Origin of the sequence: Streptomyces sulphureus DSM 40104 (genome assembly GCF_000381025.1) — a bacterium.
Taxonomy (GTDB): Bacteria; Actinomycetota; Actinomycetes; order Streptomycetales; family Streptomycetaceae; genus Streptomyces; species Streptomyces sulphureus.
This window is the reverse complement of record NZ_KB905813.1, coordinates 863,872-920,397: the sequence shown is the minus strand read 5'-3', so window position 1 is coordinate 920,397 and position 56,526 is coordinate 863,872. Positions and strand designations below refer to the sequence as shown.

The window sequence follows — 56,526 nt, the reverse complement described above, 5'->3', positions numbered from 1 at the left end:
CGGGGTCATCCGCTCCAGGGGACGCGGGCGAGGACCAGGCCGCGGACGTCGGCGGCGCCGGTCGCCCGAAGCCGGAGGGCGACGTGCTGGAACTGGAAGCAGCTGGTGAAGACATCGTCGACCAGCAGGATGGTGGCTCCTTTGAGGGCGTCGGTGCCGCTGGTCCAGGTCAGCGCAGCCGCGTGCGCGGCCGCGGTGGCGCGCTTGTCGTCCAGGCTCTTGTTGGCCGACCGAGACGTCACGGTCTCTTTGATCAGGCGGTGCTCGCCGGGTGGGCTGAGGGGAAGGTGTGGGTGGTGTACTCGGTGAAAGCTACATCCATGATCGCTTCGATGTGCTGGAGTGGCTGGCGGCCGGCGGCGTTACCAACCACGTGGTCGACGCCTGCCATCTGCTTGGGATACTCGACAATCGGACGCCGGGATTTCTTTCTTTTTCTCTGCAGGCTTTTCGAGTTCGAATTTCGATGGCCCTATTTACCTAATCTTTGCCTTCTTGGTGCTTCCATCGGGGATTAATCCGGGCATTTTGCATATGGCGTCTCTGTGTAGGTACATGGCGGGTTTAAAGCGCGTTCTATGGTGAGTCTTTGGAGTCTGCTGGTAGCAGCATAGTGCTGCTACCAGCCCGAGAAAGGCCAGGTAGTTGCGAGGTGGCGCTCGTAGTGGAAGCTGAGTCTGCGGTAGCCGGAGAGCCAGAACATGGTGCGTTCGATGACCCAACGGTGCCTGCCCAGGCAATTCTTGGGTTCGATGCCTCTGCAGGCGATCCGCACCGCGAGCCGCTTTCCGCGAAGCCATCAACGCAGGCCGAGCCGACCGTAAGCCTTGTCCGCGAAAAGCTACCCGATGGAATAGTGCCAGCCGCGTACGGGCTCGTGTCTCGAATGGAGCCCGGCCAGCAAAGGCTTCAGGCCCTCGCTGTCATGGGTGTTACCAGCTGACACAGCGACCACACGAGGCAATCCTGCCGTATCGGACAGCACTGCATCTTGGTACCCGGCTTGCCCCCGTCCACGGGGCTCGGACCTCTACGTGCGTCCTTTTTCCCACCCGTACATGGGCCGAATGGAGAACCACACGAGACAAGTCCAGCAAGTCCTCCTCGGCGAGTTCCTCGAGCACGGCCTGGTGTAGGCGGGCCCACACTCCTGCCCGCGACCGAATCAAAAACCTGCGGTGCGCCGTCGACTTCGAAGCGCCGAAGCACGGTGGCAGCGCCCGTCAGGCACACCCGGACATCAACACATAGGTGATGGCCGCGAACACCGCCTCATCATCGATATGAGCCACTTCGCCACCCTGTGGCCGCACCCGAGCCGCCGGCAGCAACGGCCGCGCCAACTCCCACAAGCCGTCCGGAACGATCCATTCCCACCGACTATTCCCTGTGCCCAACTAACGACCGACTCACCATGTAAGACCCGCTTTAAAAGTATTTTGCCCTACCTGCAGATGAAGACGTGTCCCTTGTGGTGATCGGCCACAGGTGTCAGAATGAGGAAGTTCAGTAAAGTGTTGAATTGATCGCATGCGGGGGAGGATCATGGGACACGGCTTGCCACTGATACCGGCAAAGTCGGTGCGCGAAGTGAACACCGCGGAAACCTGGACGGTCCTTGTTGTGGAAAGTCAGGCTGAGGACAGGGAGGCCCTCGCGGGAGATTTAATCCGCTGTGGGCAGAAGGTGCGGTCGGTTACCAGTGGACGTGCGGCCATTGACTGTGACCTGGCCATCGATCTCATTTTGCTCGGGCTGGAATTAGCGGATCTGGATGGTCTTGAGGTCTGCCGCGACCTGCGTGCCGCTCGGGACATACCGATCATCGCCATCGGTTCTCAGGTGTCCGAACTGGACGCGGTTCTGGCCCTGCGGGCCGGCGCTGACGACTATGTGGCCCGTCCGTATGGATTTCGTGAGCTCATGGCCCGGATGGAAGCGGTCATGCGGCGGGTGGGCGCCTCCGAACGAACGCCGATGGTACTGGAACGCGGCCCTCTGCGTATCGACGTACGCAAGCGCGATGTGGTTTTCAAGAACCGTGCCATCAAGTTGACCCGGAAAGAGTTCGATCTTCTTCTGCTCCTCGCGCTGAACCGGGGAACCGTTGTTTCGCGTGATGAGATCCTCAAGCAGATCTGGGGCGGTTCCTGGTCCCGCAGGACGGTGGACACGCATATCAGCAGCATCCGCTCGAAGCTCGGAGACCGCGACTGGATCGTCTCGATTCGCGGTGTGGGATTCATGATGGATCATATCTGAGCCGACGGCGAGGAAATTGTCGTAAGAGCTGGCCACGAGCGCGTTGCTCCTTTCGAGCGGCTTCGGGTGCTGGAAGAAAAGCAGGCCGCCGGGGTTCGGGGGTGGACCCCGGCGGCCGGTCCGCGTTCGCCGCTACGCGGCGCGCTCCGGTTCCATGGCGGGAACCCGCGGCAGGAGGAGTGCCAGGGCGACGGGCAGGGCGGTGAATCCGAGGGTCCACCAGAAGGTCGTGGCGAAGGCTCCCGCCATGCCTGCGGAGTCGTGCGCCGCTTGGGCCGAGGTCTGCGCGAGGATCATCGCCACAGTGGTCGTGCCGAACGGGGCACCGATGCGCTGGACGATGTTGAAGGCGGTGGTGCCGCGCGCGATCTCGTCCTTGGGCAGCCCGGCCACGGCCGAGGCGTTGATCGCCGAGGTGCTGGCGCCGACGCCCAGCCCGCGCACAGTCAAAGCGACGATCAGCAGCCACGTCATGTCCCGCATTGCCGACAAGGCAAACGGCACGGTGCCCAGCGCCATGAGCCCGAACCCGCAAACGATCCTGGTGCGGGCGGTGATCCGCTGCAGCAGCTTCTTGCCGAAGATGATCAGTACGGCCGCGCCCGCGCCCTGCGGGACCAAGAACAGCCCGGTGTCCACGACGGACGCGCCGCGCACCTGTTGGAAGTAGAGCGGGAACAGCAGCATGCCACCGAACAGGGTGAAGCCGGCCAGCACGGACAGCCCGCTGCTGACGGCGAAACCGCGCTCGGCGAAGAGCCGTACATCGATCAGGGCCGAGGCGCCGTCCCGCAGTGACCAGGCGATGAACCCCGCGAGCAGCGCGAGCCCGCAGACGAGCGGCAGCAAGACCTGTGCGGTGCCTAGATCGTCCGCGTTGGAGATGTTGCTGAGTGCGTAGACCACGCCGACCAGGGCGGGGGTGAGCAGCGCGAGCCCGATGCCGTCCAGCGGGCGCTTGTGCGCGGAAGGCTGTCTGAGCGGCAGGACCATGCCGGCCAACACCAGCCCGGCGACGCAGAAGGGAATGTTCACCAGGAAAAGCCACCGCCAGTTTGCGCCCTCGAGCAGGACGCCGCCGACCACGGGCCCGAGAATCGGGCCGACCTGGACCAGGAGCGAGAAGCTGCCCATAGCGGTCATCAGCCGTTGCTGGCCGGCGGCCTGCGTGAGCAGGGTCATCAGCGTCGGAATGATCAGGCCGGCGCCCAGACCCTGCAGCACCCGGAAACTGATCAAGGCCGTGAGGTCCCACGCGATGCCGCACAGGAGCGAGCCGCCGAGGAACACCCCGAGCGCGGACATCCAGGTGGCACGCCCGCCGATGCGGTCGATCAGCCATCCCGACAGCGGCACGATCGCGGTCATTGCCAGCAGGAAGCCGGTGATCACCCACTGGGTGGCGGTGAGGCTCGCGTCGAAGACTGTGGAGAGCCGGTCGACGCCGACGTTCACGATCGTCGAGTCAAGGATGCTCGCGATGGCGCCGATGCCGAGAGCGGCAATCGTGAAGTTCAACCGCCGGTCGCTCACCACCAACGGGGTCTGCGGCCCAGCAAACGGCTGTGTGGGACTTGCCATGACGTCCTCTCCTGCGCCCGACCCGGCTCACGCCGGGCTGTTGTGCAACGCGGGATTCCGTCGATTGACTGCGGCCGGAGACCGCTGCCCACCTCTCTACGAAAGCACATCGGATCGGTAAGTACAACCGCTCTGATAACAGGGCCGCACTGATTGGAGATCAGGTCTTCGAATGCGCAGTACAGTGCCCCTGTGACCGATTCCAGGGACGCCGCGACCGAGCCCATGGGCCGTCGTGAGCGCAAGAAGGCCGCCACCCGCCAGGCCCTGGCGGACGCCGCGCTGAGGCTGTTCACCGAGCGTGGTTTCGACAGAGTCGGGGTTCGGGAGGTGGCGGAGGCGGCCGACGTCTCGCTGAGCACGCTGTTCAAACACTTCCCCAACAAGGAGGCGCTTGTCTTCGACGAGGACCAGGACGTGGAGGACGCCCTCGTCCGTGCCGTCCGCGACCGTGCGCCGGACCAGTCGGCGCTGCACGCGCTGCGGGACCACCTCGTCCGCACCCGTACCGGCCTGCGAACCGACGACCCCCATTACGCGCTGGTCGAGGCGACCCCGGAGCTCAGGGAGTACGCACAGCGCATGTGGCTGCGTCATGAGCACGCCCTGGCGGCCGTCATCGCCGAAGAGACGGGCCGGCACTCCGACGACCTGGCGGTCACCGCGCTGGCCCGAATCGCACTGGAGGCTCCTCACCTCGTCCGCGCGAGTACCGACCCCGCCGCGGCCATGCGCAGGCTGTTCGAGCTGGTGGAACACGGGTGGGGGACGGAATTCCCGACCTAACCGCCAACCACAATTGTATGAAAGACAGTGTCAGGAGAAGTCCAATTGACATTCTCCTGACACTGCTCCAGGGAATCCATGGCTACAGTCCCTCGGGTATCCACGGAAGGAATCCACAGCACCCGAAGGAGCGTCGTGCTCAATCTGGATCCCGAGGAAGTCGCCGGACTGCCGCGTTACCCGGTGGGCCGTCGGTGCCCCTATGAAATACCGGAGATCTACACTCGGCTGCGCGCGGAGGAACCGGTCAGCAAGGTGGTGATGAGCGATGGTCAGCCCGTCTGGTTCCTAAGCCGATACGAGGATGTGCGGGCGGTGCTCTCCGACCCTCGGTTCAGCGCCGACCGGCTTGCCGACGGCTTCCCGAACCTGGCGCTCGGCCAGCGCGAAGGGCTGAGCAAACAGCCCAAGTTCATGATCAGCATGGACGGCGCGGAGCACTCCGCCGCCCGGCGCCGGGTGATCAGCGACTTCTCGGTGCGCAGGGTCGCCGAACTCACCCCGATGGTCCAAAAGCTGGTCGACGACTGCATCGACCGGATCCTAGACCTGCCGCAGCCTGTCGACCTGGTGGCCGAACTGGCCCTTCCGGTACCGACATTGCTGCTCGCCGAACTGGTCGGAGCCGACCACGCCGACCACGCCTACTTCATCGACCTGGTACACCGCATGCTATGGCGCAAAACCTCGGGCGAGGAGCGCGTGCAGATCTCGATCGGACTGCGGAAGTACTTCGACGACCTGATCGCCGAGAAGGAGGCGAACCCCGGCGACGACATCATCAGTCGTCAGATAGCGTTCCAGCGGGAGGAGAACGGCGAGGTTGACCGCGAGGGGCTCAACAGTCTCGCCCAGCTTCTGCTGATCGCCGGATACGAGTCCAGCGCGAGCATGATCGCTCTCGGCGTCCACACCTTCCTGACACGTCCCGAATGGCTCGAGACAATCAGGAAGGACCCCGCGAAGACACCAGTCGCGGTGGAGGAGTTACTGCGCTTCTACTCAATCCTCGACGTCGCCGCCGGACGGGTCGCCCTCGCGGACGTCGAGATTGGCGGTGTGACGATCCGCACCGGGGACGGCGTGTTGGCCTCGGTGTTCGCCGCCAACCGCGATCCCGCGGCGTTCCCTGACCCGGATCGTCTCAACCTGGAGCGTGGCGCCCGCCACCACGTGGCCTTCGGCTACGGCCCGCACCAGTGCCTCGGCCAGAACCTCTCGCGCTTGGAACTGCAGATCGTCTTCGACACCCTCTTCGAGCGCATCCCCACGCTCCGGCCGGCCGTCGACGAGGCCGACCTCCCGTTCAAGTACGACGCGTTGGCGTTCGGCCTGTACGAACTCCCGGTCGTCTGGTGAGGGGAGACGGCATGCGCATCTCCAGCGATCAAGACGTGTGCACCGGAGCCGGCCAGTGCGTGCTCACGGAACCCGGCGTTTTCGCGCAGGACGCCCGGGGAGTGGTCGAGCTGCGCACCGACCGGGCCGAGGGCGAATTGATGCCAAAGGTGCGGCAAGCGGTGTTCATCTGCCCGTCGGGAGCCTTGTCGGTCGAAGAGGACTGAAACCTTTTCCCGCGCATAGTTCCCGAAATATTTCTGACCACTGCGCATTTCCGATCGCCGCAAATGGAAAGGGGAAACGTGCAGACTGCCATTTGGATGTGCCGAACAGAACCCGACACCATCACACAGACACGTGATTCCTTCGCTGAATTCGATGCCACCGGTGAAGCCAAAGCGGCAGGTTTGCTTCGGCGCCAGCTTTTCAGTTATCACGACCTGCTGATACAGGCCAGTGATGTCACCGATGCCGACGACGTGACCGTGCCAGCCCCGAGAGACTCCCTCGAGGCCGAGGCGACCCTCTTCTACCGGTGGGACGGCGAGCCCACCGCCCCGGGGCAACCGCTGCACAGCACGGTCATCGTGAACCGGATGGACCCCGCGGTGATCCCCAAGGTCTCGGCGCTGTTCGCCGAACTCGATGCCACCGACTTCCCGCACCACATGGGTACGCGCCGCCGCCAGTTGTTCAGCCTCGACGGCGTCTACTTCCACCTGCAGGACTTCACGACGTCGGACGGGTACGCGCTGATCGACCAAGCGTGGAAGGAGGCGGACCCGCGGTTCATCAAGATCTGCCGGGAGCTCGAACCCCTGGTCAAGGTGTACGACCCGACGAGCTGGCGCTCCACCGCCGACCAGGTCGCCACCCGTGTCTACCGCTGGGAGGCCCCAGCATGAGTTTCCTGAGTCAACTTCCAGGCCGCCAAGAGGGCGTCGGGGGCGGTATTGATCTTTCCGTTGGGCTGATGAATGTCGGGGTCGTAGCAGGCTCCATTGCGCCAGCAGGCCCAGATCACGCGGAGCCAGGCATGGGCCGGGATGCGGGTGGCGTGAGGGTTGCGGTCCCGCGCGTCGGTGTAGATCTTCGCGGCCCACGCGCTGCTGTGCCGGCTGTTGTCAGCACGGGTGGTGATCGCCATGCACCCACAGGAACCGAGGAGTCACAACCCTACCGAAGAGGGCTGTAGAAGGGATGGTCCCCTGATGAGCGAACGGCGCGTGGTCATAACCGGAATGCAGGTCCTCGCCCCAGGCGGGGTGGGAACCGGTGCCTTCTGGGACCTGCTGACCGAAGGCCGTACGGCCACCCGGATCCTCACCTTCTTCGACCCCACGCCGTTCCGCTCCCGGGTCGCTGCGGAGATCGACTTCTTACCGGAGCAGCACGGACTGACCCCACACGAGGTACGGCGGATGGACCGGGCCGCACAGTTCGCCGTGGTCGCGGCGCGCGACGCCGTCGCCGACAGCACTCTGGACACCGCCGCCCTCGATCCGTACCGGATCGGCGTCACCATCGGCAGCGCGGTGGGCGCCACCACGAGCCTGGATGAGGACTACCGAGTCGTCAGCGACGGCGGCCGGCTCGACCTGGTCGACCACACCTACGCCGACCCGCACTTCTACAACCACTTCGTGCCCAGTTCCTTCGCTGCCGAGGTCGCCCGGGCCGTGGCGGCCCAGGGGCCGAGCGGTGTGGTATCGGCGGGGTGCACCTCCGGGCTAGACGCGGTCGGCTACGCCGTTGAGCTGATCCGTGAGGACAGCGCGGACATCATGGTCGCCGGTGCCACCGACGCGCCGATCTCGCCGATCACCATGGCCTGCTTCGACGCGATCAAGGCGACCACCCCGCGTCACGACGAGCCGGCCCACGCCTCCCGTCCCTTCGACGGCACCCGCAACGGGTTCGTCCTCGGCGAGGGCGCCGCGGTGTTCGTGCTGGAGGAGCTGACGAGCGCGCGCCGCCGTGGGGCCCGTATCCACGCGGAGATCGCGGGATATGCGACCCGGAGCAACGCGTACCACATGACGGGTCTGCGCCCCGACGGGGTGGAGATGGCGGAGGCGATCACCGTCGCCCTCGACGGGGCCCGGATGGACCCCACCGAGATCGACTACATCAACGCGCACGGCTCGGGCACCAAGCAGAACGACCGGCACGAGACCGCCGCCTTCAAGAGGAGCCTCGGCGAGCACGCGTATCGCACGCCGGTGAGCTCCATCAAGTCCATGGTGGGGCACTCGCTGGGCGCGATCGGGTCCATCGAGATCGCCGCGTCCGTCCTGGCGATCCGGGACAACGTGGTCCCGCCGACGGCGAACTTGCACACGCCCGATCCGGAGTGCGACCTGGACTATGTGCCGTTGACGGCGCGAGACCAGCTCGTCGACGCCGTCCTCACGGTCGGCAGCGGCTTCGGCGGGTTCCAGAGCGCCATGGTGCTGGCCGCACCGGAAAGGAACGCGGCATGAACGCATCCGCGGTGGTGACGGGGCTCGGCGTCACCGCACCCAACGGACTCGGCGTGCGGGACTACTGGAACGCGACCCTCGCAGGCAAGAGCGGCATCGGCCCGCTCACCCACTTCGACGCCGCCTCGTACCCGGCGAGGCTCGCCGGAGAGATCAACGGTTTCACGGCGGAAGAGCATCTCCCGAGCCGTCTGATGCCGCAGACTGACCGGGTCACCCGGCTCTCCCTGGTCGCCGCGGACTGGGCCCTCGCGGACGCGAGGGTACGGCCGGCCGAACTGCCCGCATTCGACTTGGGCGTGATCACCGCGAGCTCGGCAGGCGGGTTCGAGTTCAGCCAGCGGGAGCTGAAGAACCTGTGGAGCCGGGGCGGTCAGTACGTCAGTGCCTACCAGTCCTTCGCCTGGTTCTACGCCGTCAACACCGGCCAGATCTCCATCCGCAACGGGATGAGGGGCCCCAGTGGCGTCGTCGTCACCGACCAGGCCGGCGGCCTGGACGCGGTAGCGCAGGCCAGGCGGCAGATCCGCAAAGGCACCTCGCTGATGCTCGCCGGCGGGGTCGACGCCCTACTGTGCTCCTGGGGCTGGGTCGGACTGCACGCCGGCGGCCGTCTCAGCACCGCCGACGAACCCACCCACGCCTACCTCCCGTTCGACGACCGGGCCGACGGCCATGTGCCGGGCGAGGGCGGCGCTCTGCTCACCCTGGAAGCCGCCGACGCCGCCCGCGCCCGCGGAGCCAGGGTGTACGGCGAGATCGCCGGGTACGCCGCCACCTTCGACGGGCGGGAGACCGGCCTACGCCGGGCCGTGGAACTGGCCCTCGCCGACGCGAAGACGCCCCCGGGGGATGTGGACGTGGTCTTCGCGGACGCCGCCGCCGAGGCCGACCTCGACGGCGTCGAGGCCTACACCCTCGTCACGGTGTTCGGGCCGCACGGCGTCCCGGTCACCGCGCCGAAGACCATGACCGGCCGGCTCTACGCAGGGGCCGCGGCCTTGGACTTGTCCACGGCGTTCCTCGCTCTGGAGGACGGGCTGATCCCCCCGACGGTCCACGTCGAACCCGCCGACCGGCACGGTCTCGACCTCGTCGTCTCCCAGCCGCGCGCCGCCCGTCTGCGGACCGCGCTGATCCTCGCCCGTGGCCACGACGGCTTCAACTCCGCCATGGTCGTGCGCTCTTGACCCTCCACGCTCCTGAAACCCCACGTTCCTGAGCCCCTCACGCTCCTGCACACGCGCCCCCACAAGGAGGAATTCCTTCATGTCACACACCACCTTCACCTTCGACGACCTCAAACGGATCCTCCTCGAAGGCTCCGGCGTCCCCGAGGGCGCCGACCTCGACGCGGACATCCACGACACGCAGTTCGCCGACATCGGTTACGACTCGCTCGCCCTGCTGGAGACGGTCGGCCGGGTCGAGCGCGAGTACGGCATCGACCTGGAGTCCGTCCTGGGAGACGCCACGACCCCGCGCGCCTTCGTCGACGTCGTCCGCGCGCAACTCCCCGTCCAAGCGGCCTGACACCTCACCGAGAAGAACGGAGGAGAGATGACACAGCAAGAGCGGCGAACCGCCCTGGTCACCGGCGCCACCAGCGGGATCGGCCTGGCCGTCACCCGGCTGCTGGCCGAGCAGGGACACCGGGTGTTCATCGGGTCGCGCACCGAGGACAAGGTCCTCGCCACCATCAAGGAACTCCAGGATGAGCAACTCGACGTGGACGGAACGGTCCTCGACGTCCAGTCGCCGGCCTCGATACGCGGCTGCGTCCAGGCGGCCGCCGAGAGATACGGCACGGTCGACGTACTCGTCAACAACGCCGGCATCAGCGGCGGTGGCATCACGGCCGACATAGCCGACGAGCTGTGGGAAGACATCGTCGACACCAACCTCAACAGCGTTTTCCGGCTGACGCGGGAGGTGCTGACCACCGGCGGCCTGCGGCACCAGAACTGGGGTCGCATCATCAACATCGCCTCCACCGCCGGCAAGCAGGGCGTTGTCCTCGGCGCTCCCTACTCCGCCTCCAAGCACGGCGTCGTCGGACTCACCAAGGCACTGGGCAACGAACTGGCCCCCACGGGCATCACGGTCAACGCCGTCTGCCCCGGCTACGTCGAGACGCCCATGGCACACAGGGTGCGGCGGAATTATGCGCGTGTGTACGCGACTTCGGAGGACGCGATCCTGCAGAAGTTCCAGGCGAAGATACCGCTGGGCCGCTACTCGACCCCCGAGGAGGTGGCCGGGCTGGTCGGCTATTTGGTTACCGACGCCGCGGCGTCCATCACCTCCCAGGCCCTGAACGTCTGCGGGGGCCTCGGCAACTTCTGACCGCGCCACCCGTCCCGCACCGAGCCCCGAGGAGTTCCCCATGGCGTCCGAACTGCACGAGTCCGGGCACGAGATCAAGATCGGCGCTCCGGCCGATACCGTCTACCACCTGCTGGCCCACGCGGAGGACTGGCCCCGGCTCTTCCCGCCGAACATTCACGTCGACCATGTGGAACGGAGTGAGCGCGAGGAGCGCATCCGCATCTGGGCCACCGCCGACGACACCGTCAAGAACTGGATTTCGCACCGCACCCTGGACCACGAGAACCTGCGCATCCGTTTTCGACAGGAGGTCACAGCGCCCCCGGTGGCGGCGATGGGCGGCACCTGGCACATCGCCGCCCTCCCATCGGGGGAGTCACTGGTGCGTCTCACGCACGACTACCGGGCGGTCGACACAGAAAGCCTCAGCTGGCTCGACGACGTGGTCGACAACAACTCCCGCGCCGAACTGGAGTCTCTGCGAACCATCGCCGAGTCGGGCGCCGCCAACGATGAACTCACCTGCTCCTTCGAGGACACGGTCCGCATAAAGGGCTCCGCCACGGACGTGTACGACTTCATCGACCGGGCGGACCGGTGGACCGAGCGTCTGCCGCACGTCAGAGCGGTGCGACTGGAGGAACCCGTGCCGGGCCTGCAGACGCTGGAGATGGACACGGTGGCCAAGGACGGCATATCCCACACCACAAAGTCGTACCGGGTGGGAATGCCACCGCACCGGATCGTGTACAAGCAGGTCACCCTCCCCGCCCTGCTGAGTCTGCACACCGGCCGCTGGACCGTCGCACCCGACGGCGACGGCGTCACGGCCACTTCGCAGCACACGATCAGCGTCGACCCCGACGCCGTGGCGCGGGTCCTGGGCGCGGACGCGACGGTGCGGGACGCGATCGAGCACGCCCGCACCGCGCTCAGCACCAACAGCCTCGCGACACTCACCCTGGCCAGGGAGTACGCGGAGCGGCGCGCCGGGGACGCTCGGTCGTGACGACGGCACGGCCGAGCGTCCCCGCGCCACCGTCACCGACGGTCCGGGAGATCACGCTGGACGCGGACGGGGTCCCGCTTTCCGGACTTCTCGCCCGTCCGCGGCACACTCCGTGCAGGGCGACCGTCGTCGCTCTGCACGGAGCGGGTATGACTGCGGGATACTTCCACGGACCGGCCCGTCCGGAGACGTCGTTGCTGGCCCTCGCCGCGGATCTGGGATTTGCGACGGTGGCCCTCGACCGGCCCGGCTACGGTCTCTCCGCCGGTCGGCTGCCCGCGGGACAGACGGTTGCGGAACAGGCGGTCACCCTGACGTCGGCACTGAGCGACCTGACGGCCCGGTACGAGACGGGCGCCGGGCTTTTCCTGCTCGCGCACTCTTTCGGCAGCAAGCCGGCGCTGCGGATCGCGGCGGACGGGACGGTGCCCGGGGTGCTCGGTCTCGCGGTCTCTGGATGCGGTGACGAGTACCTGGTCCCGCTCACCGTGCCGGCCGGCTCGGCCGGACACCGGCAGGGCAGCTGGGGCCCGCTGCGGCTGTATCCGCCGGGTACGTTCCGGGCGAGCTGCGCGGTCGTCGCCCCGATACCGCCACGCGAGCTGGCGGACGCCGCGCGCTGGCCGGAGGCATTCGCACGGCTGGCCGGGCTGATCCGGGTGCCCGTGCGGTTCACCTTCGCCGAGCACGAGCGCTGGTGGCGCACCGACCGGCGGGCGGTCAACCGGATACGGTCCCGGCTGCACGCGGCGCCCCGCGTCCTGATTGACCGTCAGCCCGATGCCGGGCACAACATCAGCCTCGGCTGGACGGCGCGCGCGTACCACGAAGGCGTGCTCCGCTTCGTGGCGGACTGCCTGCGGCACGACAAGACCGGTGAGGAGCAGCGGACATGACACATGATCTGGTCGGTGTGTGGCGCCTCCAGGCGTTCCACGACGTGGACGAGGCGGGACGGCCAGTCGGGGAGGGCCCGCTCGGTACCGCCCCGGACGGGATGCTCGTGTACACCGCCGGCGGCCATGTCTCGGTGAGCATGATGCCCACGACACCGGGGCCGGGCCCCTCCTACATGGGGTACGCGGGCGACTGGCGTGCGGTGGGCGGGAAGGTGGTGCACCGTATCCGGATCTCCTCACGCGCAGACTGGATCGGCACGGAGCAGAGCCGGGACGCCGAACTAAACGGTGACGTGCTCACCGTGCGTGCCACTCGGGAGGTGGACGCGCGCCCACAGCGCCGTGTGCTCGTGTGGCGGCGGGCCGAGCGGGGCGGGAGGACACGGTGAGCACCTCGGTGACCCCCGTACTCTCACCGCCCGTGGAAGTTGACGACCACCCCTTGGTGGCGGCCCTCTGCATCTTTGCTCCCGGCGCACTGCGTGCCCTCGCGTGCGGATGGAGCGCGACGCCGGTTACGGCCGACGTCACGCCGCGCTCCGGGACGGCGGTCAGAAGCGGAACGACCCCGTCACCTCGTACGTGATCCCACCGGCTGAACTCCCCCTGGTCCCCCGCCGGCTGGAGAAGTACAGCCGGGAGCCGTCGGGCGAGAACGCCGGGCCGGTGATCTCCGAGCCCGACTGCCCGTCGATGCGCAGGAACGGTGCGATGACGTCGTCCGACGTGATGATGCAGATCTCCATGGTGTCGCCGTACTGGCACCCGCCACAGGGACCCCAGGTGTGTGATGAGTGTGCAGGGGTGCCGGATCGTCGGGGTCTGCCACCTGGGGGTGAGGGGGCACGGGTGCGTGCCGGAGGCATGTGTCTCGCATGACCATTTGAGTCCGACCGCCGATGGCGCCAACCGCCGCTCATTTGACGGATCGCCGCACACCCATAGCTTTGTCGGGTGAATTCCATCACGCTCGACAAGATCGACCGCGACCTCGCGCACGCCCTCCAGATCGACGGGCGCGTCCAATTCAGCAGAATCGCCGAGGTGCTCGGCGTCTCCGACAGCACGGTCGCCCGGCGCTATCACCGGCTGTCCTCGGCGGGCGTGCTGCGGGTGGTGGCCTCGCGAGGTCCAGTTGGAGGTGCTGCACATGCGCGCCGACGACGCGAAAGCGGATCGAGGCCATGGCGGCGTCGGCTTTCGTGGCGTCCCGGCTGCCGAGTGGCACGACGGCGCGGGTGGCGGCGAGCTGCTCCGCGGCGAAGTAGCCGATCCCGGCGTTAGCCCCAGTGACCAGGAAGGTCCTGCCCTGAGCAGACGGCAGCCGGTGAACGTCCCACGTTCGACTCTGGGCTGCGGACGACACCATGACAGGTCCTAGCTATCTGGAGCAGCGCGCTCATGAGGAGCACCAACCCGCCCAAGGTCGCAACCTCCACCCGACAGACCGCAGACGGATCACGGACACCGCCGACAGACTTCCGACACCCCACCGGAGAACCACCGACAGCAAGAAAGCTGCTGCGCCGCGACCGGCGCAGAACTCAGAGCAAAGCGTGGCCAGGTGAAGCACTCAGTGGCCAACTGAAGTGCTCAGACACAATCGGCGAAGCCGGAGTTCGGTCCGGATTCCCCTTTATAGGTCGACGTCGATGTAGTCGATGTCGCCGAACTCGGCGCCGTGGTCGACGCTGCCGAAGCCGACCTGGAGGCCGTGGGCGCGCCGGCCGCCGTCGCGGAAGTAGTGGAAGGCCAAGGCGTCCACCAACCGCTGCTGCTGTTCCTGTTCGGGGTCTCCGCGGCGGTGGGCTGCGACGATGTCGCGCGCGCTGGCCGGGGGGATGTACTGGGTGATCAGGCGCAGCCGGGGTTCGTTGGTGGTGCCGCCCGGGGCGCTGTAGCCGAAGCGGGCGCGGGCTTCGACGGTGAAGCCCTCCCGCTCGGCCCGCTTCAGCGCGGCACGGCGCAGGCCCGGTTTCCAGTGCCGGCGCAGCTCGCGCTCCAGCGCGGCGGCGAGTTCGGGGCGAGGGGTGCGGGAGGCGCCGCGCATGTAGCGGCGCACCGTCGTCGCGGAGGTGCCCAGTGCGCGGGCGGCTGCGGCGGCGGTGCCGAGGTGGGCGACGAGGTGTCGCATGCGGGCCGGGGCGGTGGTCGGCAGCGGGGTGGTGACGGCTTGTTGGGTGGCGCGCTCCAGCGCGTCGTCGAAGACGCCCATCGTCTACTCGCCCTCCGCGACCGCGTCGGAGCCTTTGATGTGGTTGGCGGGGTTGCCGCCCTGGTCGAGGAGTTCGGCCGCCCACAGCAGTGGCCGGCTGCCTTCGTGTTTGATTCGGCCTGGGGAGGGGCCGAGGGCGAAGACGCCCTTGGTGAGCGGCTGCCCGTCGGGACCGGTCGGCAGAAGATCGAGCGGGGAGGGGCCGGCCGCGGGGTAGACGACGCAGTCGGAGAGCACCGCGAGGGGGTAGAGGCCGTGGTGGGCCATGTTCCGCATCTTGCGGTGCATGGCCGTGCGGGCTTGGGCGATGACGGCGGCGCGGATGTCGGGACGCCAGGTGGGGCGTTGCAGTGCGGACCAGGGCTGTCCGGGGCGCCATCCGCGGCCGGCCGCGCGTTCCCGCAGCTTGCCCAGGCCGCCTTTGACGGTGGCCTTGATCGCGCCGAGGACTGCGACTTCGCCGGGGTCGCCGTCCTTGTGGTGTGCCATTGCCTCGAGGTACTGCTGCGGGGTCATGTCGTCGGTGACGCCGAGCTGTTGCATCGTGGTCATGTAGGCGTCGCGGAGCCGTTGGTACCAGGGGTCGAGGTAGGCGCCCTTGTGCGGGCGTACCCACGCTTCCAACGGAGCGATGTCGGCGCCGAGTTCGGCGGCGTAGGCGACTGTGGGCGTCGCGTACCAGGCCGGTCCGGTCGGACGGGTGCCGTCGGGGGTGAACGGTGAGGGGAGGCGCTCATCGACGTGGATGTGGGAGAGGTCGACGAGCCAGGAGCCGGGCAGGCGCTTGTCGAACTGCGGGCGTTGGACGTGTTCGGGGGCGCCGAGACCGACGGTGAGCCGGTTGGCGGCGGCGAGGAACGCGCAGTTGACGTCGAGACCGACCGCCCACGGCATGGCGCACTCGGCATCGCTCAGCGTCTCCGGGTCGCGCGCCCAGTCGTACGCCTCCTCGTTCACCGCGACGTCGGGGGCTTCGTCGCGGGCGCCGACCAACGGGTGTCCGAAGGGGGCCTCGGGCGGCGCCGGTTCGAGGGGCTCCTCCCCGAGGGAGTCCGGCCGGATCTCCTTGACCCAGTCGCCGTCCTCGCCGCGCACCGGGCGCGTGGGCGGGCGCAGCGCGGTCATCAACTCCAGGCCGGCCACAGCGGTCGAGCCGCGCGGGGTGAGGACCCGAGACGCGTACGCGCCCAGGATGCGGGCGAGTTCGGGTGCGGGCACCTGGTCTTGTGCGGCCGCGGCGGCGAGGGGGCCCCAGGCGCGCTCCTCCAACGCGCCCCAGCCGGGCAGGCAGAGCTGCACGCACTGCCTGCGCTCCCGCACGGCGGGGCGGTAGATCCTCGCCCACGGGCCGAACCCCCGACGCGTCAACTGCCAACCCGCCGTGACGAGTTGGGACAGGACCGGGTGATCATCCGGGAGGCGTCGCAGCCGCGGCCCGCCGTCCGTGGACGGCACGTCGGGAGCCTGCCCCGGCAGACCGAGGCGGGCCGCCGCGGCCGGAGTCAACACCAGCAGCGGGTCCGCGTCCCACCCGTGCTCGTGCAACCGCGAAGCACCGATCCGGGTCTGCTGCAGCGTCCACTCCACCAGCTCGACGACCGAGCCGGCCGGGCAGGACAGCAACTGCCCCCCGACTCCGTGCGCGTGCCCTTCCCCGTCCAGGACTGCGAGCGGACCATCCGCATACCGCGAACCCTCCGCCGAAGCCGGGCCCGAAGCCGGCTTTTTCCGCGCCGCCTTCTTCGCGGCCGGCCGCCGCGGGGTTCGCGTCGAGGACGCGGGCGTCGACTCCACAACAGCCGACGTGGGCACCGACGCAGGTGCGGCCGGGGTGAACATCGCGTGCGCCGATGCCGTCCCGGCCTCGGACGGCGCCGGCGGGGCGGGATAGAGCTCGGCGAGTTGCCTCAACAGCCGGGCATAAGCATTGCGTTCCGGAGGTCGGGGTTCTCGCTTGCCTGCTTCCCAGTCACTGACGGTCGCCCGACGCACCCCCAGCGCCTCCGCGACCTCGGCGACGGTGAGCCCGTGCGCCTTCCTCAAACGCTGCCGCTCCGACGGCACAGGCAGCGATGCGCGGGAGGCGACCAGCGCGTCGATCGCCTCGAAACGCTCCTCAGATTCCACGCCCCACACGCTACCCCAAACGCACAGTTCACGTATTCGCCGCGTACAAGTCGCGTACATCGAGAGAGGAGAGCGAGATCCGGTGCGCCGAACTCGCCGCCAGGATCTCGGAGAAAAGCAGGCCACGCATGCGGAGTTGCAGGGCTGGCCCCGCAACCTCTCTCCGTGCCCACTTCACGACCGATCCCTACGACGAAAGGCACCCATGCACGGCGACAAACACACAAGAAGACCCCGGCGCCTGGACGAGCTTGGACGGATCGAGGCCCGGGTGGCGTTGACGCACGCACCGGCACCGGCACGTACGGCTGCATTGCCACATCAGCGCCGGGACACTCCTCCTCGCGGCCCCGCTGCTGCTCTTCCGCCGACGCCGTCAGCAGATGGGCGAGGACGGAGCCGACCGTCCTCGCCCACGATTGTTTCGACGTAGGAGGCGCGGACGCTGCGGGTCACGTCGCAGACGCTCGTCGACGGCCAGAAGTTCGAGCGGCTGCCGGCCTGTTGGCACCGCGGGCGACCGACTACGTCGGTGTCCGGCCAGCCCAAGTCGCGGCCCGACGGCGGAAAGACCTGGGTGCAGCCACCTGCGGCTGCACCGCAGCCTGGGCGGGAGCGATACCGCTGGCCACAACAGTCGGGCGATGGACGGCGCTTCGGATCTCCAGGCAGTCGATCGACACGGCTGCCGACGGTGCAACCTCAGAGGAGTCGACGTGCAGAGAGTCCCTGTGTGCGGTCAGGGTATGGGCGCGAGGAGAAATCATCTGAATCGTGATGTGAGGTCGTGTGAGTAGCACCAGTGGCGTCGGCCCGTACCCGCCAGGGTATCCGGCCCCGCCGGTAGGGCCCTTCCCTCCGCCCCCCCCCTCAGCCACCGCATCCGCCGCGGCCTCCTCGCCGACGGCGTCGAGTCGCGGCGTTGTTGACGGTCTGTGTCGTGAGTGTGGCTGGTGTGGGCGCGTGGTTGATCGCCTCGCCCGGCCAGGACGACGCGCAGGGGAAAGGCGCGGCGGAGAAGGAGGCGCGGATGCTGTGGAGCCTGCCGCTGGAAGAGGCGCAGCAGGCTCCGCGAGCGTCCGGTCATCGCGGTGTGTGGGTCAGTCGGGAACAGGTCGTCAAGTCGTTGCCGGAGCGGGTGGTCGGCTTGGATCGGACCACGGGAAAGCAACGGTGGGAGGTGGCTACCCCGGGCGGGCACGTGCGCTGCCAGGCATCGACCTCGGCGGGCGGTGGTGTGGCAGTCCTGGTAGGTGGGCCAGGAGAGGACGACTGCTCCACAGCATGGGCAGTCGACGTCCACCGCGGAAAACTTCTGTGGACCAAGAAGCTTGCCGAGAACGACGAGGACTTCGAGCTCGACTACCCTGCGCGGATCGCACGCAGCGGCGAAACGGCGGTCGTCGAAGCAACAGGTCGAGTCACGACGGCTTTCCACGCGCGTACGGGGAGGGAGTTGTGGCGCGAGGGAGCGTCCCTCTACGGGCGGTCCGACTGCGTAGGGGAGGAACACGTCGGGGGTAGCCAACTGGTGCGCAAACAGCGCTGCGAGGAGGAAAGCACTCCTGCGTCAGGTGTTCCGTTCAGTGTCGCGGTAGTTGACCCTGCCTCCGGTCAAGAGCGCTGGAGTCAATACCTCGGGCCCGAGGGGACCGTTGCGCACGTCCTGCATGCCGACCCCGTCGTGGTGAACACTCCCAAGAACTACTCCACCGCGCGGTTGAGCATTTTCTCCCGCGAGGGGGAGATCAAGCTTGAGCGGGGTGCCGAGCACATACTCAAGCACGTGGACGAAGACGGCGGCTCGTCCCCGGACCTGATCATCCGGAAGGACGTCATCGCGGCGGCAGTGACCGAGGACGACGCGGACGAAGACAGAAACAAGATCGTCGCCTGGTCGCCCTCGTCGGGCAAGCGGCTGTGGGAGCGCGAGACCACCGGCTACATGCAGAAGTACCGGCCGGTGGATACCGACAGCAAGGAAATTCTGGCCCTGTCCGACGGAAACGACCACCACCCGGTCCGCTTGGTGAAGTTCTCCCCGAAGAGCGGACGACCGAGCACGGTGCGTACGTACACGGCCGACACAGCCGGCGGTAAGGCCGGTCTGCGACCGCTGCCGTACCTACGCGACGGCACGTTGTACCTCACCCCTGGAACGAGCCCCCAGGTCGAGAGCGACGAGCATGTGTCGCTCATGGCGCTCACCGCCTCCTGACCGCCCCATTTCGCTGGCGCACGTAGTGCGCTGATCCGGAGGGAGCGCTGCACGCTACCGCGGCCGTCCTCCGATGCTCCCGGTGGACGGCCGCGGCCGCTCGGTCGCAGCCGGTGACCCGGCCCGCTGTCCTCCTTCCCTTCGCGACTGCGCCAGTCGATCGCCGAAGTCGTTCTCGCGGGCTTTCACACCTGGATCAGCGGCCGTCGACCGGCGCGTGGAGAGGGGGTTCACGCGTGCGTCTCCGCGTGTCCGCTCCTGCTTTCGTTCTGCGTGGCCCATTCGACCAACTCGATGGGGACCCCGTTGGGGTCGGCGACCATGAACAGCCGCTCACCCCACGGCTCCTCGAGGGGCTCCAAGGTGATGGTGACGCCTTCGTCGCGCAGCCGCTCGTACTCCTTGCGCAGGTCGTTCACGACAAACGCGAGGATCACCCCGTCCGCGTGCCGGTCGCGGAAGCCCTCGGGGAGCACTTCGAGGCCGCGCCGGTGGAAGATCACGTTGGGCGCGTCGGGGTGGCCGAGGGACGCGAAGCCGTCGGCGGCCACGGCCTCGGTGTAGCCGAAGTACCGGCTCAGGAACGAGGCGGAGGCAGGAACGTCGTCAACGGTCAGGCATATGGCGGTGTCGGTGATCTGCACGGGACTCCTCGGTGGGGACTCGAGCTTTCTCTGTACGTTGTATTCTATACATCGTACACAGTATTTGCGACGGGCTGGAGACGCGGTGACGAAGAACCGCAGCGGAGGTGGGGACCCCGTCCGCACCCTGGAGCTGTTGTGGCGTGAGGTCGGCGCCCCGGAGCCGTCGGCCGGGCGGCGCGGCCCCCGCCAAGGGCTGACCGTCGGTGCGGTGGTCGGCGCAGCGGTCGAACTGGCCGACGCTGAAAGCTTGGACGCCCTGACCATGCGCGCCCTGGCCCAGCGGCTCGGCGTCACGCCGATGACCGTCTACACGTACGTCCCCGGGAAGGACGAGCTGCTCGACCTCATGCTGGACGAGGTGTACGGGCGCATGGAGCTGGCCCCCTTCGGCCCGGACGAGCCGTGGCGTGATCGGGTCACCCGGGTCGCCACAGACAACCGGGACCTGTTGGCGCGTCACCCCTGGATCGCCGAGATGTCCGTCACCCGTCCACCCCTGGGCCCCGGCGTGATCGGCAAGTACGAGCACGAGCTGGCGGCCTTCGAGGGCATCGGCCTGCCCGACGCCGAACGGGACGCCGCGCTCACCCACCTGCTGGGCTTCGTCCATTCCACCGCCTGGGCCGCAACCGACTCGGCCGAGCTGAACAGCCGACAGAGCGACGACGACTGGTGGGCCGAGGTCGGGCCGCTGCTCGCCCGGGTGATCGACGGCGAGCGATACCCACTCGCCAAGCGGGTGGGCGAGGCCGCCGGTGCCTACAACACGGACATGGTGTGGGCGTTCGGGCTCCAGTGCGTACTGGAAGGTCTGGAACGGTGGGCCGACCGGCATGCTGGCGGGGCGGACCCGCGGTAGGACGTGGGGAAGCCGGCTGGCGGCGGCAGCCCCAAGCCGGGGCGGCACGTGGGGTTGAGAAGAAGCCTCACAAGCCGGGCCGAACGCGCCCCTCGACCGAAGGCGACGCGCTCCTCGACGTTGTCGGTGAACCACCGATCCCGCCGGAGCGCCTCTGGCGGGGTCATCCCCTCCAGCGGACGCGGGCGAGGACCAGTCCGCGGACGTCAGCGGCTCCGGTGTCCCGAAGGCGGAGGGCATTGAGCTGGGAGTCGTTCGTGAAGACAAGCGCCGACCAGCAAGGTTGTGGCCCCCTTGATGTCGTCGGTACCCCGGCGCCGTCGTCGCGGAAGTGCCCCAGAGCGCAGGCGGCTGCCGCAGCGCTGCCGAGGTACCCGACGAGGTGCCGCAGCCTGACCGGACTACCGGCCGGCAGCGGGTGGTGACGGCTCACTGGGCGGCGCGCTCCAGCGCGTCGTCGAAGACACCCATCGTCTGCTCCTCCTCCGCGATCGCAAGGGCGTCGTCGCCTTTGACGTGATCGGCGGGTTGCCGCCCTGGCCGAGGAGCTCGACCGCCCACAGGAGCGGTCGGCGAGGCCACTGGCGATCACGACGTCGTGCTCGACGAACTCGCGGGCCGTCCGGGCCGCCAGGCGCAGACCGTCCGAGGCAGCCCGGCGGGTGCCGACGACGGCGATGGAGCGGGCGTCGCGCGGATGGAGTGCGCCGCGGTGGAAGAGGAACGGCGGCAGGTTGCCGATCATGCGCAGGTTCGCCGGGTGATCCCCGTCAAGGACGGTGACCAAGCGCGCACCCGCATCCCGGACGGCGGCCGGCTCGTCGTCGACGCGGGTGCAGGTCTCCTCGCGACCCGCGGCCAGACCCTGCTGCCACAGGGGCCGGGATCGGGGCAGCACCCTCGGCCACTTCTTCGTCACGGCAGTCGGTGACGTCGAGCGGGCCGTCTGACAACTCCCAGTGAGTGCAACCGAGTTGAGGTCCGTGGCCGGGATCTTCGGAATAGGCACCGTAGACGCGCCAGCGGGCTCGGTCATACGGACAGATTGCGCCCCGGCGCCCTTCCGTCAACCTCGCAGTTGCGAGGTACGCAGAGCCCTTTCAAAGGGCGAGACTTGGCAAGCCAAGAACCGAGCAGCAAGGGACAGGGGGAATAGGTGAAGAGTCTTGCATCTGGTCTGGTAGCGGGGCTGGCCATGACCGGGGGGTGTGGTAACCGCTGCGACGGCTTCCGCTGCGTCTGGGGGAGATAACTCCCCTGAGTCGCCCTCCTGCGTGACAAAGGGAGTTGGCGAAGCAACTGGTAGCGCCAAGTGCACCGGTGAGACGGTCATCATGCGGCATCGGGTATTCGTGAATTGCAGCGACGGATCGATGCATTTCGGCGAGTGGTCCTACAACAACGAGTGGTCAAGTGCGACATGCCCCCACCCACAGGCCGTTACGTCTGTCGGCGTCGACACCGACTTCAAATGACAGGAGAAGTGCCGGACAGGTTACTGAGAGCTGTATCGCCGTAGCCGGACAGGCACGCGGCGGCGTCTTCCCGCCCCACCGAGGGGAGGGAGGCGGCGCATCGGCCGGCTCCCCCGCGCTCGACGACGCTGTCGCTGTCGAGGGCGTCGAGGATGTGGCGGGGTAAGTGGCGCGGGCGGAATCGGTCTTAGGCCGACCCGCCCATGACCGGGTGAACACCGAGCACGACGAAGACGTTCAGGTCGCCCTGGCTGTGCTGCCAGTGCCGCGAGCAGGCCGCACGGCGCCGGCGACGCCTCTTGCACCGCGCGGCACGACGCGGGCCGCAAGCGTGCGGACAGCAGCTCCCCGGCAGCATCGGTGGCGACTCGGGGGCGGGTCGGGTGTGGGCGGACGTCGTGGCCGGGCCCAACCAGGGGCCACTCGCCCGGGACTTCGGCGAGGACTGGGCGTGCGGTGACGCCGCGGCAGGCGGACGTCGGCGAAGGCATCGGAAAGTTGGTGTGTCGGGGTGTTCGCGGTGCAGGTGCTGTTGCGCGGTTTCAGCACGCACCCGGTGCGGGCGAAGGCGGCGGCGTCGCCGGCCATGGGCGCCTCCTCGCGCTCAAGAGCGTGAAGGATGTGTGCGGGGACGCGCGGGAGGAGTACGCCTCCGCAGCCGACGACGGCGCACTTTGAACGGCCGTACCCGCCGAACTCTGTCTGTGTGGTGGAAGCTCGAGTATCAGGCGCCGGGTGTCAGGGGCGTGACGCCGGCGAGGTGCCCGGTTGTGGGATGGCCGGTGTCCTGTTGCTGGGCAAGAGCGAGGACGGAGGACCTGCCACATCACCGCAGGCAGAAAGGCGGGACGGGCGGTCTCGCGGGCTTGACCTCGGTCGCTTCCCGCGTGCATGGTCACATCCCCAACTACTGGTTGTAGCAAGCGGGTTGCGGTCGCCCCGCGTCGGTGATCATGTATGGGAAACGCACCCGAGGGGGACCATGGACGCACACGAGACGCTCGGGCAGGACAAGCCGCACTCGGCCCGAGCCTATGACTACTACCTGGGTGGCAAGACGAACTACCGGGCCGACCGAGAGGCGGCCGCGGCAACGATGCGGGCATGGCCGGACGTCATGGTCGCCGCGCGAGAAAACCGGCACTTCATGCATCGCGCCACGCGCTATGCCGCCGAGGAACTGGGGATTCGGCAGTTCCTCGACATCGGGACCGGTGTTCCGACCGAGCCGAACCTCTACCAGGTCGCCCACCGCTACCAGCCGTCCGCCAGGGTCGTCTACACCGACAACGACCCGATCGTTCTCACCTACGCGCGCGCCCTGCTCACAGCAGGCCCGCCCGGGCACATCGACTACATCTCCGCCGATGTTCGCGAGCCGGAGAAGGTACTCGAACGTGCAGCGGAAACTCTCGACTTCGACCAGCCCGTAGCTCTCTCACTGATCGCGCTCATGCACTTCGTCGTCGAGCAGCCGCACGACGTGGTGCGCACCCTTGTCGGAGCACTGCCCTCCGGCAGCGTGCTCGCGCTGTCACACGTGACGGAAAGCCTCGACGAACCGGGCCGGGACGCCTCCGTCGCCGCCGCGCTCCGGGAGTACAGAGCCCGCGGCATCCCCGTGCGTGGTGACGTCGACCAGGAGGAGATGCAGCAGTTCTTCGAAGGGCTGGAGCTTCTCGAACCCGGCGTCGTGCCAACCTGCGACTGGAGACCGGACCTCGACCCCGCGGCCACGGCAGACCTGCACCGTCTGCCCGGCATGATCTCGGCGAGCGAAGCCGGGGTGTGGGCGGGCGTCGGTCGCAAACCCTGACTCTGCTCGGACGAGCAGGTGGGCCCGGGGCGCGGACGCTTCGGGCCCCGTCTGTCTTCGGCGCGGTTCACCTCCAAAGGCCGGTAACACGGCGATGCGGACACGTGTGCTCAAGACCGTGTCCTGTGTGGTCCGGCAGACTCTGTCTCAACGTGGGTGCTGTCGTCGGCTGCTTGCCGCGTGGCACAGCCGTGGAGGCGGGGCAGCGGTCCTGCCGGACACCTTCGGAGAAGCCGCTCGGGCTGCGTACCGCCCGTACGCTCGTGAAGAGTTGGGACCGGACACGTGCCTGCCCGGTCCCATACGGCAGCGTCGGCACGGGCGGTCGTCGCGTCCGGGCTCTCGGTCCGGAGCCCGGACCGGTCAATACGCGGTTGATACACGGCTACGTCGTGCTAGGTACTCGGTGGCGACGTGTGGAAGGCAGGATGCGCACAGGACGAGACGAAGGACCGCCGCGCGGAGATCACGCGGTGGGTGCAGGAGAAAGGTCGGGTCGAGTGACTCACGGGGATGCCCCGACGCCCGTGACGATCCTGTTGGTCGAGGACGACGAGGTCATCCGCAGGTCCGTCACGATCGCGCTGGAGCGCTACGGCTACCAGGTCATGTCCGCGGGTGACGGCCTGACCGGACTGGAGCTGTTCAGGGAAGGCCGTCACGATCTGCTGCTGCTGGACGTGATGCTGCCCGGCCTCGACGGGATCGGGCTCTGCCGACGGATCAGGGAGACGAGCATGGACCCGGTTCTGATGATGTCCGCGCGCGGCGACGCGCTGGATGTGGTCTCCGGTCTGGAGGCGGGCGCCGACGACTACGTGGCCAAGCCCGTCGACACCGCGGTTCTGGTGGCCCGTATCCGCTCGCTGCTGCGGCGGGCGGTCTACACGCCTGCCGCCGTCCCGCCTCCCGCGGACGAGGTGCGGCCGGAGCGGTACCGTCCCGACGAGCGCACCCGGCTCGTTTTCGGCGAACTGACCATCGACACCGCGGGACTCGAGGTATCACTGGCCGGCAGGCCCCTCGCGCTGGCCCCGACCGAGCTGCGGCTCCTGCTGGAGTTCGCCGCGAATCCCGGCACCGTACTCGACCGGCAGACGCTGCTGCGCAACGTGTGGGACTACGGCTGGGACGGCGACAGCCGCGTGGTCGACCTGTGCGTGCAGCGGCTGCGGAAGAAGATCGGAAGCGACCGCATCGAGACCGTACGCGGGTTCGGCTACAAGTTGCGGCGCTGACGTGCGCGATCTGCTCAACTGGCGTTCGCTGCGCTGGAAGACGTGTCTGCTCGTCACCGTCTGCTGCTGTGCCGTCGCGCTGACCGTCGGAAGTCTGGTGCACTCCAGCACCCTGGCCCGGTCGATGAACGACGGTGGTGCGGAAGCCGTCGCGGCGCTGACCCGGAGCTTGGACAACTACGAGCGGGACGGCGTCCCGCCCCCCGAGCTCCGGTCGTCGCCTGGTGCCCTTCCCGACGAGTTGCTGCGCCGACTCCGCGATCGGCAGGGCCACGGCCAGAGCGACGTCACCTGGTACGAGAAGCCGGGCCCCGGGGACCATCCGTCGATGTGGGCGGCGCGTACGTACCGCGGCGAACCCGTCGCCGTGAAGATCGACATGACGGCCGATCTGCTCACGCGCCGCGCTTTGGACCGGCACATGTGGAAGTACTCCCTTCTCGCCCTGGCCGTCATCGTTCCCCTGTCGGTGCTCGCCGCGGAACTGCCGCACCGCCGACTGCAGAAGGTGGCGCGCACCGCCCGCCGGATCGAATCCGGTGACCTGACCGCGCGGACCGGAGAGAGCCGCGGCGACGACGAGATCACCGCCATCTCGGCCACGGTCGACTCGATGGCCGACAGCCTGCACCAGCGGCTGCTGACCGAGCAGCGCTTCACCGCGGACGTCGCCCATGAACTGCGGACTCCGCTGATGGGTCTGGTCACCGCGAGTGAGTTGCTCCCCGAGGGGGAGGCTACCGAGCTGGTTCGGGATCGGGTGCGGGTCCTGCGGACCCTTGTCGAGGACCTGTTGGAGATCTCCCGGCTCGACGCGGGTGGCGAGCGGGCCGAATCGAGACGGGTGCCGCTGGCCGAGGCGGTCTCGGAATCGCTGGCCCGTACGGGGCAGCAAACGCGGTTCACTGCGGCGGACGCCCTGTGCGCCGAGACCGATCCGCGCCGTCTCGACCGGATCGTCACCAACCTCGTCGTCAACGCCCACCGCCACGGTCGCGCGCCCGTCGAGGTCACTGTTGCGGGCACCACGGTGACCGTGCGCGACCACGGTCCCGGCTTCCCGCCAGAGCTGCTCAACGACGGACCCCAGCGGTTTCGTACCGGGGCGCCGGAACGCGGCCGGGGCCACGGGCTGGGACTCACCATCGCGCTCGGCCAGGCCGAGGTGATCGGAGCGTCGCTGTCCTTCGCCAACGCGTCCGACGGCGGAGCCGTCGCCACCCTCCGGCTGCCGGGCGACGACTGACATCTCACTGGCACACCCGCACAGCGCTGCCGTGCCGTGACGTTGTTACGCAACGGATGCACGGCCGAGCGGGAGCGGCGACGCGGTCACGGCGGTGTGGACATGCGCGCAGCCGAGAGTGGTCGCGATGCGCGAACGCCGCGCACCGTGCCCCCTTGGAGGTCCCCCATGCGCCCGACGCCCGAACCGGGTGAACACGACAGCCCGCGCACCTTGCCACCGGGGTCGGCGACCGAGCGGCTACGCCTGCGGCGTCACCCGGCGCTCCTCGTCGCCGCGACTGCCCTGGTCACGCTGGTAGTTCTCGGGAGCGTGCTCTACATCGGCGCCGGGAACGACGCGTCAGATGCCGAAGGGCTGTTCGACGGGGCGAAGAGTGACGCGGCACTGCCGTGGCCGGACGAGGGCCAGGCGGCCGTGCTGGTCGAAGGGTTCGGTGAGCGCGGTGACCTGGGCGCCCACGGGCCCCGGCGACCGGTGCCGATCGCCAGTGTCACCAAAGTGATGACGGCGTACGTGATCCTGCGCAACCACCCGCTGGACGGCAGCGAGACCGGCCCTTCGATCACCGTCGACCAACGGGCGGCGGACGAGTCCTTCTCCGGCACGGAATCCACCGTCGAGGTCAGGCGGGGACAAGAGCTGAGCCAACGGCGGTTGCTGGAACTGATGCTCATCCCCTCGGGCAACAACATCGCGCGGCTGCTTGCGCGTTGGGATGCGAAGTCGCACGAGGCGTTCGTCGCCAAAATGAACCGCGTCGCCGACGACCTGGGCATGGACCGCACCACCTACACGGAAGCCAGCGGCGCCGAGTCCGCCACCACGAGCACGGCAGCCGACCAGTTGAAACTCGCGCGGCAGGCCATGCGCGACGAGGTCTTCAGGTCCATCGTCTCCCAACCGGACACTGCCTCCGCCGCGGTTTCCGACACGCTCGTCAACACCAACGACCTCCTGGCCACACCGGGCGTGATCGGGATCAAGACCGGCTCCAGCACCCCCGCCGGAGGCGCCCTGATGTGGGCGGTCACCGTGCCGGACCGACGCGGGGAGAAGCATCTCGCTCTCGGTGTCGTTCTGCACCAACGCACCGAGACCAGCCCGCAAGAGGGCCTCAACGCCGCCTTCGACTCCAGCCGCGCGCTCGTGGAGGAAGTACAGAGTCAGGTGGCTGCGACCGATCCCGCGACGGCGGCCGCCACCCCGTCCGAAAGCCGGTGAGACCGCCTTGGCAACTCTCCCTGACACCGTGTCTCCCGAGCCGGAAACCGTTCGACCGCCGCGCCAGCACCCGGGCGTCTGGCGCCAGGGGCGGACCACCGCCCTTCTGGCGCCGCTGGCCACGCTCGTGATGGTGGGCCACGCCCGGATCCCGGACTGGCTCGGCGGCCTCGGCAGTTTCACCGAGTCCTTTCTGCCGTGGACGGGCCTCGTCGTGCCGGTGCTCCTCGTGTGCGCGGCGATCCGGCGTTCCGCGACGCTCGCCGTGGCCGTGCTGCTGCCCGCCGTCGTGTGGACCGCGCTCTTCGGTGGGACGCTCGCGGACAAGCGCGCGGACGGCGGCGACTTGACCGTGGTGACGCACAACGTCGACGAGCAGAATCCGCACCCGGCCCGCACCGCACGGGCGCTGGCCGCCTCCGACGCGGACGTGGTGGCCCTCGAGGAGCTGGGGGACGACACCTCCGTCTACCGTGCGGTGTTGCGCGACCGCTATCCGTACCACTCGGTGCAAGGGACGGTGGGCCTGTGGAGTCGTCACCCGCTGGCCGATGCCCGCACCGTCGACATCGCGTCCTGGCCACGCGCGATGCGTGCCACCGTCCGTACCCCCAAGGGGCCGGTCGCCGTCTACGTCGCCCATCTCCTGTCCGTCCGGTTCAGCTCCCTGACGGGCCTCAGTACGGACGGCCGCGATCGGGCCGCGGCTCGGCTCGCCGAGGCGCTGCGCGCGGAACCACTCCCCCGTACTCTCCTTCTGGGAGACCTCAACGGCACCACGGACGACGGTGCTCTGTCCGCGGTCACCTCTCCGATGCGCTCGGCACAGGAGGTGGCAGGGGCCGGGTTCGGGTTGAGCTGGCCGGCGTCCTTGCCGGTGGCCCGGATCGACCACATTCTGGTAGACGGCATGCGACCTTGCTCGGCCTGGAACCTGAAGGCGACCGACAGCGATCACCTGCCGGTGGCGGCGTCCGTGCGGCTCTAGGCGGGGGCATGCGGCCGCCGGAGTAGTCGCTTCTCTGACGGTCGGCGGATGGCTGCCCGGGGCCTGGGCGGGCATGGAGTCGTGGTCGTCGCGCGCCCCGCCGGTACGTCGCGGTCGTTGCCGTGCCGTCGCGATGCAGCGGCGGGCGCGGCTCGGTGGCCGTGACGACACAGCGCCGGGCTTTCACACAGCTCGTTGGGCGGGGCTCGGCCTCAAGGACAGGACGCGCTCGAGTTGCTCACTCGCGGGAGAATCGAGCGCGTCATCTCGGGCCGAGCCCGGCGGGCAGGAGTGTGCCTCCCGTCAACGTGCTCTGGCTTCCCGTGTATCGGTACGGTTCGCCTTGCGGATCGCCTTGAGCAGCTCGGACTTGTTCATGCCTGCGCGTCCCTCGATGCCGAGACGCCGCGCGACGCCGTAGAGGTGCTGCTTGGAGGCCCTCTCGTCGACGCCCTCACCGCTGCGGCCACCCTGCTGCCGAGGACGCGCCGACTGCGGGTCCGACGGTCCCTTGCGGCCGCCCTCCTTGCGTTCCCAGTGATCACCGACCTTTTCGTACTCGTGCTTCAGCGCACCGTAGGCGACCCGCTGCGCTCGCTGGCCCTCGCCGTACTCCTTGATGGCCGAGTCGTGTGCCTTGACCCACGTGCGCTGCGCGCCCTGGGGCGACCGCTCCAAGGTCGACGGCATGTCCTGTCGTCCGGGCATGTGCCTCATCTCCTCGTGCATGGGTTGGCTGGACGTCGGGTTCCCCTCTCAGGGCCGGGGTAACGGCGGGTCGGACGGGCCCTGGTCATGGGCGCACGGCATTTTCGAGGGGCTCGGCCACCGGGGTCCGCTCGCGCTTTTTCCCGCTTCGAGCGACAAGCGTCAAGCGGAACTGTGACTTGACGGCGACGGGGGCCGCAGTCCAGTACCGAGGCCGACACCGTGACGCAGCGTGGCTCGCCGGGCGTCACGGCTGGAGAACGGACTTGATCACGCCGTCTGCGCGCTGGTCGAAAGACCGGTACAGGGAAGGTGCTTGCTCCAGTCCGCCATGGTGGGTGACCACGCGTCCGGGGTGGGCCCGGCCGGCGACCACGAGGTCGCGGAGCCGGGTGGTGTAGCGGCGGTCGTGGGTACGGCCGAACCGTACGGAGAGGCCCTTGGAGAAGAACGTGGCCCACGGGACGGTGAGCCGCCCGTCGCCGCTCCCGCCGGGTGCCGGGTGCGGGTCGGACTCGGCGTAGACGCCGGCGACGCCGATGTTTCCGGTGGGGTTCACCAGCCGAGCGAGGTCGCTGAGCACCTGGGTCGGGTTCTCGCTGCCGCGGCGGTCTCGGTCGCAGGCCTGGAAACCGACCGCGTCGATGCCCTTCTGCACCCCGTCCATCGCCTCCTCACCGATCGGTAGCCCTGCCTGGTGACGACGCTGCCGGATCTGGTCGACCGGGTCGCCGTCCCGGTAGTCGATCGGGACGGCGCCGAGGTCGCCGGCTTTGTCCAGGCGGTCGGACACCGCGTCGACGACGTAGACCTCGCGGGCTCCTCTCAACTGCGCGCTGTGCGCGGCGAGCAGACCGACCGCGCCGGCGCCGAAGACGGCGACCGTGCTGCCCGCGGTCACCTCGGCGAGTTCGGTGGCGTGCCAGCCGGTGACGAACGCGTCCGCGAGCAGGACGAAGTCGTCCTCCCAGTCGTCACCGGGCCGGCCGGGCAGCGGAATGCAGTTGGCGTCGGCGTACGGAACCCGCAGCAACTCGGCCAGCGCTCCGCGATAGGGGCCCATCCCCGGGTAGCCGTAGGCCGCGCCGAAGCCGTTCGGTCGGACCCGCAGGCAGGCCGCCGAGCAGCCGCGGGCACAGTTGACGCACACCCCGCAGTACAGATGGGTGGGCATGACGACGCGATCGCCCCGCTCCACCATCTGCACCCCTGGGCCGACGTCCTCCACGACGCCCAACGGTTCGTGGCCGAGCACCATTCCGGCGGTGGCGCCCATACGGCCGTCGTACATGTGCAGGTCCGTGCCGCACATCGCGCTCGACGTCACTCGCACCACGACGTCGGTCGGCTCCTCAACGACCGCGTCCGCGACTTCCTCCACGCCGACCGTTCCGGCGTCCTGGTAGACGACCGCCCTCATGCGCCAGCACCTCCCTCTCGTACGACCTCGACGCCCCACAGTGTGCGGCGCGAGGCGGGGAGGAAGCCGTCAGGCAGTCGGAGCGGCGCCGATGTGGCACCGTGCGACGGAGCCTTCGGGTGAACGTCCGCGGTGTTCCGGCACCTTCGCCGTGCGCGGTCCGCTCGGAGCCCTCGCCGGGGCGGGAGCGTGTACGAACCGGCGGGCACGGACCGGCTCCTGTGGCTTTTCGGTGCGACATTGCCGGCCGCGGGGGCGAGCCCTTCCCCGGGTTCCTCGGCGGCCGACGGACGACGGCGGGCTCCCCGGTTCGGGGAGCCCGCCGCATTGGGCGTCTGTCCGGACGGCTCAGTAGCCGACGGCGACGACCAGGTACTCCGGGTTGTCGGAGGTGATGAGCGTGTCCTGGCCTTCCGCGTCGTCGTACGGGAATCCGTAGGAACGGTTGTCGATCGAGTGGTCGTGCCAGAACTGGGCGTAGTAGTTCGCCGGTGCGTCCTTGTAGAAGTTCTCCGGGTCGGCCTGCTGGTCCTCGGGCAGGTCGGCGACGTGCCGGTTGAGGCCGGCGCAGCCGGACGGGTCCTCGCTCAGCGGGCCGGAGCAGGCGAAGATCTCCTGCGTGGCGGCGTCGACTCCGACGGACTGCGCGTACTCGTCGAAGTAGTTCTCGTGCTGGCCGCCGGGGGCGAAGTCCGCGCCGCTGCGCGGTGCCTCGATCTTCTTGTCGCCGTCGACGAGGCCCTGGAACTCTGCGGGAACCTCGTCGGAGAACTGCTGGAAGGTGTCCTCACGCGACTGCTTGAAGAGCTCGTAGTCCTCGCCGACCTGCTGGTTCTCGCCGTCCTCCGAGTGCAGGCGCATCGCCAGCGGCAGGACGTAGCCGTCGACGCGGGTGAGGTTGCCGTAGAAGATGCCGTCCTTGACGGTGAACTCGACGAAGTCGGTGTACTCGCTGTCGGGGGAACCGACGTGGATGTCGATCCGGCCCGCCTCGATGGCCGGCAGGTCGATGTAGGGCTGCTCGGCGATGGAGTGCGTCTCGCCCTCGAAGCTCCAGTAGACCTCGTCGTCGGGGTACTGACCGTTGGTCTGGTTGGCGATCTTGACGGTGAGCGCGTTCTCGGCGGGCGGGATGTCGTCGACGTCGCCCCAGAAGTCCTCCGGCGGCGGGTCGCCGGCCTGGACGGCCTTGGTCGCGGCGCCGTCGGCGTCGGCCGTGGTGGCGTTCGAGGTGTTGCTGAACATGTACATCGCGGTCACGACGAGCGCGAGGGCGGACAGCAGGTAGATCGGCACGGCGCGGCTGCGCCGCCGAGCGTGTGCGGAGGTCAATGTTGCTCCTCGGGGGCGTGGGGGGCGTCCGCATGCCGACCCGACCGGGGCGGTACACGGACGTACTGGGCAAACCTCGGGTGCACCGGTCGACGGCCGGGCACCTCGAGGAAGGTGAGAGCGCTCTCGGTAAAGAGTGGGGTGACTGCATGAACTTGTCAACGGAAGCAACGTGGGGGCCGTCCGAGAGCGCCCGGTTTGCGTTCAATACCTGACGGGCCTTTCGGGCGGTGGTCCAAGTAGGTGCCGTGGGAGGGCAGTTGTCGATCTCTGCTACCGCTACGTCGGCCACGCGGCCAGCGCTGCTCCACCGGGGACGTCGCCGAGTGGGCCTGAAGGCTTCGTGACGCGGTGCGCATTCGGCGCGCGTGGAGCGGAGAAGTCTCGTCGGCGGATCGGTGGTTCGCCGCTGTCCCGGCCGTCGGTCGGCCCTCTCCGAGGCGAAAGCCCCTGCATGCGCGGCCAGTTGGCTGCGCACGCAGGGGCGAGTGTCGCTCTCACGGTTCGTCGGCTAGTTCGGCGATGCCCGCCGGGTTGTGCGTGGGGCCCGCCGTCCGTCGCCTCCGTCAGGATGTGGGGGCGGTGTCGCGGCAGGAGTGGTGGCCCCAGCCGGTGGCGATCCTGGTGATCTTCTCGCCCGGCTCGTAGCGGGTGTTGCAGTGGCCGCAGCGGCCGGGGAACTTGGCCTTGAGCACCGGTGTCCTGCCGGAGCCGGACGTCCGGTTCGGCCGGGTCTTGACGGGGCGGGCCGGCTTGTCCTCGGTTGCGGGGCTGGGCTGCGGGACGGTGGTGGTGCCGTGCGCGGTGCCGGCGGGGGTCTGGTCGTTGGCGGCGGTGCTGGCGGCGGCGTCGGCGATGGCGTTGAGCGGGTCGCCGTTCACCTGGTGGGCGAGGACGTGTTGGAAGACGACGTCGCGGCCGTCGAGCAGGGCGTCGATGCGGACCACCAGGTCCTTGTTGGCGACGGGCTTCTTCGACGCGGTCTGCCAGCCGTTCCGCTTCCACCCGGCGATCCACTTGGTGACCGCGTTCATCGCGTACTGGGAGTCCATGCGGATCTCCAGCGGCACGTCCGGGTCGGTGGCCTCCAACAGCTCGGCCAGGGCAGTGAGTTCGGCCACGTTGTTCGTCGTGCGGCCGAGCGGGCCGGCTTCCCAGCGCTGCGGGGTGCCCGAGGGATCGGCGAGCACCCAGGCCCAGGCCGCGGGTCCGGGGTTGATCTTGGCGGCTCCGTCGCAGGCCGCGACCATACGTTCTGGCATCCCTTGATGATGCCAGCCTCCGAGAGCCGCGGGGACTGCGGGACTGCGCCGGCGCGAAGCCCGCGCAGTGGTGGCGTCTGGCCCCCGCGTCGCCCGCGGCCCGGGGATAATCGCTCGACAGCCAAGCGGGCGACCCGCTGTGCTGGCTTCCGTCGCCCGACGAGCGGGCGCGAGACAGGAGTTGCTCTTGGTGAGCGAGCAGACCGTACGGCGGCCCGCAGTCGACGCCGTACTGGTCAGGAAGCTGGTCGACACGCAGTTCCCGCACTGGGCCGATTTGCCTCTCCGGTTACTCGACCCGGCCGGCTCCGACCACGTGATCTATCGGCTGGGCGAGAAGCTGTCCGTCAGGATGCCCCGTCACCCCGGGGCCGTCGGACAGGCGGAGAAGGAGTACGAGTGGCTGCCGCGGCTCGCGCCGTGCGTACCGCTGGCCGTGCCGGTGCCGGTGGCGGTGGGCGATCCGGACTTCGGGTATCCGTGGCGGTGGGCGGTGTCCCCTTGGCTGGACGGCGAGGTCGCGACGGTCGAGGCGTTGGGCGACTCGACCCGGGCCGCGGTCCGGCTGGCCGAATTCCTGCATGCCTTGCAGGAGTTCACGCCCGAAGGCCGCACGGTCGGGGATGCCCGCGCAGGTCTTGCCGCGGGAACACTGGCCGAGCGGGACGGCGCCACCCGGGCCGCCATCGCGGAGGTCGGGGGCGCGTTCGATGGCGCCGCCATGACCGCGTTGTGGGAGGAAGCGCTGCATGCTCCGGCGTGGGACCGTCCCCCGGTCTGGTGTCACGGTGACTTCCACACCGGCAATCTGCTGACCGCCGAGGGTCGTCTCAGCGCGGTCATCGACTTCGGCGGTCTCGGCATCGGCGACCCGGCCTGCGATCTGACGATCGCGTTCACCCTGATGTCGGCCCGGAGCCGGGCGGCCTTCCGGGCCGCGCTCAACGTGGACGACGCGACCTGGACGCGGGGACGCGGCTGGGCCCTGGCCACCGGGCTGAACGCGTACACCTCGTACGCCGCCGTGAGTTCACGTGTCGCCGAGCAGACCGCCCGGCAGATCACCGAGGCCGTGCTCGGCTGAGTGAGCGGCTCGCGCACGGGCTGTCGCGGTACGGCAGCGGTGGGCGGGGCGCCGCGTCCGGAGGCGCTTTGCCTGCCCTCGGGCGAGGGCAGGCAAAGCAGGAGGCCAACTGCGCTGCGAGGCAAGGCCGTTCGCGCCCGGCCATGCGCGGCAGACGGCAGTGGGAGACGAGTCGGCGGACCGGGGCGACCGTCACCGGGTGTCGGCGAGGGTGCCCGGGTCGTCGAGGGTGGGGCGGGGTTCGTCGCGCTTGGGGAAGATCAGCAGGGCTCCGCCGCCGACGACAGCGAGGACCGTCATGAGGACGAAGCCGCTGGAGAAGCTCCCGGTGGTGGTGACGAGGAAGCCCATCACCGAGGGCGCGACGATGCCGGAGCCGGCGAAGGCCGCGTCGGCGAAGCCTGCGGCGAGGCCGGGTTGGCCCGGCGCCGCGTCGATCGCTGCGACCCACCAGATGCCGCCTGTGACGAAGCCGATGCCGACGCCGGCCGAGATGAAGACGAGCGAGACCGTCAGCGACGGAGCGGTGAAGATCGGTATCAGGGAGGCGCCGGAGAGCAGCAGCGCGACGCCCATGATGACGAGGCGGGTGCGCGGGCTGCCGGTGCGTCGGAAGATGCGGTCGGTGAGGACGCCGCCGAGCAGTGCGCCGACCACGCCGGCCGCCCAGGGGGCGACGCTGAAGAGTCCGACGGCGGTGATGCTGAGGCCGTACTCGGTCGAGAGGTACTCGGGGAGCCAGTACATGAAGGCCCAGAACATGAAGCCCCAGGCGAAGTAGCCGATGCCGATGATCCACATGTTGCGGTTGACGAGTACGGGGCGCCACTCCACTCGGCCCTTGGAGGTGCGTTCCTCGTCGCGCTGTCCCGCAGCGATGTGGGCGCGTTCGGCGGCCGACACCCCGGGGTGCTCGTCGGGGGTGTCCTTCAGGAGCCGCCAGGCGACGGCGAACCACACGGCGCCGACGAGGGCGAGGACCCAGAACATGCCGCGCCAGCCGAAGCCGGCGATGAGTTGGGTGACCACGGGGCCGCCGATGAGCAGCGATCCGGCGACGGCGACGCCGCCGACCATGGCCAGTGCCGTGCCGCGCTCCTGCTGGGGCAGCCAGCGGCTGACCGTCCGGGTGGCGGCGGGAAAGCCTGGGCCCTCTCCGGCGCCGAGGACGACGCGGGCGAGGAAGAGGCCGAGGAAGGAGCCGGCCACCGGGGTGAGCGCGGTGACGAGGGACCAGACGGCGACGCCGAGGAGCAGGATGCGCCGGGCGCCGTAGCGGTCGACGAGTGGGCCCGCGAGGAACGCGAAGACCATGTAGCCGATGGAGAAGGCGCTGCTGATGAGGCCGTACTGGGACTTGCTGATGTCGAATGCTTCGGTGAGCGGCCCGACTGCGTAGCTGACCGCGGCCCTGTCGATGTAGTTGATGACGATGAGGGAGACGATCAGTCCGAGGGTCAGCCATCTGACACGGGTACGTGGGGAGTTCACTGGTTCACCTCGCACAGAGCGGTTGGGGTGCGGTGGCACGTCAGGTGCCGTGAGCCACCGCGGACAGCGCGCGGGTGAGGCCCGTGGTGTCCGGGGAGCCGTCGATCTGCCAGACCTCGTCGGTGAGCGCGCGTGCCGCCTCGGGGGCGACGGCGTGCTGGGCGTTGGCGAGGAACTTGGTGGTGAGTTCGTGTGCCTCCAGGGGGTCCTGGGGGCTTCCGCGGTTGACCATGACGCGTTCTGTCGCGGTGGTGCCGTCGTCGAGTTCGGCGGTGAGAACGGCGGGGAACTGGTGCGGGAAGGCGGCGGTGCACTCCTCGTCGGCGACGCAGGTGACGCGGGCCGCGAGTGCGAGGCGGGCGGGGTCCGCGGCGGCGGTGTCGGTGAAGTCGGCGTGGAAGACGCCGAGTCCGCTGTCGGGTGCGCCGCCGGGGGGCGCGAGGAGTCCGGCGGCGACGGTGTAGGGGCCGCTGAAGGCGGCGTGGTAGCCGGAGCGGGGACGTGCTTTCTCGGCGGCGGGTTCCGCGATGGTGCGGAGTACGGGGGCGGGTGCGCCGAGGGTGAGTGCGCGGATGCGGTCGGGGTGGATGCCGCGTCGGCGGAGTCGCATGGCGGCGTCGACGCCGGCGTGGGTGAAGTGGTTGCAGGGGTAGGGCTTGAGGAACAGGCGTTGCGTTTCCCAGCGTTGGCCGAGGTCCGCGGTGAGGGCGGCGGTGACGGCGGCGGTGTCGAAGCGGTCGCCGCAGAAGGCGCGGAAGAAGCCGAAGCGGCCTTCGAGGACGGTGGGCGGTCCCGTGAGGCCGACGCGTGCCATGTCCGCGGCGACGACGCCGGCGTGGGCGGCCCAGCCGCAGTGGACGCGCTTGACGGTGCCGCCGGTGCGGTTGGCCTCGATGATGCCGGAGCCCATGCTGGCCGCGATGCCGATCGCGGCGCAGATGCCGTCGTCGTCGAGTCCCCGCAGCATCGCCGAGGCGACGGCCGCGCCGATGGTTCCGCAGATGGCGGTGGCGTGGAGACCGCGGTCGAAGAAGACCGAGTTGCCGAGGGCTTCGTCGTACTGGGCCATGCCGAGGCGGCAGGTCGTCTCGATTCCGCAGGCTGCGGCGGCGAGGAGCGCGGCCCCCGGGGCTTCGGCGGCCTCGGCGGTGGCGAGGGCCGCGGGGAGGACGGAGGCGGAGGGGTGGAGGACGGACGGCAGGTGGGTGTCGTCGAAGTCGAGGCTGTGCGCGAGGGTTCCGTTGACGAGGGCGGCGGAGGGGGCGGGCAGGCGGGTGGGCGAGCCGATGACGGTGGCGACCGGGGCGCCGCCCCACTCGTGTGCCAACTCGGCCACGGCTGCGGCGGGTTGGTGGGACAGGGCCGCGAGGCTGTTGCCGAGGAGGTCGAGGAGGTGCCCCGAGGTTTTCTCACGCAGCTCGGCGGGGAGTCCGTCGTCCCTGGTGCGGGCGGCGAACCGGGCGAGGAGTCGGGCGGGTGTGGGGTCGTCGTGGGGTGTGCGGCCGGTCATCAGGCGACCACCGCGACGGGCCGGACGGGGGAACCGGTGCCGCCGACGATCCGCAGCGGCGCGACGACGAAGACGAAGGCGTGCTGCCCGGTGGCGGCGAGGTCCTCGAGCGCCAGGTGCTCCATGATGTAGACGCCGTGGTCGACGAGGAGCAGCCGGTGTACGGGCAGCACACTGTGTCCGGCGCCCGGCAGGATCTGCTCGCACGCGGTGGTGTCCGAGCCGACGGCCCGCACCCCGCGCGCAACGAGCCACTCCCCCGCTTCCTCGGTGATGCCGGGTACGCCGGTCTCCTTGCCGAGGTAGGTCGTCGGGTCGTCGAAGGTGCGTGCCCAGCCGGTGCGGACGAGCGCGACGTCTCCGGCGCGGGGTTCCTCGCCTCCGTGGCGCGCGGCGGCGTCGAGGTCGTCGGCGGTGATGCCGTAGCCGCCGGGCAGTGTGTCGGTGCCGTGTGCGGCGGCGACGTCGAGGAGGACGCCGCGGGTGACCATGGCGGGGGTCTCCTCCGCGCCGTGCCGGGAGAAGGCGCCGCCGGTCTGGGCCTGGGCCGCGTCGATGCCGCCGTGGAGCTTGCCTTCGTGGCTGACGTGGGAGAGGGCGTCGATGTGGGTGCCGACGTGGCCGCCGGTGACGATGGTCTCGTTGGCGGCGGAGCCGCCGTCGGGGCGGACCATGTCGCCGTGGCGTCGTGCGAGGACCATGCGGAAGCCGGGGTGGTTCGGCGAGCACGGCATGCCGGTGAAGAGCGGTTGGCCGAGTTCGACGAGGCGGGGTTCGGCGGGGAGAGCGTCGAGCAGGGGGTTGCGGGCGTGCGGGGCTGAGGTCATGTGGGGCCTGCCTGTCGGGGGTTGCTGTGGTGCGGTCGCGGGCGCGCGGGTCAGGCGACGTGTTCGAGGAGCCAGTGGGCGCGGGCGACGACGGCGGGGTCGACGAGCCGTCCGTGCGCGTCGAGCCAGGCGCCGCTGCCCTGGTCGCTGGCGCGTTGGAGGGAGGCGACGAGGCGTCGGGCTTCGTCGATCTCTTCGTCGCTGGGTGTGAAGACCCGGTGGACGGGCGGGATTTGACGCGGGTGGACGACGGAACGCCCGTAGAACCCGCGGTTGTGGGCGCGGCGGGTGCTCGTGGTGAGCCCGTCGATGTCGTGTACGGCGGTCCAGACGCTCTGTACCGGGCCCGGCAGCCGGGCGGCGCGTGCTGCGTGGACGAGGCGGCCGCGTGCCCAGTCGAGGGTGCCGCCGTCGTCTGCGTCGTCGGTGACTCTCAGGTCGGCGGCGAGGTCGGCCTCGCCGAGGGAGAGGAGGCGCACCTGCGGTGCTGCGGTGGCGAGTTCGTAGGCCCGCTCGACGCCGAGCGCGGTCTCCAGGAGGAGGTGGAGCGGCACGTCGAGTCGGTGTGCGAGGCGGCGGAGTTCGGTGGGGTTCTCGCTCTTGGGTACGCGGACGCCTTGGACCGGGGTGCCTGCGAGTGCGGCGACGTCCTCTTCGCCTGCGGGCAGATGGGGCGGGTTGATGCGTACCCACAGCGGCTTGGGCCAGGGTTGGCGCACGGCTGCGACGGTGTTGGCGCGGGCTTCCTGTTTGCGCTGGTGCGGTACGGCGTCCTCCAGGTCGAGGACGACGGCGTCGGCTGCGCCTTCCATCGCCTTGTGGAGGAGGTCGGGCCGGACGGCGGGAACGTAGAGCCAGGAGCGGGCCGACGGGGTGCTCATACGACGCCTCGCTGGGCGAGTCGGGCGAGTTCGTCGGCGTCGATGCCGTAGGCGCCGAGCACCTCGGCCGTGTCGCGGCCCTTGCGGGGGCCTGGCCAGCGGACCTCTCCGGGGGTGTCGCTGAGGCGGAACGGCACGTTCTGGAAGGTGACGGGGCCCAGTTCCTCGTCGTCGACGGTGGTGAGGGTGCCGAGCGCGCGGAACTGGGGGTCCTCGAAGATGTCGCTGACGTCGTAGACGGGTGCGACGGCGGCCTGTGCCTCCTCGAACGCGGCGGTGACCTCGGCCCGGCTGCGCCGGGCGATCCAGGCACCGACTGCGGCGTCCAACTCGTCGGCGTGGCGGGCGCGTTCGGCGCCGGAGGCGAACCACGGCTCGTCGATGTACTCGGGGTGTCCCACGAGGCGCATGACGCGTTCGGCGACGGACTGGGCGCTGGTGGAGACGGCGACCCAGCGGCCGTCCTTGGTGCGGTAGGTGTTGCGGGGCGCGTTGTTGGCGGATCTGTTGCCGGTGCGCTGCTGGAGCTCGCCGAGTTGGTCGTAGGTGATGGCTTGCGGGCCCAGCACGGTGAGCAGGGGTTCGATGATGGCGAGGTCGAGTACCTGCCCGCGGCCCGTCCGTTCCCTGGCGCGGAGCGCGGTCATGATGCCGAATGCGGTGGTGAGTGCGGAGACGCCGTCGGCGAGGCCGAAGGGCGGCAGGGTCGGCGGCCCGTCGGGTTCGCCTGTGATCGCTGCGAATCCGCTCATCGCTTCGGCGAGGGTGCCGAAGCCGGGGCGGCTCGCGTAGGGGCCGTGCTGCCCGAATCCGGTGACCCGGGCGAGCACGAGGCCGGGGTTGATCGCGGAGAGCTCCTCGTAGCCGAGCCCCCAGCGCTCCAGGGTGCCGGGGCGGAAGTTCTCGATGACGACGTCCGCGTCGGCGACCATGCGGCGGAAGACGTCCTGTCCTTCCGGGCTGCCGAGGTAGAGCGTGATCGCCTTCTTGTTGCGGGAGAGCATCTTCCACCAGAGGCCGACGCCGTCCTTGCTCGCTCCGTGGCTGCGGACCGGGTCGCCCTTGGGGTGTTCGAGCTTGGTGACGTCGGCGCCGTAGTCGGCGAGCAGGGTGGCGGCGAGGGGGCCGGCGAAGAGGGTGGCGATGTCGAGGACCTTGATGCCTTGGAGGGCCGTGGAGTCGGCCGGTCGGGGCGGGGTGGGGTCCGTCATGGGGGTCCTTCCGTCGTCGCGTGGGCGGGGGCCGGGCTCGGCGTCCTGTCGGGGCCGGTCCAGCCGAGCGCGGTGGAGATGTCCTGTGCGGCCTGGAGGACGTGGGGGGCGCAGGCGTCGATGAAGTCGGGGGTGAAGCGGGAGCGGGGACCGCAGACGGAGACCGAGCCGCGCACGTCGCCGTCGAGGCCGAAGAGCGGGGCGGCCAACGAGCCTGCGTCGGCCTGGCGTTCGCCCTGGGAGGTGGCGTAGCCGAGGTCCCTGATCGTCGTCAGCTCGCGGCGCAGGGCCGCGCGGTCGGTGTGGGTGCTGCCGGTGAGCGCCGGCAGGTCGTCGGCGAGTGCCTCCTCGCGTCGGTCCTCCGGCAGGTACGCCAGCACGCACTTGCCCGAGCTGCCCGCATGGAGCGGGAACCGCCTGCCCAGCTCGACGGTCATCTTCACCTCGTGGGTGCTGACGATCTGGTCGATGTAGGCGCGGCCGCCGGGGACGAGGGCGGTGAGGGTGACGGTCTCCTCGGTCTGCGCGTGGAGCCGCTGGAGGGGTTCGGCGGCGACGGCGCGCAGGTCGGAGCCGCGAAGTGCCCTGGCGCCCACCGCGGTGGCGGTGGGTCCCAGCCGGTAGAGCCGGCTCTGCTGGTCGTAGGCGACCATGCCGCGGGCGACGAGGGTTTGCAGGATGCGGTGCACGACGGCCTTGCTGAGGCCGAGGTCGCGGGCGATGCGGGAGACCCCGAGGTGGTCGGGGCCGTCGGTGAAGAGGAGCAGGACGTCGATCACGCGGCCTGCGGTCTCGGTTCCGGGCTGAGTCGTCATGGGCCCATTCTCGCCTGCCTGGGGTCGTTGGCTTGTCCTCGGTAGGCCGAAGGCGTACCGCTCAATGGAACGCCACCAAAGCACCGGCACTCGGGACTGGTCAAGAGCGCAGGCCGGGCGAATTCAGCTCTGTTCATGCCCCTGAGCAAGGTATTGACGCCTCGGAAGTGGCACTGCAAGGATCGATGAATCCGAACGTTCCGCTCACTGGAACAACAGGAGGTGGGCACGGTGACCACCGGCCACGACGATCAACATCCCCCGCCCGCGTCGGACTTCCGAGCAGCGACCGCCGAACGCACCGCCGAACTCGGCGAGTTGTGCGCAGAGCTGTCCTGGCACCGGGCGCCCGGCGAGGTGCGCGAACGACTCCCCCTCGTCCTGCTCGACACCCTCGCCGTGGCCCTCGCCGGCTCCCGCACCGAGGGCCAACGGCGGCTCCGCGCCGCCTGGCCCCAACCTCCGGGCGACGCCCCGGTGTTCGGCGGGGACACGCTCACCGGGACGGACACCGCCGCCTACCTCAACGCGACGGCGCTGGTCTGCAGCGAGCTGGACGAGGGCGGCAAGTACGCCCGCGGCCACCCCGCCGCCCACGCCTTCCCCGCGATCCTGGCGCTCGCCGCGGAACGGCGCTGCACGGGCGAACTCACCGCGCGGGCCCTGCTGTCGGGGTACGAGGTCGCGGCGCGCTTCGGTTGCGCGACCGCGCTGCGGCCCGGCGCCCACCCGCACGGTAGTTGGGGCGTCACAGGGGCCGCGGCCGGCTGCGCGGTGCTGCTGGGGCTCCCTGCCGACCGGATCGCCGCCGCGATCGACACCGCGGCGGGACTGCCGATCGCCGGTCACTTCGACTCCGCGCTCGACGGCCACCGGGTGCGCGACGCGTGGATGGGTGCGGCGGCCCTCTCCGGACTGGCGGCCGCCCGGCTCGCCGCCGCCGGCGTCGTGGCCAACACCGGCACCGCGGCCCTGTCGCTCGGCACCCTCCTCGGCACCTTCGACCCCGACACCCTCGCCCATCCCCCGGGCGGCGACTGGCAGATCACGCACAACTACTTCAAGCAGCACGCCTCGTGCGCGTACACGCACCCGGCCGCCGACCTCGCGTGCGCACTCCGCCGTGAACACCCCGAAGCGCGCGACGGCGGCCACATCTCCCGACTCGTCGTGGAGACACACGCGTTGGCCGCACCGCTCGACCGCACCAGGTGGCACAACGGACTCGGCGCGATGTTCTCCGTCCCCTACGCGGTGGCGGCCGCGCTGCTGTACGGCCGGATCACACCCGAAACGGCCGACGCCACGGCGGCGACGCACCCCGCCCTCTTCGCCCTCGCCCGCCGGGTCACCGTACGGGAGGACGCGCGGATGACCGCCCGGCTGCCGCACGAGCGCCCCGCCCGGCTGACGGTGCACCTCGACGACGGCCGAAGGCTGGAGGCGAGCGCACCCCACCCGCTCGGGGACAGCGACCACCACCCCTTCACCGCGCGCACCCTGCCCCCGGTACTCGCCGAACTCCTCGGCGACCGGGCGCTCGTGGACCGCCTGCACCGTCTCGCGGAGCAGCTTCCCGAGGCCGCGGACGTGGGGCCCGCACTCCGCGCCCTGGCATCCGCGCACCCGACAGCACCGGGAGGACCCGCATGAGAATCCACTCCCTCACCCCCATCCGCGTCGACGCCGAGGAACTCGCCAGGCGCCGCGCGCGGTACGCGCGGCTGGCCCCGCCCGGCGTCGAGTTCGCCCTGGACGCAGCGCCCGAAGCGGCACCCGCCCAACTGGCCGCCCAGGAAGACGTCGAGGCGTCGACGGCACACGTCGCGGCGGCGTTCGCGGAGGCACCGGAGACGGGGGCGGCCCTCCGCATGCCGGACTGCGTGCTCGACCCGGCCGTGCCGCTCGTCCCCGACCAGGCAGCGGTACCGATCGTGGGCATGCTGCGGCTCACTGCCTCCCATCTCGTCGCCACAGGCCGGAAGTTCGGCGCCGTCACCCGGAACCAGGCGATCGGCGAGGCGCTCGCCGCGCGCGTCGAGGAGTACGGCTTCGGCCCCTGGTTCGCCGGGGTGGCCGTGCTCGACCTGGACTTCGCCGCGATCAGCGACCCGGCCGCCTGGCACGGCGCGGTACGCGGCACGCTCGACCGCTTCGCGGAGCGAGGCGTGGGGCACGTGATCAACGGCTGCTCCGCCGTGGACACCGGTGCGGCGCACGCCGTCGCGCTCGTCGACCCCGCCGCGCTCGCGCTGCGTCTCCTGGCGGCAGGAGACGCCGTATGACGCCCGGCACCGCGTCAATCCCGGTCCGGGAACCCGACGTCGACCTGCTCGTCGCCGGGGCCGGTGGCGGGCTGGCCGGTGCGCTCCGCGCGGCCCAGGCCGGCCTGAAAGTACTCGTCGTCGACCCCGACGAACACTTCCTGCGCGGCAACAACACCTCGATGTCGACGGCGATGATCCCCGGCGCGGGCACCAGATGGCAGCGGGCGTGCAGCATCGAGGACGGGCCGGAACGGTTCCTCGCCGACATCGCCGCCAAGACCGGCGGCACCGCCGAACCCGTCCTCGCCGCCGCGCTCGCCCGGCTCAGCGCGCCGCTCGTCGAGTGGCTCGCCGACGACGCAGGCGTCCCCCTCCACCTCGTGCGGGACTTCAACTACCCGGGCCACTCCGCGGACCGGCTGCACACCATCGAGGGACGCCACGGCTCCACGCTCCTGCGCCACCTGCACGCCCGGGTGCGCGCCGCGGACTCGACGTACCTGATGGTGCCGGCCCGGCTGGTCCACGTGGAGCGCGGGCCGGCGGGCCCCGGCGGCCGGTTGCTGCACGCCGTTGTCGAAGACCCGGGCGGGCACCGGGAGACCGTCGTCACCCGCGCCGTGCTGCTGGCGACCAACGGGTACGGTGCCGACCGCGCGGAAGTCGCCGCGCGGCTGCCGGAGATCGCCGCCGCCGAGTACGCGGGCGGGCAGTTCTCCCGCGGCGACGGCCTCGCCCTCGGTCTCGAACTGGGCGGCCGGGCCGCGTACCTCGACGCCTACCAGGGCCACGCCGCGCTCGCCCGCCGCTCCCGCACGCTCGTCGGATGGGCCACGATCATGCACGGGGCGATCATGGTCGATGCCGAAGGCGTCCGGTTCGGCGACGAGACGCGCGGATACTCCGAGTACGCGGCGGCCCTCGCCGCCCGCCCCGGTGCGCGGGGTTGGATCGTCCTCGACCGCCGCATCCACGACCTGTGCCTGCCGTTCACCGACTTCCGGCAGACCGTGGCGGCCGGCGCCCTCGTCTGGGCGGACGACGCGGCGCAGCTCGCGGCGCGGATCGGCTGCCCCGCCGACGCCTTGACGGGGGCCGTCGCCGAGCAGACGGCGCTGGCGACCGATGCGTCGGCGCCCGACCGGTTCGGCCGGACCTCGGCCGAGGAGCCGCTGCGCGGACCGCTCGCCGCGGTCGAGGTGATCCCGGCGCTCTTCCACACCCAGGGCGGCCTGCTCGTCGACGGTGAAGCCCGTGTACTCGACCGCGAAGGCGTGCCGATCGACGGCCTCTTCGCCTCCGGCGGCGCCGCGCACGGCATCTCCGGGCACGGCGCCTCCGGTTACCTCGCCGGCAACGGCCTGCTGCCCGCGCTCGGCCTGGCCTGGCAGGCGGCGAACGTGCTGGCCGGGCCGCACACCGCATCGCTCCGCCCGGGGGCTTCCCAGGACGCCGGGCACTCCGCACACTGATCCCAGAGAGGAACCGCCCAGATGACCGAGCTCGACCTGCTGATAAAGAACGTCCGCCTGGTACGCCACGACGCCGATGACCTCCCGACGACCGACATCGGCGTCAAGGACGGCGTCTTCCATCGGATCGCCCCCGACATCCCGTCGTCCGAAGCCCGTGAAGTCGTCGACGGCAAGGGGCTGCACGCCTTCCCCGGTGTCGTCGACGCGCACCAGCACTGGGGCATCTACAACCCGCTCGCCGACGACACCGCCACCGAGAGCAGGGCGTGTGCGCAGGGCGGCGTCACCACCGCCCTGACGTACATGCGCACCGGGCAGTACTACATGAACCGCGGCGGCTCCTACGAGGAGGTCTTCCCGCTGGTGCTCGCCGGCTCCGAGGGCCGCTCGCACGTCGACTACGGCTTCCACCTCGCGCCGATGCAGAAGTCGCACATCGACGAGATACCGGAGCTGATCTCCCGCTTCGGCGTCACCTCGTTCAAGATCTTCATGTTCTACGGCAGCCACGGCCTGCACGGCCGCTCGGCCGACCAGAACTCCTTCCTGATGATCCCGCCCGAGGAGCGCTACGACCTGGCGCACTTCGAATTCGTGATGCGCGGCGTGCAGGCCGCACGGGAGAAGCACCCGGAGTTCGCCGACGCCGTCTCGCTCTCCCTGCACTGCGAGACTGCCGAAATCATGACGGCGTACACCAGGCTCGTCGAGGAGGAGGGCAGGCTCGACGGGCTCGCCGCCTACAGCGCCTCCCGCCCACCGCACTCCGAGGGCCTCGCCGTCACCGTCGCCAGCTACCTCGCGGCCGAGACCGAACTGCCCAACATCAACCTGCTGCACCTCTCTTCGCGCAAGGCGATGGACTCCGCGATGCTGATGGCGAAGACCTTCCCGCAGGTCGACTTCCGCCGCGAGGTGACCATCGGCCACCTGCTGGCGAACATCGAGACCGCCTCCGGCATCGGCGGGAAGGTCAACCCGCCGCTGCGCCCACAGGACGACGTCGACGCACTGTGGGAGCACCTCGCGGCGGGGAACGTCGACTGGGTCGTCAGCGACCACGCGTGCTGCAAGGAGGAGAAGAAGTTCGGGGACCCGCGCAGCGACGTCTTCGCCGCCAAGTCCGGCTTCGGCGGCACCGAGTACCTGCTGCCCGGCCTCGCGGGAGCCGCCCGGGCGCACGGTCTGCCGTTGCAGAAGGTCGCCGAGCTCACCGCGGAGACGCCCGCCCGACGCTTCGGCCTGCCGACGAAGGGCCGCATCGCCGAGGGGTACGACGCGGACCTCGCCCTCGTCGACCCCTCCCGCTCCTGGACGGTCGACGCGGCGGCCTCCGAGTCCACCCAGGAGTACACGCCGCTCCAGGGCCTGGAGATCGGCGCCACCGTGGAGTCCACGTATCTGCGCGGACGGCAGGTCTACGCCGACGGCAAAGTGTCGGGCGAGCCGCAGGGGCGTTACCTGGCGCGCCCCACCAGCCGCTGAGCCAGCCCCTGCCGGACGTCGCGGCCACGCGCCGTCGCCGATCGTCGGCCCTGTGGTCGCGGACAGGGGGGGAGACGACGGCCGGCGGCGCCCCTCTCCGCACGGCGCCCGATCTGCCTGCCGGCCACCGGAGTTCGCCGTCGGAGACTCGGCAGACGGTCACCTCCGCCGGCGGGCCCGCACCCGCGCGCCCACTTGGGCGGGACAACTCCCTCCTGCGCCGCAAGCGTTGCCCCGTGCCGGAATCCGTAGGTGACGGCACGGAGCAGGGACGCCACCGGCTTCCGCGCGATCGGAACGGCAGCGGGCGGCATCTCGGGGCCGATGGTTTTCTCCACGCTCGTGAGCACCGACGTCCCCCGGGACACCGCGCTCGCCTTCGCCACCGGTGCCGCGGTGCTGATCGTGGCCGGGCTGGTCGAGGTGGTCATCGGTCCGAACGCCGAGCGCAAAGGTCTGGAGAGCATCGCGCGCCCGCTGACCCAGCAGTCGTGAGCGGCTGCGGCCCGCGTCGTCAACCACCCGCCGCAACGGCGTCGTTGGAGGGCTCGGCTCGGCGGCCCCGCGCACCCTTGAGGACGAGGACCAGGATCGCCGACGTGACGGTGCCGAGGGCCACGGCGAGCAGGTAGAGGAACGGCTGGCCGATCAGGGGGACGACGAAGACGCCGCCGTGCGGGGCCCGCAGGGTGTTGCCGAACGCCATCGACAGGGCGCCGCTCACCGCGCCGCCCGCCATCGCGGAGGGGATGACGCGCAGCGGGTCGGCGGCGGCGAACGGGATGGCGCCCTCGCTGACGAAGGAGGCGCCGAGCACCCAGGCGGCCTTGCCGTTCTCACGCTCGGCCCTGGTGAAGAGCCGGCCGCGCACGGTCGTCGCCAGGGCCATCGCGAGCGGTGGCACCATGCCGGCCGCCATGACCGCGGCCATGATCTTCAGGCTTCCGTCGGTGGGTTCCGAAAGGCCGCCGACGGCGAACGCATAGGCCACCTTGTTCACCGGGCCGCCCAGGTCGACGCACATCATCAGGCCCAGCAGAATGCCGAGGAGCACGGCGTTGGTGCCGGAGAGCCCGCTCAACCAGTCGGTGAGCGCCCGTTGGAGAACCGCGATCGGTTTGCCGAGGACGACGAACATGAGGAAGCCGACGACGGCGGCGGATATCAGCGGTATGACGACCACCGGCATGATCCCACGCAACGTCGTTGGGACGCGCACGCGTTGGATCGCCATGACCACCGCCCCCGCAAGCAGGCCGGCGACGAGCCCACCGAGGAACCCCGCCTCGATGGCGACCGCGACAGCACCGCCGACCATCCCCGGCACCAGGCCCGGCCGGTCGACCATTCCGTAGGCGATGTACCCGGCGAGGATCGGGACGAGGAAGTCGAAGGCGGTCGTGCCGATCTGGTGCATCAGCGCGGCCCAGCTCGCTGCCTCGGTCCAGCCGAAGTGGTCGGCGACGGAGGGCGCCTCGGTGATCTCGTAGCCGCCGATGGCGAAGGCGAGCGCCATCAGGAGTCCGCCCGCCGCGACGAACGGGACCATGTAACTGACGCCGGTCATCAGCCACTTGCGCAGCCGGGTCCCGAACCCGTCCTGCGCGTGCTGCGGTTCGTCGGGTTCCGTCGTCTCCGCGGCAGGGTGCGTGGTCTCGCCGCGGGCGGCCTTCTCACGGAGCTCCGCGATGAGTTCGGGGGCGCGGCTGACGGCGGCCTTGACGCCCACGTCGACGGTCGGCTTGCCGGCGAAGCGGTGCCTGTCGCGGACCTCGACATCGTGGGCGAGGAGCACGCCGTCGGCTGCTGCCACTCGCGCGGGATCGAGCCGTTGGAAGCCGCCCGACCCCTGGGTCTCGACGGCTATCTCGCACCCTGCAGCCTCGGCGGCCCTTTCGAGCGCCTCGGCTGCCATGTAGGTGTGCGCGATCCCCGTGGGGCACGAGGTGACGGCGACGAGGCGGAAGCCGTCCGACTCCGTTGCTGCGGGCGCAGGTTCGCTCGGCTCGTCCTCGACGAAGGCGTCGCCTCGGATGAGCGCGGCCGCCCGTCCCGGGTCGGAGGCGGCGCGCAGGGCGCTGATGAACTCCGGGTCCGTCAGTTTGCGGGCGAGGGCGGAGAGGATCGAGAGGTGGTCGCTGTGCGCGCCGGTGGGGGCGGCGATGAGGAAGATCAGGTGGGCGGGCCCATCGGGGGCTCCGAAGTCGATGCCGGCGGCGCTGCGTCCGAAGGCGAGGCTGGGTCGGGTGACGTGCTCGCTGCGGCAGTGGGGGATGCCGATCCCGCCTTCCATGCCGGTGGGCAGTTGCTCCTCGCGGGCGGCGACGTCGGTGAGGAACCCGTCGAGGTCGGTGACGCGGCCCGCGGAGACGAGGCGTTCGGCGAGGGCGCGGGCGGCGGCTTCGGCGGTGGTGGCGTGGAGGTCGAGGTCGACGAGGTCCTGGGTGATCTCTTCCGTCATGGCATGCGGCTCCTTGGTGACTGGCCGTCCGGCGCCGGGGCGCGCAGGCTGCGGCGTCATGGGGCGTCGGTGAGAGGGCGGTCGAGCGGCGGCGTCGTGGTGGTGGGCACGGGGGCGAGGTCGGCGGGCCGCGGCATGCTGCTGCCGGGCAGCCGGACCGCGGCGGCACCGTGGGCGAGCGCGGCGGAGAGTGCGGCGGGGCCTTCGCCGCCTGCCGCGAGGAAGCCCGCGAGCGAGGCGTCGCCGGCTCCGACGGTGCTGCGGACGTCGACCTGTGGGGCGGCTGCGAAGCGAACACCCTCGCCGTCGGCGAGGAGTTGGCCGACGGGTCCGAGGCTGGCGAGGACGGCGCCCGCACCGCGTCGCCGCAGCTCCTCGGCTGCTTCGGCGGCGTCGCCCACGGTGGTGAGCGGGCGGCCGACCGCTTCGGCGAGCTCCTCCGCGTTCGGCTTCACCACGTCGGGGCGTGCGGGGAGGGCCGCGAGGAGGGCCGGCCCCGAGGTGTCGAGCGCGATGCGTGCGCCCGCGCGGTGCGCCCGCGCGACGGAATCGGCGTACCAGTCGGGTGGGAGGCCGCGGGGCAGGCTGCCGCAGCAGGCGACCCAGTCGGCCCCTGCGGCGTGCGCGAGCAGTGCCGTGGAGAGGGCTTCGGCGGCGGGCGGCGGGATCTCTGGCCCGGTGGCATTGATCTTGGTGAGGGTGCCGTCCGGTTCGGCGAGGCTGACGTTCACCCGGGTCGAACCGTCGACGGGGACACCGACCGCTTCGATCCCGTCCCGCTCCAGCAGCCGCGCGACGAGGTCGCCCTCGGGGCCGCCCAACGGTACGAGCGCGACGGTGCGTCGACCGGAGGCGGCGAGGGCCCGCGAGACGTTGACGCCCTTGCCGCCGGGGTCCACGCGGTCGGTGCGGGCGCGGAGCACGGCACCGCGTACGAGTCGGGGGAGTTCGTAGGTGCGGTCCAGGCTCGGGTTGGGCGTGACGGTGAGGATCATGCCCGCACCACCCGCACACCGTGGCCCTCGACGGCGCGCACGGTGCCTGCGGCGAGCCCGGAGTCGGTGACGAGGGTGTCGACCTGGGAGAGATCGGCGAAGCGGGCGAAGTGCCGCACGCCGAACTTCGCGGAGTGCGCGACGAGTACGACGCGGTCGGCGGCGGCGACGATGGCGCGCTTCACCGCGGCCTCGGCGAGGTCGGGCGTGGTGAGCGGGCCGTGGGGTGCGGCGCCGTTGGTCGCGAGGACGGCGACGTCGGCGTTGATCTCGCGGTAGGCGCGGAGCGCCCAGTCGTCGACGGCGGCCCGGGTGCGGTGGCGTACCCGGCCTCCGACGAGGTGGAGGGAGATGCCGGGGTGGTCGGCGAGGCGTGCGGCGAGCGGCAGGGCGTGGGTGACGACGGTGAGTGCCGCCTCGGCGGGGAGGGCCTGTGCGAGGCGCGCCGTCGTGCTGCCCGCGTCGAGTATCACGCTGCCCTCGGTGGGGAGTTCGGCGAGTGCGGCTCTGGCGATGCGGTCCTTCTCGTCGGCTGCGACGGTGTCCCGTTCGGCGAGGTCGGGTTCGAAGGCGAGCCGGGTGCCGGGGACCGCGCCGCCGTGCACGCGGTGCAGCAGTCCTGCTCGGGCGAGCGCCTTCAGGTCGCGGCGCACGGTCTCGGCCGTGACGTGGAAACGGGCGGCGAGCGACGGTACGTCCACCCGTCCGTGCTCCTCGGCGAGGCGCAGGGTCTCCTGCTGACGTTCGGCTGCGTACATGTGGGTTCGTGTCCGTTCGACGCCCGAGTCTGTTGCCTGCGGGGGAAGTTACGGGGAGAACCCGGCGGAGTAAACACGTCCGGACGTATTGGGGGCGGGCGGTGGGGAGTTGGGCCTGTCGGCGAAGGCTTCCGGCCGCGGCGCAGCCGACTGCGCCGCGGCCGGAAGCGGTGCGGGCGTGCTCAGTCCGGCGTCTGGCCCGTCAGCATCCGGGCCGGGTTCCGCCGCATGAGCCGCATGACGGTCTCGCGGTCGGCACCGCGGGTGCGCAGCAGCTCGGCGAAGACCGTCGGCACGAAAACGAATCCGTTGCCGCCGTGCCTGGTCCACATCTGCTTGAGGAAGACGTCGTGGCTCAGCAGGAGTTGGGCGCCGTGATCGCGCGCGAGGTGGCGTGCGACCGCGTCCGCGGTCTGTCCCGCGGAGGGCGCGGCGCCCTCGTTCGGGAAGGCGACCTCCATGCCGACCATGTCGAACTCCAGCCACACCCCGCGATCGGCGAGGGAATCCTGGTAGCGGTGGTCGGCACCGGACGGGTCCATGTGCCCGAGTACCACCCTGTCCGGCGGAACGCCGATCTCGTCGAGGACGATGTCCAGCACTTCGTGCCCGCGCCGTTGCCAACCGGGAAGGTGGATCAGCAGCGGAACCTGCGCCGAGTCGAGCTGGGCCAGCGCTGCGGCGCGCAGCGAGGCGGCCTCGGCAGCCGTGAAGTCGGGCGAGACGCCGATCTCGCCGATCACTCCCGGCCGGACGCCGGTCTCGCCCACCCCGTCGGTGAGTTCGGCCCCGAGGGCGCGTGCCAGCGCATCGATCGTCGCCGCCGAGATCCGTTCGCCTTCGAACTTTTCCAGGTAAGCGCCGCACCCCATGACGATGTTGAGGCCGCTGCGCCGTGCCGCGTCGCGCAGGGCGAGCGGGTCGCGCCCGATCGCCCCGCTCGACGTGGCGTCGACGAGCGTGGAGCCGCCGACCTCCTGGAAGAGCGCGAGCTCCGGCAGGAGTTCGTCGACCGACTTGGCGGCGAGGTTGTCCGGGCAGCAGTAGGGGTCGTGCCGCAGGGCCCACGCCGACGCGGCACTCACCTCCCGATCGGGAAGGCGCGCGGAGAACCCGTACGAGGGCGCGTCGAGGACGGCTGACAGGTCGTTGAAGAGGTGCTCGTGCGGGAGCACCACTCCGAGGGCGTCCGCGGCCACCCGCCCCGTGACGGTCTGCACCGCGGGCGGCGGGTCGGTCCTGGCCGAGGTCATGGTGTGTCTCCTGTCCTGTCCGAGGCGTGCGCCGGCCCGGTGGTGTCGTCGGTCCCCGCCGGGGGCGAGGTGTCCCCCGTGCCGACCGGTCGGGAGGGGATCATGCCGATGCCGGCCGCCGCGAGTGCGAGGACCGTGCCCGCCACCGTCGCGATGTGCAGCTCCTGGCCGACCGAGGGGACGACCGCGTCCAGGAGGAGGGAGCCGAGCAGTTGCCCGGCGACCGAGGAGAGCCCGAGGAGAAGCAGTCCCAGCCCGCGGACGAGCAGCGCCATGAGGGCGATGGAGAGGAGTCCGAGGACACCGCCCGTGTACATCCACCAGGTGCCGGGCAGCGCGAACTCGACGTGGCCCGAGGCCGTCCGCACGAGGAGCCCCACGAGCAGTACGGCGAAGCCCACCAGGAAGTTGAAGCCGATCGACACCAGCATCGACCCGGTGCCGCGGGCGACCTCCGAGTTGCCTGCGGGCTGCCAGCCGGCGAGCAGTCCTGCGGCGAACGGCAGCAGGGCGAACGCGACGGTCCCCGGCACGTGGAAGTTGGGCGAGAGGGCGAGCGCGGTGGCGGCGATCGCGAGGACGGTGCCGAGCAGGCGCGTCGGCGTGAGCGGCTGCTTGATCTCCGAGGTGGCGCCGATCCGGTCGCAGATCATTCCGGAGATCACGAGTCCGGAGACGAGTGAGATCTGGAAGACGGCGACGCCCAGGGTGCCGACGGTGACGCCTTCGGAGAGGACGACGGCGGCACCGCAGAGCCCTGCCAGCCAGTTCCACCAGCCGAGCGAGCGGCGTCGGATGAGCCGTGGAATGGCGAGCGCCTGACGGCGTGTGGTGGGCCTGGCGAAGACGATCAGTGCCATCAGCACGAGGCCGGTGCCGAAGGAGATGACGGCCGCCGCGTTGCCGTCGTCGATCTCGTCGCCCAACGCGCCGTTGACGGTGGCCTGGAGGGGGCTGAGGATGCCCGCCAGGACGGTGGCGACGACGAGGACGAGCGTGGTCGTGCGGCGGACGGCCGACTGCGGGGCGGCGGGCTCGGCCGGGATCGGGGCCTGGGGAGTCGCATGCGTCATGGTGTGTCCTTGTTCTCTCGTCCCGTGCCGGAGGGCGGGACCGGAGTCAACTCCGTGGCCAGGGGCAGCGCTTCCATGGCGCCGTCCCGGGTGGTGGTGGCGGCCGCGACGCGGTTGCCCCAGCGGGCCGCGTCGGTGAGCGACGCTCCGTCGAGGAGTGCACCGGCCAAGGCTGCGCAGAAGCTGTCCCCCGCGGCGGTGGTGTCCACGGGGTGCACCCGCTCGGCGGCGACGTGGAACGGGGCGCCCCCCTCGGGGAGCACCAGGGACCCGTCGCCGCCGAGGGTGACCACCACGTCGCCCGGCAGGCCGAGGGACGCCGCGAGAGCCGCGGTGTCGTCCACGGTGGCCGGGGCCGACGCCGCCCCTGCGAGGGCTGCGAGTTCGTGGCGGTTGGGCACGAGGACGTCGAACCCCCGCATCGCGCGTGAAGCGTGGTCGGGGGCCGGCGCCGGGTTGAGGACGGTCAGCCCGCCGGCGTTCTCCAGGACCGCGTCGAGAGCGCTCGCCGGGGTCTCGAGCTGGCAGAGGACCGCCCCCGCCGAGCGAAGGGCCGCGGCGTGGCCGCGAACCCGTTCCGCGTCGAGGGCCGCGTTGGCGCCCGCGTCGATGACGATCGTCGACTCGGGGCGCTCCCAGAGGATGACCGCGGTCCCCGTGGGGCCCTCGACCGTGTCGACCGCGGAGACGTCCACGCCCTCGCGACGCAGGCGGTCCACCACGGTGCTCCCGGAAGCGTCGGTGCCGACTGCACCGACCATGCGCACCGTGGCGCCGAGCCGCGCCGCGGCGGCCGCCTGGTTGGCGCCCTTGCCGCCGACGGACGAGGTCAGCCCGTGCGCGGCGATGGTCTCACCGCTGCGCGGGAGCCGTGCGACCGCGAGCCTCACGTCGATGTTGAGGCTCCCCACCACCGTGATTCGTCGTTCCGACATGGCGGTTCACGCTGCGTTTCCGGCGAGCCAGGTGACGGCCTGGTGGAAGAGGCGCTGGTAGCCGGGCCACTCGATGAACTCGGTCGGCGCCCAGTGCGGGGAGATGTCCGAGGCGAAGGCGAGGGTACGGCCGGCGCCCTCGGTCCGCACCGCAAGGAGCGGGTGCGATTCGATCGTCGCCAGGACCTCGGCGTCCTGCTTGGCGCTGAGCCGCTGGTATCCGAGGAGGATCGGCCACTCCGCGTCCAGGCCGGCGGTGACCTCGTGGGAGGCGGCGGTCAGCGAGCCCGGTATGCCCTCGGGGCACTCCACCCTGTCGTCGTACGGGAGGATGTCGACGGGGAGCACGTCCTCGACCGCGGTGGCGTGGTAGTTCGCCTTCGCCTGGAAGCCCTGGAAGCTCAGGTAGCCGCCGGCCATCGCCAGTCCGCCGCCGCGCCTGACCCACTCGGCGAGCAGCTTCAGCCGGTTGGGGAAGGGGCGCCCTTCCGCGAAGACCCGGGGCGGCAGCAGCAGGCTGTTGGCCCCGATGTCGGAGAGGACGACCACGTCGTACTCGTCGAGCTTCTCCAGCGTCGCGGGGAAGTCCGTGGCAACGGCGTGCGAGGGCAGGTGCGTCACCTCGTGGCCCTCCGCGCCCAGTGCTTCGAGCAGCGGGGTGGCGCCGATCTCGAGCTGGGTGTGGGGGAAGGCGTCGTAGCCCTTGTAGTCGGTCGCCGCGTTGATCCAGGACTCGCCCGCGAGGAGTACGCGTGCCATGGACTGCCTCCTTGTGCGCTTTGCGCAAAAATTGTGCTGTGTTTTGCGCAACAATACGAGCGGGGTCCCCGGGGGTCAATGGTCTTCTGCTGTCGATAGACTGACGCCAGACGGCGGAAGGAGCAGAGCGTGACGTTGACGCACGTTGCGCAACAGGCGCAGGTGTCGGTCTCGACGGTGTCCCGGTACCTGCGCGGACAGCTCAGAGTGAATCCGGACACGGCCGCTCGCATCGACAAGGCGGTGAGCGACCTCGGGTACCCCGTCGCCGCTCCCCCGCCGGCACCGGGGCCGACGTCAGAACCCGTACGAGGGGGCGGTCCGGTCATCGCCCTCGTCGTCCCCGACCTCGTCAACCCGTTCTTCGCCGCCCTCGCCGAGGAAGCGGCCGCTGCCGCCACCGCCGACGGCGCCTCGCTCGTCGTCGGCGTCACCGGTCAACAGGCCCTGCGCGAAGCCAGGTTCAGTGACTTCGTGGCCTCCAGCGACGCGATCGACGGCCTGATCTACGTCGGCATCCACCGCCGGAACCCCCGGCTCTCCCGCGCCGTGGCCGAGGGCCTCCCCGTCGTGGTCCTCGACGAGGAGATCGCCAGCACGTCGGACGTGGACACCATCAGCGTGGACAACTACGGCGGCGCCTACCAGGCCGTCTCCTACCTCGCGCAGCTCGGACACCGGCGCATCGCCCACATCGCGGGGCCGCCGGAACTCTCCACCACCAGCGACCGGCTCCGCGGCTACCGCGACGCCATGGCGCACGCGGGCCTCGACGTCGACGAGAACCTGGTCCTCCACGGGCCCTACACCGAGCAGTTCGGGGCGAGCACCTTCCCCTACCTCGCGCAGGCGGAGAGGACCCCGACCGCCGTCTTCGTCGGCAGCGACATCGTCGCCGTCGGCATGCTCGGTGCGGCCGAGCTGCACGGCCTCCGTATCCCGGAGGATCTCTCGGTCGTCGGCTGCGACGGGATCCGCGTCGGCGAATGGCTGCGGCCCAAGCTCACCACCCTCCAGCAGCCCGTCACCGACCTCGTCGCCAGCGCGCTCGACCTCGTCAGGTCGCGGATCGAAGCGCCGGACAGGGAGCGCGTGGACAAGGTCTACCCGCTGCAACTCGTCATTCGCGGCTCCGCCGTGGCCCCGGTCGGCTGACCCGGGCCGGCCCGCTCTCCCCGAGCGTGCGGTCGCGGCAGTGCGCACTGCGGTTGCGTCGGGGCGATGGTCTCGGCGTGCGTACGGGGACTTACGGGGCCGGTGCCGGGAGCCGGTCGTGGCGGGTGGGGTCCGCTGTCTGTGCCTCCACCGGCGGCGGGTGAACTCCGCCTGTTCTGTACGGAGTTCACCCGCCGGCCGGGGGCGACGAGTCCGGGTCACCGGACCGTGCCGGTCCAGCAGCGCGCCGGTGCGTGAACTCGGCCAGGGGCCACGGGACTTGCCCGGCGCGCTCAGGGACGCGGTGCGCGGCTAGGCGCGCCGCCGCGACCGCCACACTGCTACGCCGCCGACGAGGAGCGCCGCCGCGGTCACGCCCCAGGGCGTCCACGTCCGCCAAGCCGACTCGGGCCGGTCGCCCGAGGCTTCCTGGTGGCCGGAGATGCGCGCCGAGGAGTAGTCGGGCACCTTGTCCGGGTCGCCGTAGTCGCCGGCCCTGTCGAGGGTGGAGCCGTCGGCCCAGCCGCCGCCGACGTCGCAGTGCATCCGGTCGCGGGAGGAGTCGCTGCTGCGCAGGCCCATGGACTGGGAGCGGGCCGATGCGGTGGTGCCGTCCTCCTGGGAGGC

The 56,526-nt window shown here is 70.4% G+C and carries 52 protein-coding genes and 5 pseudogenes (1 of these 57 only partly in view); 29 read left to right on the top strand and 28 right to left on the bottom strand.

The annotated features are described in order from the left end of the window. Positions 1-5: 5 nt before the first annotated feature. Complete coding sequence (locus tag F603_RS0104225; protein WP_019544770.1) at positions 6-242, bottom strand: phosphoribosyltransferase; 237 nt, start codon at positions 240-242, stop codon at positions 6-8. 47 nt (positions 243-289) lie between these two features. On the opposite strand from F603_RS0104225, the gene F603_RS34975 reads away from it, so the two are divergent. Further along, a complete protein-coding gene (locus tag F603_RS34975) occupies positions 290-484 on the top strand; it encodes a hypothetical protein (protein WP_158678602.1) in 195 nt (64 codons plus the stop codon). 93 nt (positions 485-577) lie between these two features. Here the strand turns inward: F603_RS34975 and F603_RS34600 are convergent. Next, positions 578-1,397, bottom strand: a pseudogene (locus F603_RS34600) (IS5 family transposase); the annotation flags it as partial. 148 nt (positions 1,398-1,545) lie between these two features. On the opposite strand from F603_RS34600, the gene F603_RS0104210 reads away from it, so the two are divergent. Beyond that, positions 1,546-2,262 (top strand): response regulator transcription factor, encoded by a 717-nt coding sequence (locus tag F603_RS0104210; protein WP_106431239.1) that lies wholly within the window; start codon positions 1,546-1,548, stop codon positions 2,260-2,262. A gap of 132 nt (positions 2,263-2,394) precedes the next feature. On the opposite strand, the gene F603_RS0104205 is transcribed toward F603_RS0104210, so the two are convergent. Next, entirely contained in the window at positions 2,395-3,798 is a 1,404-nt protein-coding gene (locus F603_RS0104205) for a DHA2 family efflux MFS transporter permease subunit (RefSeq protein WP_158678601.1), read from the bottom strand. Between the two features lie 270 nt (positions 3,799-4,068). Here F603_RS0104205 and F603_RS0104200 point away from each other — a divergent pair, with 270 nt between their 5' ends. The 4 genes from F603_RS0104200 (at position 4,069) to F603_RS36360 (ending at position 6,875) form a co-directional block, all read left to right on the top strand. Continuing rightward, a complete protein-coding gene (locus F603_RS0104200) occupies positions 4,069-4,629 on the top strand; it encodes a TetR/AcrR family transcriptional regulator (protein WP_019544766.1) in 561 nt (186 codons plus the stop codon). A 135-nt stretch (positions 4,630-4,764) separates the two neighbouring features. Then, entirely contained in the window at positions 4,765-5,988 is a 1,224-nt protein-coding gene (locus F603_RS0104195) for a cytochrome P450 (protein WP_019544765.1), read from the top strand. 11 nt (positions 5,989-5,999) lie between these two features. Continuing rightward, positions 6,000-6,194: a ferredoxin gene (locus F603_RS0104190; protein ID WP_019544764.1), complete on the top strand. Its 195-nt coding sequence runs from the start codon at positions 6,000-6,002 to the stop codon at positions 6,192-6,194. Between the two features lie 78 nt (positions 6,195-6,272). Beyond that, positions 6,273-6,875, top strand: a complete 603-nt coding sequence (locus F603_RS36360) for a TcmI family type II polyketide cyclase (protein WP_158678600.1) — start codon at positions 6,273-6,275, stop codon at positions 6,873-6,875. On the opposite strand, the gene F603_RS35495 is transcribed toward F603_RS36360, so the two are convergent. Further along, the gene (locus F603_RS35495) at positions 6,851-7,117 is read right to left on the bottom strand and encodes a hypothetical protein (RefSeq protein WP_211231003.1); all 267 of its coding nucleotides are present in this window, start codon (positions 7,115-7,117) and stop codon (positions 6,851-6,853) included. The genes F603_RS36360 and F603_RS35495 overlap by 25 nt on opposite strands. 64 nt (positions 7,118-7,181) lie before the next feature. On the opposite strand from F603_RS35495, the gene F603_RS0104180 reads away from it, so the two are divergent. The 7 genes from F603_RS0104180 to F603_RS31540 all read left to right on the top strand — a co-directional run bounded on the left by F603_RS0104180 (position 7,182) and on the right by F603_RS31540 (position 13,078). Beyond that, entirely contained in the window at positions 7,182-8,453 is a 1,272-nt protein-coding gene (locus tag F603_RS0104180) for a beta-ketoacyl-[acyl-carrier-protein] synthase family protein (protein ID WP_019544762.1), read from the top strand. Next, positions 8,450-9,643, top strand: a complete 1,194-nt coding sequence (locus tag F603_RS0104175; RefSeq protein WP_019544761.1) for a ketosynthase chain-length factor — start codon at positions 8,450-8,452, stop codon at positions 9,641-9,643. Before F603_RS0104180 ends, F603_RS0104175 begins: the two co-directional genes overlap by 4 nt. Positions 9,644-9,722: 79 nt before the next feature. Further along, on the top strand, positions 9,723-9,986 hold the full coding sequence (locus F603_RS0104170) for an acyl carrier protein (RefSeq protein ID WP_019544760.1): 264 nt from the start codon (positions 9,723-9,725) through the stop codon (positions 9,984-9,986). Between the two features lie 27 nt (positions 9,987-10,013). Beyond that, positions 10,014-10,799: a 3-oxoacyl-ACP reductase FabG gene (gene fabG, locus F603_RS0104165; protein WP_019544759.1), complete on the top strand. Its 786-nt coding sequence runs from the start codon at positions 10,014-10,016 to the stop codon at positions 10,797-10,799. A 40-nt stretch (positions 10,800-10,839) separates the two neighbouring features. Next, on the top strand, positions 10,840-11,790 hold the full coding sequence (locus F603_RS0104160; RefSeq protein WP_019544758.1) for an aromatase/cyclase: 951 nt from the start codon (positions 10,840-10,842) through the stop codon (positions 11,788-11,790). Between the two features lie 149 nt (positions 11,791-11,939). Continuing rightward, entirely contained in the window at positions 11,940-12,686 is a 747-nt protein-coding gene (locus tag F603_RS0104155; RefSeq protein WP_019544757.1) for an alpha/beta hydrolase, read from the top strand. Then, entirely contained in the window at positions 12,683-13,078 is a 396-nt protein-coding gene (locus F603_RS31540; RefSeq protein ID WP_019544756.1) for a lipocalin-like domain-containing protein, read from the top strand. The genes F603_RS0104155 and F603_RS31540 overlap by 4 nt, the downstream gene beginning before the upstream one ends. Before the next feature lie 162 nt (positions 13,079-13,240). On the opposite strand, the pseudogene F603_RS0104145 reads toward F603_RS31540, so the two are convergent. Next, positions 13,241-13,444, bottom strand: a pseudogene (locus F603_RS0104145) (translocation protein TolB); the annotation flags it as partial. 199 nt (positions 13,445-13,643) lie between these two features. Here F603_RS0104145 and F603_RS35695 point away from each other — a divergent pair. Continuing rightward, positions 13,644-13,790: pseudogene (locus tag F603_RS35695) on the top strand (AsnC family protein); the annotation flags it as partial. 22 nt (positions 13,791-13,812) lie between these two features. Here the strand turns inward: F603_RS35695 and F603_RS35690 are convergent. The 3 genes and pseudogenes from F603_RS35690 to tap all read right to left on the bottom strand — a co-directional run. After that, a pseudogene (locus tag F603_RS35690) lies at positions 13,813-14,055 on the bottom strand (SDR family NAD(P)-dependent oxidoreductase); the annotation flags it as partial. A 270-nt stretch (positions 14,056-14,325) separates the two neighbouring features. Beyond that, positions 14,326-14,904, bottom strand: coding sequence for a telomere-protecting terminal protein Tpg (tpg, locus tag F603_RS0104140; protein ID WP_019544754.1), 579 nt, complete (start codon positions 14,902-14,904; stop codon positions 14,326-14,328). 3 nt (positions 14,905-14,907) lie between these two features. Continuing rightward, a complete protein-coding gene (gene tap, locus F603_RS31535) occupies positions 14,908-17,031 on the bottom strand; it encodes a telomere-associated protein Tap (protein WP_026328125.1) in 2,124 nt (707 codons plus the stop codon). Between the two features lie 940 nt (positions 17,032-17,971). Between tap and F603_RS0104125 the strand changes: the two genes are divergently transcribed. Then, a complete protein-coding gene (locus tag F603_RS0104125; RefSeq protein ID WP_158678599.1) occupies positions 17,972-19,249 on the top strand; it encodes an outer membrane protein assembly factor BamB family protein in 1,278 nt (425 codons plus the stop codon). A gap of 230 nt (positions 19,250-19,479) precedes the next feature. Here F603_RS0104125 and F603_RS0104120 read toward each other — a convergent pair whose 3' ends face one another. Then, positions 19,480-19,893: a VOC family protein gene (locus F603_RS0104120; RefSeq protein WP_019544750.1), complete on the bottom strand. Its 414-nt coding sequence runs from the start codon at positions 19,891-19,893 to the stop codon at positions 19,480-19,482. Between the two features lie 85 nt (positions 19,894-19,978). Here F603_RS0104120 and F603_RS0104115 point away from each other — a divergent pair, with 85 nt between their 5' ends. Continuing rightward, a complete protein-coding gene (locus F603_RS0104115; RefSeq protein WP_019544749.1) occupies positions 19,979-20,755 on the top strand; it encodes a TetR/AcrR family transcriptional regulator in 777 nt (258 codons plus the stop codon). A 163-nt stretch (positions 20,756-20,918) separates the two neighbouring features. Here F603_RS0104115 and F603_RS35685 read toward each other — a convergent pair whose 3' ends face one another. After that, positions 20,919-21,500 carry a DNA-processing protein DprA gene (locus F603_RS35685; protein WP_245600681.1) on the bottom strand — a complete coding sequence of 194 codons (582 nt, stop codon included), beginning with the start codon at positions 21,498-21,500 and terminating at the stop codon, positions 20,919-20,921. 1,712 nt (positions 21,501-23,212) lie between these two features. Here F603_RS35685 and F603_RS0104105 point away from each other — a divergent pair. The 5 genes from F603_RS0104105 (at position 23,213) to F603_RS0104080 (ending at position 28,742) form a co-directional block, all read left to right on the top strand. Further along, the gene (locus tag F603_RS0104105) at positions 23,213-24,046 is read left to right on the top strand and encodes an SAM-dependent methyltransferase (protein WP_019544747.1); all 834 of its coding nucleotides are present in this window, start codon (positions 23,213-23,215) and stop codon (positions 24,044-24,046) included. Between the two features lie 527 nt (positions 24,047-24,573). Continuing rightward, a complete protein-coding gene (gene cseB / locus F603_RS0104095; RefSeq protein WP_019544746.1) occupies positions 24,574-25,284 on the top strand; it encodes a two-component system response regulator CseB in 711 nt (236 codons plus the stop codon). A gap of 1 nt (position 25,285) precedes the next feature. Further along, positions 25,286-26,530 (top strand): ATP-binding protein, encoded by a 1,245-nt coding sequence (locus F603_RS0104090; RefSeq protein WP_019544745.1) that lies wholly within the window; start codon positions 25,286-25,288, stop codon positions 26,528-26,530. Between the two features lie 168 nt (positions 26,531-26,698). Beyond that, entirely contained in the window at positions 26,699-27,754 is a 1,056-nt protein-coding gene (locus F603_RS0104085; RefSeq protein ID WP_019544744.1) for a D-alanyl-D-alanine carboxypeptidase family protein, read from the top strand. A 28-nt stretch (positions 27,755-27,782) separates the two neighbouring features. Then, entirely contained in the window at positions 27,783-28,742 is a 960-nt protein-coding gene (locus F603_RS0104080) for an endonuclease/exonuclease/phosphatase family protein (RefSeq protein ID WP_245600669.1), read from the top strand. A gap of 303 nt (positions 28,743-29,045) precedes the next feature. Here F603_RS0104080 and F603_RS0104075 read toward each other — a convergent pair whose 3' ends face one another. The 4 genes from F603_RS0104075 to F603_RS0104055 form a co-directional block, all read right to left on the bottom strand. Next, a complete protein-coding gene (locus tag F603_RS0104075; protein WP_026328122.1) occupies positions 29,046-29,450 on the bottom strand; it encodes a ChaB family protein in 405 nt (134 codons plus the stop codon). Between the two features lie 247 nt (positions 29,451-29,697). Beyond that, positions 29,698-30,870 carry a glutathione-independent formaldehyde dehydrogenase gene (locus tag F603_RS0104070; protein ID WP_019544741.1) on the bottom strand — a complete coding sequence of 391 codons (1,173 nt, stop codon included), beginning with the start codon at positions 30,868-30,870 and terminating at the stop codon, positions 29,698-29,700. 348 nt (positions 30,871-31,218) lie between these two features. Beyond that, on the bottom strand, positions 31,219-32,202 hold the full coding sequence (locus F603_RS0104065) for a glycoside hydrolase family 64 protein (RefSeq protein ID WP_019544740.1): 984 nt from the start codon (positions 32,200-32,202) through the stop codon (positions 31,219-31,221). A 566-nt stretch (positions 32,203-32,768) separates the two neighbouring features. Then, on the bottom strand, positions 32,769-33,452 hold the full coding sequence (locus F603_RS0104055; RefSeq protein ID WP_019544738.1) for a ribonuclease H family protein: 684 nt from the start codon (positions 33,450-33,452) through the stop codon (positions 32,769-32,771). Positions 33,453-33,654: 202 nt separating this feature from the next. Here F603_RS0104055 and F603_RS0104050 point away from each other — a divergent pair, with 202 nt between their 5' ends. Then, positions 33,655-34,548: an aminoglycoside phosphotransferase family protein gene (locus tag F603_RS0104050; protein WP_019544737.1), complete on the top strand. Its 894-nt coding sequence runs from the start codon at positions 33,655-33,657 to the stop codon at positions 34,546-34,548. A gap of 192 nt (positions 34,549-34,740) precedes the next feature. Here F603_RS0104050 and F603_RS0104045 read toward each other — a convergent pair whose 3' ends face one another. Genes F603_RS0104045 through F603_RS0104020 form a run of 6 tightly spaced genes read right to left on the bottom strand, consistent with a single transcriptional unit; the run spans position 34,741 to position 41,283 of the window. Beyond that, positions 34,741-36,039 carry an MFS transporter gene (locus F603_RS0104045; RefSeq protein ID WP_019544736.1) on the bottom strand — a complete coding sequence of 433 codons (1,299 nt, stop codon included), beginning with the start codon at positions 36,037-36,039 and terminating at the stop codon, positions 34,741-34,743. 40 nt (positions 36,040-36,079) lie between these two features. Continuing rightward, positions 36,080-37,549 carry an MmgE/PrpD family protein gene (locus tag F603_RS0104040; RefSeq protein ID WP_019544735.1) on the bottom strand — a complete coding sequence of 490 codons (1,470 nt, stop codon included), beginning with the start codon at positions 37,547-37,549 and terminating at the stop codon, positions 36,080-36,082. Next, positions 37,549-38,376, bottom strand: coding sequence for a cyclase family protein (locus F603_RS0104035; RefSeq protein WP_019544734.1), 828 nt, complete (start codon positions 38,374-38,376; stop codon positions 37,549-37,551). Before F603_RS0104035 ends, F603_RS0104040 begins: the two co-directional genes overlap by 1 nt. A gap of 50 nt (positions 38,377-38,426) precedes the next feature. Then, entirely contained in the window at positions 38,427-39,257 is an 831-nt protein-coding gene (locus tag F603_RS0104030; protein WP_019544733.1) for an HpcH/HpaI aldolase/citrate lyase family protein, read from the bottom strand. After that, on the bottom strand, positions 39,254-40,468 hold the full coding sequence (locus tag F603_RS0104025) for a CaiB/BaiF CoA transferase family protein (RefSeq protein ID WP_019544732.1): 1,215 nt from the start codon (positions 40,466-40,468) through the stop codon (positions 39,254-39,256). The genes F603_RS0104030 and F603_RS0104025 overlap by 4 nt, the downstream gene beginning before the upstream one ends. Continuing rightward, entirely contained in the window at positions 40,465-41,283 is an 819-nt protein-coding gene (locus F603_RS0104020) for an IclR family transcriptional regulator (protein ID WP_019544731.1), read from the bottom strand. Before F603_RS0104020 ends, F603_RS0104025 begins: the two co-directional genes overlap by 4 nt. Positions 41,284-41,514: 231 nt before the next feature. Here F603_RS0104020 and F603_RS0104015 point away from each other — a divergent pair, with 231 nt between their 5' ends. From F603_RS0104015 to F603_RS0103995, 5 genes are all read left to right on the top strand, one after another. Then, entirely contained in the window at positions 41,515-42,936 is a 1,422-nt protein-coding gene (locus F603_RS0104015; RefSeq protein ID WP_019544730.1) for an MmgE/PrpD family protein, read from the top strand. Then, a complete protein-coding gene (locus F603_RS0104010; protein WP_019544729.1) occupies positions 42,933-43,568 on the top strand; it encodes an aspartate/glutamate racemase family protein in 636 nt (211 codons plus the stop codon). The genes F603_RS0104015 and F603_RS0104010 overlap by 4 nt, the downstream gene beginning before the upstream one ends. After that, a complete protein-coding gene (locus F603_RS0104005; RefSeq protein WP_019544728.1) occupies positions 43,565-45,022 on the top strand; it encodes an FAD-binding protein in 1,458 nt (485 codons plus the stop codon). Before F603_RS0104010 ends, F603_RS0104005 begins: the two co-directional genes overlap by 4 nt. Before the next feature lie 21 nt (positions 45,023-45,043). Next, on the top strand, positions 45,044-46,510 hold the full coding sequence (locus tag F603_RS0104000) for a dihydroorotase (protein ID WP_019544727.1): 1,467 nt from the start codon (positions 45,044-45,046) through the stop codon (positions 46,508-46,510). A gap of 252 nt (positions 46,511-46,762) precedes the next feature. Beyond that, entirely contained in the window at positions 46,763-47,005 is a 243-nt protein-coding gene (locus F603_RS0103995; protein ID WP_019544726.1) for a hypothetical protein, read from the top strand. Between the two features lie 19 nt (positions 47,006-47,024). Here the strand turns inward: F603_RS0103995 and F603_RS0103990 are convergent, their stop codons facing one another. The 7 genes from F603_RS0103990 to F603_RS0103960 form a co-directional block, all read right to left on the bottom strand. Further along, complete coding sequence (locus F603_RS0103990) at positions 47,025-48,971, bottom strand: PTS fructose transporter subunit IIABC (protein ID WP_019544725.1); 1,947 nt, start codon at positions 48,969-48,971, stop codon at positions 47,025-47,027. Between the two features lie 56 nt (positions 48,972-49,027). Beyond that, positions 49,028-49,966 carry a 1-phosphofructokinase gene (gene pfkB / locus F603_RS0103985; RefSeq protein WP_019544724.1) on the bottom strand — a complete coding sequence of 313 codons (939 nt, stop codon included), beginning with the start codon at positions 49,964-49,966 and terminating at the stop codon, positions 49,028-49,030. Further along, a complete protein-coding gene (locus F603_RS0103980) occupies positions 49,963-50,724 on the bottom strand; it encodes a DeoR/GlpR family DNA-binding transcription regulator (protein WP_019544723.1) in 762 nt (253 codons plus the stop codon). Before F603_RS0103980 ends, pfkB begins: the two co-directional genes overlap by 4 nt. 182 nt (positions 50,725-50,906) lie before the next feature. After that, positions 50,907-51,977, bottom strand: coding sequence for a phosphotriesterase family protein (locus F603_RS0103975; protein ID WP_019544722.1), 1,071 nt, complete (start codon positions 51,975-51,977; stop codon positions 50,907-50,909). After that, complete coding sequence (locus tag F603_RS0103970; RefSeq protein ID WP_019544721.1) at positions 51,974-53,050, bottom strand: DMT family transporter; 1,077 nt, start codon at positions 53,048-53,050, stop codon at positions 51,974-51,976. Before F603_RS0103970 ends, F603_RS0103975 begins: the two co-directional genes overlap by 4 nt. Next, a complete protein-coding gene (locus F603_RS0103965; protein WP_026328119.1) occupies positions 53,047-53,985 on the bottom strand; it encodes a ribokinase in 939 nt (312 codons plus the stop codon). The genes F603_RS0103970 and F603_RS0103965 overlap by 4 nt, the downstream gene beginning before the upstream one ends. A gap of 6 nt (positions 53,986-53,991) precedes the next feature. Then, on the bottom strand, positions 53,992-54,744 hold the full coding sequence (locus tag F603_RS0103960) for a glutamine amidotransferase (RefSeq protein ID WP_019544719.1): 753 nt from the start codon (positions 54,742-54,744) through the stop codon (positions 53,992-53,994). A gap of 120 nt (positions 54,745-54,864) precedes the next feature. Here F603_RS0103960 and F603_RS36195 point away from each other — a divergent pair. Then, positions 54,865-54,993 (top strand): annotated as a pseudogene (locus tag F603_RS36195) (LacI family DNA-binding transcriptional regulator); the annotation flags it as partial. After that, positions 54,988-55,899 (top strand): substrate-binding domain-containing protein, encoded by a 912-nt coding sequence (locus F603_RS0103955; RefSeq protein WP_281168865.1) that lies wholly within the window; start codon positions 54,988-54,990, stop codon positions 55,897-55,899. The pseudogene F603_RS36195 and the gene F603_RS0103955, both read left to right, overlap by 6 nt. A 312-nt stretch (positions 55,900-56,211) precedes the next feature. Here the strand turns inward: F603_RS0103955 and F603_RS0103950 are convergent, their stop codons facing one another. Next, positions 56,212-56,526: the 3' end of a C69 family dipeptidase gene (locus F603_RS0103950; RefSeq protein WP_019544717.1), read on the bottom strand. 1,548 nt of this gene lie beyond the right edge of the window; the window shows 315 of its 1,863 coding nt (coding positions 1,549-1,863); the start codon falls outside the window, past its right edge; its stop codon occupies positions 56,212-56,214.

Excerpts from the sequence above, each read along its gene's own strand:
- F603_RS0104000 (WP_019544727.1), top strand. The coding sequence starts at position 45,044 with ATGACCGAGCTCGACCTGCTGATAAAGAACGTCCGCCTGGTACGCCAC.
- F603_RS0104180 (WP_019544762.1), top strand. The coding sequence starts at position 7,182 with ATGAGCGAACGGCGCGTGGTCATAACCGGAATGCAGGTCCTCGCCCCA.
- F603_RS35495 (WP_211231003.1), bottom strand. The coding sequence starts at position 7,117 with ATGGCGATCACCACCCGTGCTGACAACAGCCGGCACAGCAGCGCGTGG.
- F603_RS0104190 (WP_019544764.1), top strand. The coding sequence starts at position 6,000 with ATGCGCATCTCCAGCGATCAAGACGTGTGCACCGGAGCCGGCCAGTGC.
- F603_RS0104075 (WP_026328122.1), bottom strand. The coding sequence starts at position 29,450 with ATGCCCGGACGACAGGACATGCCGTCGACCTTGGAGCGGTCGCCCCAG.
- F603_RS0104035 (WP_019544734.1), bottom strand. The coding sequence starts at position 38,376 with ATGACCTCAGCCCCGCACGCCCGCAACCCCCTGCTCGACGCTCTCCCC.
- tpg (WP_019544754.1), bottom strand. The coding sequence starts at position 14,904 with ATGGGCGTCTTCGACGACGCGCTGGAGCGCGCCACCCAACAAGCCGTC.
- F603_RS0103960 (WP_019544719.1), bottom strand. The coding sequence starts at position 54,744 with ATGGCACGCGTACTCCTCGCGGGCGAGTCCTGGATCAACGCGGCGACC.
- F603_RS0104155 (WP_019544757.1), top strand. The coding sequence starts at position 11,940 with ATGACTGCGGGATACTTCCACGGACCGGCCCGTCCGGAGACGTCGTTG.
- F603_RS0104030 (WP_019544733.1), bottom strand. The coding sequence starts at position 39,257 with ATGAGCACCCCGTCGGCCCGCTCCTGGCTCTACGTTCCCGCCGTCCGG.
- F603_RS0104210 (WP_106431239.1), top strand. The coding sequence starts at position 1,546 with ATGGGACACGGCTTGCCACTGATACCGGCAAAGTCGGTGCGCGAAGTG.
- F603_RS31540 (WP_019544756.1), top strand. The coding sequence starts at position 12,683 with ATGACACATGATCTGGTCGGTGTGTGGCGCCTCCAGGCGTTCCACGAC.
- F603_RS0104020 (WP_019544731.1), bottom strand. The coding sequence starts at position 41,283 with ATGACGACTCAGCCCGGAACCGAGACCGCAGGCCGCGTGATCGACGTC.
- F603_RS0103975 (WP_019544722.1), bottom strand. The coding sequence starts at position 51,977 with ATGACCTCGGCCAGGACCGACCCGCCGCCCGCGGTGCAGACCGTCACG.
- fabG (WP_019544759.1), top strand. The coding sequence starts at position 10,014 with ATGACACAGCAAGAGCGGCGAACCGCCCTGGTCACCGGCGCCACCAGC.
- F603_RS0104070 (WP_019544741.1), bottom strand. The coding sequence starts at position 30,870 with ATGAGGGCGGTCGTCTACCAGGACGCCGGAACGGTCGGCGTGGAGGAA.
- F603_RS0104040 (WP_019544735.1), bottom strand. The coding sequence starts at position 37,549 with ATGACCGGCCGCACACCCCACGACGACCCCACACCCGCCCGACTCCTC.
- F603_RS0104160 (WP_019544758.1), top strand. The coding sequence starts at position 10,840 with ATGGCGTCCGAACTGCACGAGTCCGGGCACGAGATCAAGATCGGCGCT.
- F603_RS0104025 (WP_019544732.1), bottom strand. The coding sequence starts at position 40,468 with ATGACGGACCCCACCCCGCCCCGACCGGCCGACTCCACGGCCCTCCAA.
- F603_RS0104105 (WP_019544747.1), top strand. The coding sequence starts at position 23,213 with ATGGACGCACACGAGACGCTCGGGCAGGACAAGCCGCACTCGGCCCGA.
- F603_RS0104010 (WP_019544729.1), top strand. The coding sequence starts at position 42,933 with ATGAGAATCCACTCCCTCACCCCCATCCGCGTCGACGCCGAGGAACTC.
- F603_RS0103980 (WP_019544723.1), bottom strand. The coding sequence starts at position 50,724 with ATGTACGCAGCCGAACGTCAGCAGGAGACCCTGCGCCTCGCCGAGGAG.
- F603_RS0103965 (WP_026328119.1), bottom strand. The coding sequence starts at position 53,985 with ATGTCGGAACGACGAATCACGGTGGTGGGGAGCCTCAACATCGACGTG.
- F603_RS0104085 (WP_019544744.1), top strand. The coding sequence starts at position 26,699 with ATGCGCCCGACGCCCGAACCGGGTGAACACGACAGCCCGCGCACCTTG.
- F603_RS35685 (WP_245600681.1), bottom strand. The coding sequence starts at position 21,500 with ATGATCGGCAACCTGCCGCCGTTCCTCTTCCACCGCGGCGCACTCCAT.
- F603_RS0104055 (WP_019544738.1), bottom strand. The coding sequence starts at position 33,452 with ATGGTCGCGGCCTGCGACGGAGCCGCCAAGATCAACCCCGGACCCGCG.
- pfkB (WP_019544724.1), bottom strand. The coding sequence starts at position 49,966 with ATGATCCTCACCGTCACGCCCAACCCGAGCCTGGACCGCACCTACGAA.
- F603_RS0104200 (WP_019544766.1), top strand. The coding sequence starts at position 4,069 with ATGGGCCGTCGTGAGCGCAAGAAGGCCGCCACCCGCCAGGCCCTGGCG.
- F603_RS0104170 (WP_019544760.1), top strand. The coding sequence starts at position 9,723 with ATGTCACACACCACCTTCACCTTCGACGACCTCAAACGGATCCTCCTC.
- F603_RS0104175 (WP_019544761.1), top strand. The coding sequence starts at position 8,450 with ATGAACGCATCCGCGGTGGTGACGGGGCTCGGCGTCACCGCACCCAAC.
- F603_RS0103990 (WP_019544725.1), bottom strand. The coding sequence starts at position 48,971 with ATGACGGAAGAGATCACCCAGGACCTCGTCGACCTCGACCTCCACGCC.
- F603_RS0104005 (WP_019544728.1), top strand. The coding sequence starts at position 43,565 with ATGACGCCCGGCACCGCGTCAATCCCGGTCCGGGAACCCGACGTCGAC.
- F603_RS0103970 (WP_019544721.1), bottom strand. The coding sequence starts at position 53,050 with ATGACGCATGCGACTCCCCAGGCCCCGATCCCGGCCGAGCCCGCCGCC.